Source organism: Candidatus Nitrosopumilus sp., from assembly GCF_028278985.1.
Taxonomy (GTDB): domain Archaea; phylum Thermoproteota; class Nitrososphaeria; order Nitrososphaerales; family Nitrosopumilaceae; genus Nitrosopumilus.
In genome coordinates, this window is the sequence record NZ_JANQTA010000018.1 from 108,796 (window position 1) to 152,815 (window position 44,020).

Annotated in this window: 68 protein-coding genes and 1 tRNA gene (1 of these 69 cut by a window edge); 22 read left to right on the plus strand and 47 right to left on the minus strand. The window is 34.0% G+C overall.

Features of this window, described 5'->3' with window-relative positions; all coding sequences use genetic code 11:
* On the minus strand, nt 1-544 hold the 5' portion of the coding sequence (locus Q0941_RS06545; protein ID WP_299292301.1) for a formate--phosphoribosylaminoimidazolecarboxamide ligase family protein. The gene continues 548 nt to the left of window position 1, outside the view; only the first 544 of its 1,092 coding nucleotides appear in the window; it begins with the start codon at nt 542-544; its stop codon lies off the left edge, out of view.
* Between the two features lie 297 nt (nt 545-841).
* Between Q0941_RS06545 and Q0941_RS06550 the strand changes: the two genes are divergently transcribed.
* Nucleotides 842-1,399, plus strand: coding sequence for a UbiX family flavin prenyltransferase (locus tag Q0941_RS06550; RefSeq protein WP_299292302.1), 558 nt, complete (start codon nt 842-844; stop codon nt 1,397-1,399).
* A gap of 7 nt (nt 1,400-1,406) precedes the next feature.
* Entirely contained in the window at nt 1,407-1,832 is a 426-nt protein-coding gene (locus Q0941_RS06555) for an SRPBCC family protein (RefSeq protein WP_299292303.1), read from the plus strand.
* Here Q0941_RS06555 and Q0941_RS06560 read toward each other — a convergent pair.
* Genes Q0941_RS06560 through Q0941_RS06570 form a run of 3 tightly spaced genes read right to left on the minus strand, consistent with a single transcriptional unit; the run spans nt 1,829 to nt 3,352 of the window.
* The gene (locus tag Q0941_RS06560) at nt 1,829-2,035 is read right to left on the minus strand and encodes a twin-arginine translocase TatA/TatE family subunit (RefSeq protein ID WP_299292304.1); all 207 of its coding nucleotides are present in this window, start codon (nt 2,033-2,035) and stop codon (nt 1,829-1,831) included. The genes Q0941_RS06555 and Q0941_RS06560 overlap by 4 nt on opposite strands.
* A 27-nt stretch (nt 2,036-2,062) precedes the next feature.
* Nucleotides 2,063-2,854 (minus strand): twin-arginine translocase subunit TatC, encoded by a 792-nt coding sequence (gene tatC / locus Q0941_RS06565; RefSeq protein WP_299292305.1) that lies wholly within the window; start codon nt 2,852-2,854, stop codon nt 2,063-2,065.
* A 30-nt stretch (nt 2,855-2,884) separates the two neighbouring features.
* The gene (locus Q0941_RS06570; RefSeq protein ID WP_299292306.1) at nt 2,885-3,352 is read right to left on the minus strand and encodes a hypothetical protein; all 468 of its coding nucleotides are present in this window, start codon (nt 3,350-3,352) and stop codon (nt 2,885-2,887) included.
* A gap of 100 nt (nt 3,353-3,452) precedes the next feature.
* On the opposite strand from Q0941_RS06570, the gene Q0941_RS06575 reads away from it, so the two are divergent.
* The 3 genes from Q0941_RS06575 (at nt 3,453) to purS (ending at nt 4,432) form a co-directional block, all read left to right on the plus strand.
* Nucleotides 3,453-3,608, plus strand: a complete 156-nt coding sequence (locus Q0941_RS06575) for a hypothetical protein (RefSeq protein ID WP_299292307.1) — start codon at nt 3,453-3,455, stop codon at nt 3,606-3,608.
* A gap of 17 nt (nt 3,609-3,625) precedes the next feature.
* Entirely contained in the window at nt 3,626-4,036 is a 411-nt protein-coding gene (locus tag Q0941_RS06580; protein WP_299292308.1) for a hypothetical protein, read from the plus strand.
* A gap of 135 nt (nt 4,037-4,171) precedes the next feature.
* Nucleotides 4,172-4,432 (plus strand): phosphoribosylformylglycinamidine synthase subunit PurS, encoded by a 261-nt coding sequence (gene purS, locus Q0941_RS06585; protein ID WP_299292309.1) that lies wholly within the window; start codon nt 4,172-4,174, stop codon nt 4,430-4,432.
* Here purS and Q0941_RS06590 read toward each other — a convergent pair.
* Nucleotides 4,429-4,851: a cyclic nucleotide-binding/CBS domain-containing protein gene (locus tag Q0941_RS06590; RefSeq protein ID WP_299292310.1), complete on the minus strand. Its 423-nt coding sequence runs from the start codon at nt 4,849-4,851 to the stop codon at nt 4,429-4,431. The two genes, purS and Q0941_RS06590, sit on opposite strands and share 4 nt — an antisense overlap.
* A gap of 78 nt (nt 4,852-4,929) precedes the next feature.
* Between Q0941_RS06590 and purQ the strand changes: the two genes are divergently transcribed.
* The 4 genes from purQ to Q0941_RS06610 are packed head-to-tail and all read left to right on the plus strand — an operon-like array spanning nt 4,930 to nt 9,537.
* Complete coding sequence (gene purQ / locus Q0941_RS06595) at nt 4,930-5,610, plus strand: phosphoribosylformylglycinamidine synthase subunit PurQ (protein WP_299292311.1); 681 nt, start codon at nt 4,930-4,932, stop codon at nt 5,608-5,610.
* Nucleotides 5,607-7,772, plus strand: coding sequence for a phosphoribosylformylglycinamidine synthase subunit PurL (gene purL / locus Q0941_RS06600; RefSeq protein WP_299292312.1), 2,166 nt, complete (start codon nt 5,607-5,609; stop codon nt 7,770-7,772). Before purQ ends, purL begins: the two co-directional genes overlap by 4 nt.
* Nucleotides 7,765-9,210 carry an amidophosphoribosyltransferase gene (locus Q0941_RS06605; RefSeq protein WP_299292313.1) on the plus strand — a complete coding sequence of 482 codons (1,446 nt, stop codon included), beginning with the start codon at nt 7,765-7,767 and terminating at the stop codon, nt 9,208-9,210. Before purL ends, Q0941_RS06605 begins: the two co-directional genes overlap by 8 nt.
* Before the next feature lie 48 nt (nt 9,211-9,258).
* Nucleotides 9,259-9,537, plus strand: a complete 279-nt coding sequence (locus Q0941_RS06610) for a DUF427 domain-containing protein (RefSeq protein ID WP_299292314.1) — start codon at nt 9,259-9,261, stop codon at nt 9,535-9,537.
* A 2-nt stretch (nt 9,538-9,539) separates the two neighbouring features.
* Here Q0941_RS06610 and Q0941_RS06615 read toward each other — a convergent pair whose 3' ends face one another.
* Nucleotides 9,540-10,082 (minus strand): hypothetical protein, encoded by a 543-nt coding sequence (locus Q0941_RS06615; RefSeq protein ID WP_299292315.1) that lies wholly within the window; start codon nt 10,080-10,082, stop codon nt 9,540-9,542.
* Between the two features lie 117 nt (nt 10,083-10,199).
* Between Q0941_RS06615 and Q0941_RS06620 the strand changes: the two genes are divergently transcribed.
* Nucleotides 10,200-10,421: a hypothetical protein gene (locus tag Q0941_RS06620; RefSeq protein ID WP_299292316.1), complete on the plus strand. Its 222-nt coding sequence runs from the start codon at nt 10,200-10,202 to the stop codon at nt 10,419-10,421.
* Between the two features lie 100 nt (nt 10,422-10,521).
* On the opposite strand, the gene Q0941_RS06625 is transcribed toward Q0941_RS06620, so the two are convergent.
* On the minus strand, nt 10,522-10,935 hold the full coding sequence (locus Q0941_RS06625; RefSeq protein WP_299292317.1) for a hypothetical protein: 414 nt from the start codon (nt 10,933-10,935) through the stop codon (nt 10,522-10,524).
* Nucleotides 10,936-11,106: 171 nt separating this feature from the next.
* Between Q0941_RS06625 and Q0941_RS06630 the strand changes: the two genes are divergently transcribed.
* The 6 genes from Q0941_RS06630 to Q0941_RS06655 all read left to right on the plus strand — a co-directional run bounded on the left by Q0941_RS06630 (nt 11,107) and on the right by Q0941_RS06655 (nt 15,349).
* Nucleotides 11,107-12,453: an HTTM domain-containing protein gene (locus tag Q0941_RS06630; RefSeq protein ID WP_299292318.1), complete on the plus strand. Its 1,347-nt coding sequence runs from the start codon at nt 11,107-11,109 to the stop codon at nt 12,451-12,453.
* Between the two features lie 24 nt (nt 12,454-12,477).
* Nucleotides 12,478-12,864: a hypothetical protein gene (locus tag Q0941_RS06635; RefSeq protein WP_299292319.1), complete on the plus strand. Its 387-nt coding sequence runs from the start codon at nt 12,478-12,480 to the stop codon at nt 12,862-12,864.
* A gap of 39 nt (nt 12,865-12,903) precedes the next feature.
* Nucleotides 12,904-13,728, plus strand: coding sequence for a phosphoribosylaminoimidazolesuccinocarboxamide synthase (gene purC / locus Q0941_RS06640; RefSeq protein ID WP_299292320.1), 825 nt, complete (start codon nt 12,904-12,906; stop codon nt 13,726-13,728).
* A gap of 361 nt (nt 13,729-14,089) precedes the next feature.
* Nucleotides 14,090-14,593: a winged helix-turn-helix domain-containing protein gene (locus Q0941_RS06645; RefSeq protein ID WP_299292321.1), complete on the plus strand. Its 504-nt coding sequence runs from the start codon at nt 14,090-14,092 to the stop codon at nt 14,591-14,593.
* A gap of 146 nt (nt 14,594-14,739) precedes the next feature.
* Nucleotides 14,740-14,952 carry a hypothetical protein gene (locus Q0941_RS06650; RefSeq protein WP_299292322.1) on the plus strand — a complete coding sequence of 71 codons (213 nt, stop codon included), beginning with the start codon at nt 14,740-14,742 and terminating at the stop codon, nt 14,950-14,952.
* Nucleotides 14,945-15,349 (plus strand): PPOX class F420-dependent oxidoreductase, encoded by a 405-nt coding sequence (locus Q0941_RS06655; RefSeq protein ID WP_299292323.1) that lies wholly within the window; start codon nt 14,945-14,947, stop codon nt 15,347-15,349. Before Q0941_RS06650 ends, Q0941_RS06655 begins: the two co-directional genes overlap by 8 nt.
* Before the next feature lie 81 nt (nt 15,350-15,430).
* Here Q0941_RS06655 and Q0941_RS06660 read toward each other — a convergent pair whose 3' ends face one another.
* On the minus strand, nt 15,431-15,814 hold the full coding sequence (locus tag Q0941_RS06660) for a hypothetical protein (RefSeq protein ID WP_299292324.1): 384 nt from the start codon (nt 15,812-15,814) through the stop codon (nt 15,431-15,433).
* 104 nt (nt 15,815-15,918) lie between these two features.
* Nucleotides 15,919-16,401 (minus strand): DUF4352 domain-containing protein, encoded by a 483-nt coding sequence (locus tag Q0941_RS06665; protein WP_299292325.1) that lies wholly within the window; start codon nt 16,399-16,401, stop codon nt 15,919-15,921.
* Nucleotides 16,402-16,789: 388 nt separating this feature from the next.
* Between Q0941_RS06665 and Q0941_RS06670 the strand changes: the two genes are divergently transcribed.
* The gene (locus Q0941_RS06670; protein WP_299292326.1) at nt 16,790-17,440 is read left to right on the plus strand and encodes a hypothetical protein; all 651 of its coding nucleotides are present in this window, start codon (nt 16,790-16,792) and stop codon (nt 17,438-17,440) included.
* A gap of 239 nt (nt 17,441-17,679) precedes the next feature.
* Here the strand turns inward: Q0941_RS06670 and Q0941_RS06675 are convergent, their stop codons facing one another.
* The 25 genes from Q0941_RS06675 to psmA all read right to left on the minus strand — a co-directional run bounded on the left by Q0941_RS06675 (nt 17,680) and on the right by psmA (nt 29,711).
* The gene (locus tag Q0941_RS06675; RefSeq protein ID WP_299292327.1) at nt 17,680-17,838 is read right to left on the minus strand and encodes a hypothetical protein; all 159 of its coding nucleotides are present in this window, start codon (nt 17,836-17,838) and stop codon (nt 17,680-17,682) included.
* Between the two features lie 377 nt (nt 17,839-18,215).
* Nucleotides 18,216-18,368 carry a hypothetical protein gene (locus Q0941_RS06680; RefSeq protein ID WP_299292328.1) on the minus strand — a complete coding sequence of 51 codons (153 nt, stop codon included), beginning with the start codon at nt 18,366-18,368 and terminating at the stop codon, nt 18,216-18,218.
* Between the two features lie 60 nt (nt 18,369-18,428).
* Nucleotides 18,429-18,875 carry a DUF2299 family protein gene (locus Q0941_RS06685; RefSeq protein ID WP_299292329.1) on the minus strand — a complete coding sequence of 149 codons (447 nt, stop codon included), beginning with the start codon at nt 18,873-18,875 and terminating at the stop codon, nt 18,429-18,431.
* Between the two features lie 119 nt (nt 18,876-18,994).
* Nucleotides 18,995-19,222: a hypothetical protein gene (locus Q0941_RS06690; protein WP_299292330.1), complete on the minus strand. Its 228-nt coding sequence runs from the start codon at nt 19,220-19,222 to the stop codon at nt 18,995-18,997.
* Nucleotides 19,223-19,230: 8 nt separating this feature from the next.
* Nucleotides 19,231-19,476 (minus strand): hypothetical protein, encoded by a 246-nt coding sequence (locus Q0941_RS06695; RefSeq protein ID WP_297592188.1) that lies wholly within the window; start codon nt 19,474-19,476, stop codon nt 19,231-19,233.
* A 194-nt stretch (nt 19,477-19,670) separates the two neighbouring features.
* Nucleotides 19,671-19,744 (minus strand) — tRNA-Asn (locus Q0941_RS06700).
* A gap of 72 nt (nt 19,745-19,816) precedes the next feature.
* Nucleotides 19,817-20,104 (minus strand): hypothetical protein, encoded by a 288-nt coding sequence (locus Q0941_RS06705; protein ID WP_299292331.1) that lies wholly within the window; start codon nt 20,102-20,104, stop codon nt 19,817-19,819.
* 12 nt (nt 20,105-20,116) lie between these two features.
* Complete coding sequence (locus tag Q0941_RS06710) at nt 20,117-20,674, minus strand: 50S ribosomal protein L6 (RefSeq protein ID WP_299292332.1); 558 nt, start codon at nt 20,672-20,674, stop codon at nt 20,117-20,119.
* Nucleotides 20,664-21,056 carry a 30S ribosomal protein S8 gene (locus Q0941_RS06715; RefSeq protein WP_299292333.1) on the minus strand — a complete coding sequence of 131 codons (393 nt, stop codon included), beginning with the start codon at nt 21,054-21,056 and terminating at the stop codon, nt 20,664-20,666. The genes Q0941_RS06710 and Q0941_RS06715 overlap by 11 nt, the downstream gene beginning before the upstream one ends.
* A gap of 4 nt (nt 21,057-21,060) precedes the next feature.
* Entirely contained in the window at nt 21,061-21,240 is a 180-nt protein-coding gene (locus Q0941_RS06720; RefSeq protein ID WP_299292334.1) for a 30S ribosomal protein S14, read from the minus strand.
* The gene (locus Q0941_RS06725; RefSeq protein ID WP_299292335.1) at nt 21,240-21,761 is read right to left on the minus strand and encodes a 50S ribosomal protein L5; all 522 of its coding nucleotides are present in this window, start codon (nt 21,759-21,761) and stop codon (nt 21,240-21,242) included. Before Q0941_RS06725 ends, Q0941_RS06720 begins: the two co-directional genes overlap by 1 nt.
* 4 nt (nt 21,762-21,765) lie before the next feature.
* Nucleotides 21,766-22,482 (minus strand): 30S ribosomal protein S4e, encoded by a 717-nt coding sequence (locus Q0941_RS06730; protein ID WP_299292336.1) that lies wholly within the window; start codon nt 22,480-22,482, stop codon nt 21,766-21,768.
* On the minus strand, nt 22,482-22,982 hold the full coding sequence (rplX, locus tag Q0941_RS06735) for a 50S ribosomal protein L24 (protein WP_299292337.1): 501 nt from the start codon (nt 22,980-22,982) through the stop codon (nt 22,482-22,484). Before rplX ends, Q0941_RS06730 begins: the two co-directional genes overlap by 1 nt.
* 4 nt (nt 22,983-22,986) lie before the next feature.
* Nucleotides 22,987-23,409: a 50S ribosomal protein L14 gene (locus Q0941_RS06740; protein ID WP_299292338.1), complete on the minus strand. Its 423-nt coding sequence runs from the start codon at nt 23,407-23,409 to the stop codon at nt 22,987-22,989.
* On the minus strand, nt 23,409-23,732 hold the full coding sequence (locus tag Q0941_RS06745) for a 30S ribosomal protein S17 (RefSeq protein WP_299292339.1): 324 nt from the start codon (nt 23,730-23,732) through the stop codon (nt 23,409-23,411). The genes Q0941_RS06740 and Q0941_RS06745 overlap by 1 nt, the downstream gene beginning before the upstream one ends.
* Complete coding sequence (locus Q0941_RS06750) at nt 23,729-23,995, minus strand: ribonuclease P protein subunit (protein WP_299292340.1); 267 nt, start codon at nt 23,993-23,995, stop codon at nt 23,729-23,731. The genes Q0941_RS06745 and Q0941_RS06750 overlap by 4 nt, the downstream gene beginning before the upstream one ends.
* Nucleotides 23,992-24,198 carry a 50S ribosomal protein L29 gene (gene rpmC, locus Q0941_RS06755; protein ID WP_299292341.1) on the minus strand — a complete coding sequence of 69 codons (207 nt, stop codon included), beginning with the start codon at nt 24,196-24,198 and terminating at the stop codon, nt 23,992-23,994. The genes Q0941_RS06750 and rpmC overlap by 4 nt, the downstream gene beginning before the upstream one ends.
* Complete coding sequence (locus Q0941_RS06760) at nt 24,195-24,950, minus strand: 30S ribosomal protein S3 (RefSeq protein WP_299292342.1); 756 nt, start codon at nt 24,948-24,950, stop codon at nt 24,195-24,197. Before Q0941_RS06760 ends, rpmC begins: the two co-directional genes overlap by 4 nt.
* A 3-nt stretch (nt 24,951-24,953) precedes the next feature.
* Nucleotides 24,954-25,412 (minus strand): 50S ribosomal protein L22, encoded by a 459-nt coding sequence (locus Q0941_RS06765; protein WP_299292343.1) that lies wholly within the window; start codon nt 25,410-25,412, stop codon nt 24,954-24,956.
* Nucleotides 25,413-25,417: 5 nt separating this feature from the next.
* Nucleotides 25,418-25,813, minus strand: coding sequence for a 30S ribosomal protein S19 (locus Q0941_RS06770; RefSeq protein WP_299292344.1), 396 nt, complete (start codon nt 25,811-25,813; stop codon nt 25,418-25,420).
* 44 nt (nt 25,814-25,857) lie between these two features.
* Nucleotides 25,858-26,124, minus strand: coding sequence for a 50S ribosomal protein L23 (locus Q0941_RS06775; RefSeq protein ID WP_299292345.1), 267 nt, complete (start codon nt 26,122-26,124; stop codon nt 25,858-25,860).
* Nucleotides 26,121-26,933, minus strand: a complete 813-nt coding sequence (gene rpl4p / locus Q0941_RS06780) for a 50S ribosomal protein L4 (RefSeq protein WP_299292346.1) — start codon at nt 26,931-26,933, stop codon at nt 26,121-26,123. The genes Q0941_RS06775 and rpl4p overlap by 4 nt, the downstream gene beginning before the upstream one ends.
* Entirely contained in the window at nt 26,933-27,925 is a 993-nt protein-coding gene (locus Q0941_RS06785; protein ID WP_299292385.1) for a 50S ribosomal protein L3, read from the minus strand. The genes rpl4p and Q0941_RS06785 overlap by 1 nt, the downstream gene beginning before the upstream one ends.
* 207 nt (nt 27,926-28,132) lie before the next feature.
* Complete coding sequence (locus Q0941_RS06790) at nt 28,133-28,942, minus strand: putative RNA uridine N3 methyltransferase (RefSeq protein ID WP_299292347.1); 810 nt, start codon at nt 28,940-28,942, stop codon at nt 28,133-28,135.
* Between the two features lie 31 nt (nt 28,943-28,973).
* A complete protein-coding gene (gene psmA, locus Q0941_RS06795; protein ID WP_299292348.1) occupies nt 28,974-29,711 on the minus strand; it encodes an archaeal proteasome endopeptidase complex subunit alpha in 738 nt (245 codons plus the stop codon).
* 140 nt (nt 29,712-29,851) lie between these two features.
* Between psmA and Q0941_RS06800 the strand changes: the two genes are divergently transcribed.
* Entirely contained in the window at nt 29,852-30,244 is a 393-nt protein-coding gene (locus tag Q0941_RS06800; RefSeq protein ID WP_299292349.1) for a hypothetical protein, read from the plus strand.
* A 74-nt stretch (nt 30,245-30,318) separates the two neighbouring features.
* The gene (locus Q0941_RS06805; RefSeq protein WP_299292350.1) at nt 30,319-30,738 is read left to right on the plus strand and encodes a DUF371 domain-containing protein; all 420 of its coding nucleotides are present in this window, start codon (nt 30,319-30,321) and stop codon (nt 30,736-30,738) included.
* Between the two features lie 171 nt (nt 30,739-30,909).
* On the opposite strand, the gene Q0941_RS06810 is transcribed toward Q0941_RS06805, so the two are convergent.
* On the minus strand, nt 30,910-31,293 hold the full coding sequence (locus tag Q0941_RS06810; RefSeq protein WP_299292351.1) for a VOC family protein: 384 nt from the start codon (nt 31,291-31,293) through the stop codon (nt 30,910-30,912).
* Between the two features lie 248 nt (nt 31,294-31,541).
* Between Q0941_RS06810 and Q0941_RS06815 the strand changes: the two genes are divergently transcribed.
* Nucleotides 31,542-31,883 (plus strand): hypothetical protein, encoded by a 342-nt coding sequence (locus Q0941_RS06815; RefSeq protein WP_299292352.1) that lies wholly within the window; start codon nt 31,542-31,544, stop codon nt 31,881-31,883.
* Here the strand turns inward: Q0941_RS06815 and Q0941_RS06820 are convergent.
* From Q0941_RS06820 to bioA, 8 genes are all read right to left on the minus strand, one after another.
* A complete protein-coding gene (locus Q0941_RS06820) occupies nt 31,876-32,232 on the minus strand; it encodes a hypothetical protein (protein WP_299292354.1) in 357 nt (118 codons plus the stop codon). The genes Q0941_RS06815 and Q0941_RS06820 overlap by 8 nt on opposite strands.
* Before the next feature lie 57 nt (nt 32,233-32,289).
* Nucleotides 32,290-32,658, minus strand: coding sequence for a hypothetical protein (locus Q0941_RS06825; protein WP_299292356.1), 369 nt, complete (start codon nt 32,656-32,658; stop codon nt 32,290-32,292).
* Nucleotides 32,659-32,725: 67 nt separating this feature from the next.
* A complete protein-coding gene (locus tag Q0941_RS06830; RefSeq protein ID WP_299292358.1) occupies nt 32,726-33,376 on the minus strand; it encodes a Snf7 family protein in 651 nt (216 codons plus the stop codon).
* 94 nt (nt 33,377-33,470) lie between these two features.
* The gene (locus Q0941_RS06835; protein ID WP_299292360.1) at nt 33,471-34,571 is read right to left on the minus strand and encodes a redoxin family protein; all 1,101 of its coding nucleotides are present in this window, start codon (nt 34,569-34,571) and stop codon (nt 33,471-33,473) included.
* A 4-nt stretch (nt 34,572-34,575) separates the two neighbouring features.
* Nucleotides 34,576-35,310 (minus strand): cytochrome c biogenesis CcdA family protein, encoded by a 735-nt coding sequence (locus tag Q0941_RS06840; RefSeq protein WP_299292361.1) that lies wholly within the window; start codon nt 35,308-35,310, stop codon nt 34,576-34,578.
* A gap of 201 nt (nt 35,311-35,511) precedes the next feature.
* Complete coding sequence (locus Q0941_RS06845) at nt 35,512-36,642, minus strand: pyridoxal phosphate-dependent aminotransferase family protein (protein ID WP_299292363.1); 1,131 nt, start codon at nt 36,640-36,642, stop codon at nt 35,512-35,514.
* A complete protein-coding gene (gene bioB / locus Q0941_RS06850; protein WP_299292365.1) occupies nt 36,626-37,600 on the minus strand; it encodes a biotin synthase BioB in 975 nt (324 codons plus the stop codon). The genes Q0941_RS06845 and bioB overlap by 17 nt, the downstream gene beginning before the upstream one ends.
* Nucleotides 37,601-37,673: 73 nt before the next feature.
* Nucleotides 37,674-38,996, minus strand: a complete 1,323-nt coding sequence (gene bioA, locus Q0941_RS06855) for an adenosylmethionine--8-amino-7-oxononanoate transaminase (protein WP_299292367.1) — start codon at nt 38,994-38,996, stop codon at nt 37,674-37,676.
* Between the two features lie 74 nt (nt 38,997-39,070).
* Here bioA and bioD point away from each other — a divergent pair, with 74 nt between their 5' ends.
* The gene (gene bioD, locus Q0941_RS06860) at nt 39,071-39,757 is read left to right on the plus strand and encodes a dethiobiotin synthase (protein WP_299292368.1); all 687 of its coding nucleotides are present in this window, start codon (nt 39,071-39,073) and stop codon (nt 39,755-39,757) included.
* 4 nt (nt 39,758-39,761) lie between these two features.
* The gene (locus tag Q0941_RS06865) at nt 39,762-41,039 is read left to right on the plus strand and encodes a dicarboxylate/amino acid:cation symporter (RefSeq protein ID WP_299292370.1); all 1,278 of its coding nucleotides are present in this window, start codon (nt 39,762-39,764) and stop codon (nt 41,037-41,039) included.
* 24 nt (nt 41,040-41,063) lie between these two features.
* Here the strand turns inward: Q0941_RS06865 and Q0941_RS06870 are convergent, their stop codons facing one another.
* The 4 genes from Q0941_RS06870 to Q0941_RS06885 all read right to left on the minus strand — a co-directional run.
* On the minus strand, nt 41,064-41,612 hold the full coding sequence (locus Q0941_RS06870) for a hypothetical protein (protein WP_299292371.1): 549 nt from the start codon (nt 41,610-41,612) through the stop codon (nt 41,064-41,066).
* On the minus strand, nt 41,612-43,006 hold the full coding sequence (locus Q0941_RS06875; protein ID WP_299292373.1) for a hydroxymethylglutaryl-CoA synthase: 1,395 nt from the start codon (nt 43,004-43,006) through the stop codon (nt 41,612-41,614). Before Q0941_RS06875 ends, Q0941_RS06870 begins: the two co-directional genes overlap by 1 nt.
* Nucleotides 43,007-43,109: 103 nt before the next feature.
* Nucleotides 43,110-43,823 carry a thioredoxin domain-containing protein gene (locus Q0941_RS06880; RefSeq protein ID WP_299292375.1) on the minus strand — a complete coding sequence of 238 codons (714 nt, stop codon included), beginning with the start codon at nt 43,821-43,823 and terminating at the stop codon, nt 43,110-43,112.
* Nucleotides 43,824-43,829: 6 nt separating this feature from the next.
* Nucleotides 43,830-44,020: hypothetical protein (locus tag Q0941_RS06885; protein ID WP_299292377.1), on the minus strand; the 191-nt coding region annotated here is incomplete at its 5' end.

The following is a 44,020-nucleotide window of genomic DNA, read 5'->3' on the forward strand; positions in this document are numbered from 1 at the left end:
ATTTTTCTTTATAGTCTTTGTAAGATGAAACGGTGAAAAATGCTCTCTCTAGTGGTCTGTTTTTTTCTTGAACCTTTACAATACATGGTTTGTTGATTCTCTTTGGGTCTTTGAATAATTTTGGATATTTGATCCTGGCTTTCTCTAGAAGATAATATTGTCCTTTTTTAGCTGTTCTCTCTTCGGCTTGGAATAATTTTCTATTTCCAAAAATTGGAACTTTGAAAGAATTTTCTAGAGTTTTGTATCCTAGATATACTGTAAGTGAGCGATGAGGAACAATTATTGTATTTGATTCTCTTAACTCCTTTTGATATTTAGCTGAAGCCATATCTTTGAATTTGTTTAATACTATGATATTGTCTGCAATTCTTCCAAATCTTTGGTATGGTCCTTCTCTACCTTTTTGGCAAAATACTGTGGTCTCAAAGTCTTCATCTTTTGCACCGTCCATAATTTCTAGTGCAGAATGGCTTCCAAGAACACCAATTTTTACATCTGAATAATCATTTACAATTTTTTTAATCTCAGAACTCTTTATCATGTAACTCATTGATGGGAGGAGCTAATATAGCTAATTTCTCATTTTTCAGATCGACTAAAACACAAGATATTTCTCAATCTTTTATTCAAGGAATATGTGCTGTATAATTTTGAACTTCAGATGGCTGGAGTAATTTTACTAACTGCTATGGCAATAGGGGGAATCTCCTTGTGGATAAAAAGAAGACGGCAAAGACAGCAACTTGAATCTGCATCAGATGATGAATTTGCAAATATCTAGTGCCTTATTGCATATTATCTCTAATACATAAAATACAGTAATTTTCAATAATAGTTGTTGAGACTAATTGTTGCAATTACTGGCAGTACTGGGGTAATCTATGGAATCAGAATGCTTGAGACATTGAAAAAACTCAATGTTGAAACCCACTTGGTAATTTCTGAATGGGGAGAAAAATGCATTTCAATGGAAACAGAACATTCTGTTGATTATGTAAAATCACTTGCAATAACTGTATCTGATGAAAAAAATATGGCAGCAAGCGTTTCAAGTGGAACTCATAGAATTGATGGAATGATTGTAGCTCCATGCAGTATGAAAACACTGTCTGCTATTGCAAATGGTTATGATGATACTCTAGTTGCAAGAGCAGCTGGTGTAACAATCAAGGAATCTAGAAAATTGGTATTGATGGTTCGTGAAACTCCTTTATCTGCAATTCATTTGGAAAACATGCTAAAACTTGCACGTCTTGGAATTGTAATTTTGCCACCTGTTACTGAATTTTATACAAAACCAAAATCAATAGGTGATATTGTAAATCATGGTGTTGGAAAGTGTCTTGATCAATTTGATTTAGAGCACAATTTATACCCTCGATGGGGTTCTTTCTAAGATACCATTGACAACATTTTCGTTAGAAAAAATAATTTCAGCTAATAGAGATTCTGTATTTGAGATTTTTTCAAATTATGAAAACTATCAAAAGATATTTCCTCAACATTATCCTTCAATTCGAATACGTTCTGTAAGGGATAATGTGGCAGTAGTTGAAGAACATGTCAATTTTGGATCTGAAGAATTTCTTATTATGGCAAAACATGTTTCAAACAAATCTGCATTGCATGAAGTATTTGTCATTGGCGGTGATATCAAAGGAAGTTATTTCAAGCAACAATTCGTTGATCTTCCTCAAGGAACAAAGGTAATTGTAGATGTTCAACTAAAATTTGGAAAACTAAAAATCAAAAAATTATTTGGTGCAAGCAAATATGCTCAATATTATGAAGATATTCTAAATGATTTTGTAAAAATGTGCGAAAACTAGTCTGTTTTTGCTTCTTTATCTTTAAAGTCTTTGAGTTCTTTTTCGCCTTCGATTTTCCCTTTCTCAAATTCACCTTTTGCCTTACCAAAAGTCTTGGCTAGTTCTGGAATCTTTTTTGCTCCAAAAATCAATACTACTGCAATGATTATGATGAAGATCCATTCTTGACCTGCGATAAAGTTGGCTAGATTCAGTCCTAACATTATGCTTCTTATTCACCAAATTTGGATTTAAGTGTTCAACTTTTGGCGCTCTTTACGCTCAATGATGATCATGCCTGCTGTGTACAGTGCTATCATTGGTCCTGCAATAAACCACATTGTAACACCACTTCCATCTGGTGTTATGACTGCTCCAAAAATTACTATTGCAACAATTGCATATCTGATATTTTTTCTCCAAAAATTAGAATCAACCATACCTGAAGCTGAAATTGCATACATTACTAGGGGTAATTGAAATGAAAATCCAAATGCTAACAAAAATTGCAAAACAAATGTTACAAAGTCAATTACATTCAGAAATGTAACTAGTCCTGCTGATTCACCATATCTATACAAAAATTCTAAGATGTATGGAACTACTAAATTATAAGAAAAAACACATCCTGCAGCAAACAAACCTATTGCTGGCAATGAAATACTTCTACTAACATTGATTTCATGTTCTTTTAATGCTGGTTTGATAAATCCTACAAATTCTTTAACTATCATTGGCATTCCAACTACTAATCCAACTAATGCAGCAATGTAGACTTGTGCAAAAAATGCTTGACCTGGTGCAGTTTGAATTAATTGCACATCTTGTGGTACAAGGTTATCTTTCATATGATTAGTAATCTGTGCTGCAATGTTATCCATTGGTTGTGGTGTTGGATAATACAATGTAATCTGACCAAGATGAATTGGTTCTGCATGAAATGTTAGGATGAATGCTGTAATCACTCCGATAACAATTACAACTCGAAGTAGACGCTTTCGCAATTCTTCTAAATGTTGATTAAAACCTTCCAACTCAGACATTGGGTATCTTTGTTTTCTAATCTATATCAATTATGTGGGAATTGGCAATAATTTTGCTTCTGGGAGACCAGCCTCTTTGAGTTGCTCCTGAGTAATTCCTTCAAATTCTAATGAAATAATGGCTTTGGTGTTAAATTTAGTCTCCATCTCTTTTGCCAAATTACCAATCTCTTTACTTGCATAGATTTGCTTTGAATCTTTTAAGAAAATTCGTTCACCTTTCTCCATCTCTTTTCCATCAAACTTTCCTTGCAAGAAACTGGTAATTGCTGGCAATTCTTTTCTGTCTATGTTATTGTGGAAATAACAGATTCCTTTAACTGATTCATAGTCAAATGCAGTTCCATTTCTATACATGAATACTCCAATAAAATGAGCCTCGTCTTCAGGTTCTCTGATGCATTTTATTTCCCAATTCAATAATTTAGATTCATCATAGGAAAATCCATCCATCTCATCTGCTGTAAGTTTCCAATATCGTGATCTTCCTTTAGCCATAATGTAATATTGTAAATTAATCTGATATAAATTCCAATATCTAGGGCTAACCGTCATTTTCAAAGTTATTTCTTTAATATCTGATCAACGTAGTAGTCTCATGGGTGACAGAATTACTGTCGTATTGGATTCTACAAATATCGAAAAATTACGTAGTATTCAAGCCAAAATGATCAAATCTTCACCAAAATCTGTGAGTTTCTCTCATGTGGTGAATATTGTTGTCAGTGAAGGCCTGAAAAAATTCAGAGCATAATAAAGAAACAAAAACTGTTGTCGTATAATCTTACTGCTAGTATGGACTCTCAAAAAAATCCTCTATATCCAGTTCCAATAGATGACTATCCAAAACTATTTGATTATGTTTTAACTGTTGATGGTTTGGTATATTTTCAAACATTAAAACGAAATTACATTTTAGGAAAAGACCTAACTTTAGACGAATATAACAAATTACGACTCTTGTATGTCTACTATGCAACTGCTAACAAGAATCCAAAAGAAGTTTTTGCTTGGCAAGACATTTGCATAAGTCTTGATGATAAAGGGATTTACGAAAAAGAAATGTTCCAATCAAAAGAAGATCTTAAAAATTCAAAATTAATTATTGAAAATCCTCAATACAATTCAGGACTGTATCGAAAATATACAGAATATGTAAAACAGAAAATGAATTCAAAGTAACCGATTCTGGGCTGGGAGATATCTGAACAACACAAGTCCTCAGAATCGGATTACCTGATATAGATTTCAAAATTAGTATAAAAGGACAAGATTTTTCGGAAGATAGATTAACCACGTTTGGAATTTTCATTTCAGATGGCAACTTTTGAAGTTCATGTGACTATAGAAAACAAACCTGGAATTAGTGATCCTGAAGGTGAAACAATTCTAAATGACCTGGTTCTAAAAGGAACTCACAAAACAGTCTCTAAAATCAAAACTGCAAAAATGCTAAAGTTTACTATTCAGGAAAAAGATCAAAAAACTGCCCAGTCAAAAATTCAAGAAATTTGTGATGAATTAAGGATTTACAATCCTATGGTAAGCAAAGTATCTTTTGATATCTTGAAGATTTAGTTTTTCTCTGTTTCTATATTTTCAATTGTACCATTTATGAGAATTTTACTTCGTAAAAATTCTGTTAGATTTGTTTGAGTTATTACTCCGGCTAGATTCCCATCATGTAAAATAATCATACGTCTAATGTTATTGTTCAGCATTTTTTGTACTACATCTTCAATGGCAGTATCTGGTTCAACCCATTTGAATTTCTTTGACATTATCTCTTCTAATTTTACTTGTGAAGCAAGCTTATCTTCTGCAGTAATCTTTCTTACAATATCTCTTTCTGATACAACTCCAGAGGGTTTCCCATCTTGCATGATTACTAGAAAACTGATCTCTTTTTCTTTTAGGATGTTTGATGCATCAAGAACAGTCTTGTCATGTTCAATGGTGATGACATTTTTTTCCATAATGTCTCTAACCTGAGTCATGGCGATCAGGACGTTTTTTCCCATAAAAATTTTTTCTGACTAGATTCAAATTAAATATCGCTCATTGTAATTGAAATTGTGAAGGTTGGGGTTGTAGTTTTTCCTGGTAGTAATTGCGATCGTGATATGTATCATGTTTTAAAAGATGTATTCAAGCTTGACACTGAATACTATTGGCATGAAAAATCCTTGCCAAAAAATATTGATGCGATAGTTTTGCCTGGTGGCTTTTCATATGGAGATAGACTTCGTGCTGGAGTGATTGCTGCTCACAGTCCTATCATCAAAGATGTTCAAAAAATGGCAAAGAAAGGAATTCCGATTCTTGGCGTCTGTAATGGATTTCAAATTTTAGTTGAATCGGGCTTATTGCCAGGTGTTTTGCTCAAAAATGAATCTCTGAATTTTATGTGTGAGTGGACTAATCTTGTGGTTGAAAATAACAATACTCCTTTTTCCAATCAATTTGAGATTGGTCAAAAAATCCCAATTCCAATAGCCAATGGTGAAGGACGGTATTACGTCGATGATGATACACTAAAAAAATTAAAGAAAAAAAATCAAATTGTTTTCCGATATGATGAAGTTGTAAATGGTTCCTCTCATAGAATTGCGGGTGTTTGCAATGAAGATGGTAATGTTGTTGGAATGATGCCTCATCCAGAGCGTGCTGTTGAATCTGAAATTAATCCAATTGATAACAAACCTTCAACTTTGATTTTTGAATCACTACTAGCAAAAATGGGTGTAAGCAATTGAGTTTAGAACCACAAGAACTAGATGAACTAAAATCCAAAATTGGAAGAGATCCTACATCTACTGAATTACAAATAGTTGCAGCAGAATGGTCTGAACACTGTTCCTACAAATCTTCTAAACGTCATCTGAAAATGCTCCCAATGAAGGGACCTCTAGTAATTACTGAAAAAGGATATGATTCAGGTGTCTTAGATGTTGGAGGTGGGTATGTGGTTACAGCTCATATTGAAAGCCATAATCACCCATCAGCTGTTGAACCCTATGGCGGTGCTGCAACTGGCGTTGGTGGGGTAATACGCGATATTTTATCCGCAGGTACAAGACCTATTGCAATTTTTGATGGATTACGATTTGGAGATATTGAAAAAGATCAACAAGCACGATGGCTTTTCAAAAATGCTGTGACTGGAATTGCAGATTATGGAAATTGTTTGGGGATTCCTACCATAGGAGGAGAGGTAGAATTTGATCAATGTTATGAAAATTATGCTCTAGTGGATGTTGCAGCTGTTGGGTTTGGTAAAAAAGAAAATCTAATAAAAAATCATGCAAAAAAAGGTGACGTCGTAGTTCTGATGGGCGGTTCTACAGGTAGAGATGGAATTGGTGGTTCTCAATTTGCCTCTGATTCTTTAGAATCTGAAGACCGTTCTGCCGTTCAAATTCCAGACCCCTTTATTGAAAAACTAATCATTGAAGCAGTTCTTGAAGCACGAAATCAAAAACTCATTCATGCCATGAAAGACTTAGGTGGTGGAGGTTTATCATGTGCCATTTCTGAAACTGCTGATGCATTAGAAGTTGGAATTGAAATGGATGTGTCCAAAGTACATACTAGAGAATCTGATATGCATCCTGACGAAATCATGGTTTCTGAATCACAAGAGAGAATGTTAATTGTTACAACTAAAACAAAATTAAAAAAATTGCAGGATATTTGTAAGAAATTTAGAATTGGATGTTCTGTAATTGGTGTAGTAAAATCCGATAATCAAATGCATGTCAAAAAAGGAAAAAAGACATTTGCAAACCTTCCAACTGATGTAGTTGCAAATGCTACCTTGTTGAATTTACCTTCAAAAAAACCTGCATATCTTGAGAATATTGAAAAAGAAAAGAAATTCAAACCAATTTCCAATTATTCAAAAACTTTGTTAAAATTACTAGGTGCCCCAAATATTGCAAGTAAGATTTGGGTATATGGTCAATATGATCATGAAGTTGGAATTAGAACTGTAGTTAAACCTGGACGAGATGCATCTGTTTTACGATTAGATAACGGAAAATTCCTTTCAGCAAAAATTGATGGAAATCCCAAACAATGTTACCTCAATCCAAGAGAAGGTGCAATTGGATGCTTTGAAGAAGCATGCAGAAATGTTGTATGCACTGGAGCCAAGCCAATTGGAATGTTAGACCATCTTCAATTTGGAAATCCCAAAGACCCTGAAATATTTTGGACATTTCTTGAATCTCTTAAAGGACTCACTGATTTTGCCAAAGACTTCAAAATTCCTTGTGTTGGTGGCAAAGTCAGCCTATACAATGAAACTCCTGTAGGCCCAATCAAACCTACTCCTCTAATTGGAGTTTTAGGATTGATTGACAAAACTCCTCTAATTCCTCAAAAAATCACTGATGGGGATTGTCTCATTTTAGTTGGTGATACAAAAGACGAAATGGGTGGTTCTGAATATTTTGAATACATTCACAAATTTGTTGGTGGTAAATGTCCTGCAGTTGATTTCAAATCATCAAAAAATAATATGAAATCTGTTCTTGACTCAATAAAGAAAAAACTGCTAAAATCTGCTCATGATTGCTCTAAAGGTGGACTTGCAGTTGCAGTATCCGAATTATGTATGACAAATCAAATTGGATGTAAAGTATCATTAGAAAAAATCCCTGGCAAAAAATTAGATGTAGATAGATTATTGTTTTCAGAAAGCCATTCCCGATATCTTTTGACTGTGCAGAAAAAGAATCTCAAAAAACTAGAAGATATTCTAAAGAAAAACAAAACCGCATTCAAACAAATTGGTCAATTTTCAGGCGACTCTATTGTATTTTCTAAAGGAAACAAACCGATCATAGATCTAAGAGTTGATAAGGCACAAAAGACTTGGGTAAATTCGTTAAGGGATTTGGTACTGCATGGATGATAGACCTAAGGAAAACTGTGGTGTAGTTGGAATTTACAGTTTATCTGGAAAAAATGTCATACCTATGGTATTTGATGCATTACGTGCTTTACAACATAGAGGACAAGAAGCTTGGGGTTTTGCTGTTCCAAACAAACCCCCATTTAAGAGAGTAGGACTGGTTTCTCACTCTTCATCAGATTTTAAAAAATTAGCAAAAGAATACGAATCCTCATGTGTAATTGGACATGTGAGATACTCTACTATGGGAACAAGTACTTTAGATAATGCACAGCCTCTTAAGGTCAAAGACCTATGTGTTGCACACAATGGAACAATTGCAAACGCTCAAGAATTATCTAATTTAGTTGGAGGTTGCTCATTTACTCCTCAAAACGCAAGTGATACTTTGGTTGCAGCTGAGCGTCTAGTTTCATTAATTTCTGAAAATGGAGAAATGGGAAAAGCCCTTTCAATTTTGAAAAATGAAATGGCAGGCTCTTATTGTTTTACTTTCATCTCTGATGATCATTCTGTTTATGCTGCTCGTGATCCTAAGGGATTTCGCCCAATGGTTTTAGGACATAAAGAATCTGATAATACTTACATTGTAACTTCTGAATCTTCTGCAGTTACTGCAGTCGGTGCAACATTACAACGAGATGTTGTTCCAGGAGAATTAATCAAACTTAGTCAATCTGGTTTAGAAACTGAAAAATTCTCTGATGATCCTTCACGTGCACATTGTTCTTTTGAATTCACCTACTTTGCACATCCTTCTAGTAATATGGAGGGACATAACATCTACATCTCAAGAAAACGAATTGGAGAATTTATGGCAAGAAAATTCCCTCTCAAAGATGCTGACTTGGTAATTCCTGTACCTGATTCTGCAAGACCTGCAGCATTAGGATATGCCCAGGAACTTGGAATTTCATTTGATGAGGGATTGCTAAAAGATAGATACAGTAAGAAAGGTCCTTTGCGTAGTTTCATTGAACCTCACCAAAGTGATCGAGTAGACATTAATCGTTGGATTATCCCAATTACTGAAATTATCAAAGACAAACATGTTGTGGTGATTGATGATAGTCTTGTTAGGGGAACGAGTTCAAAGGCAATCATCAAAGCCCTACGTAGAGCAGGCGCCAAAAAAATTAGCATGCTAATTACATATCCCCAAATCAATTATCCTTGCTATGCTGGAATTGATTTTCCTTCACAAGAAGAACTTGCAACATATGTCAATGGAAAAACAATGACTCATGATGAAATTACTGAAATGGTTAGACAAAGTATCGGTGTTGACTTTTTGGGATATAATGATGCTGAGAATTTAGCTAATGCAGTTGGCATGCCAAAAGATTCTATGTGTTTTACTTGCTCTTCTGGAAATTATGAATCTCTAGGCATAAAGCCTGATTTTACAAAGCGTGAGCAGGTAAAGGCAACTAACTAGAATCAATTTAGAGATTTGATTAAATATGGTTTGGAGTGATTTTTGTTAATGCAAGCAATTTGGAATGATGTAGTAATTGCTGAAAGTGATGATACTGTTGTAGTTGAGGGTAATCACTATTTTCCAATTGATTCAATCAAAAAAGAATATTTTCAAAAAACAGACTTGACTTCATTTTGTGGTTGGAAAGGAATGGCTAATTACTATTCTGTAACCGTTAATGGTAAAACAAACAAAGATTGTGCATGGTATTATGCAGAACCAAATGATGCTGCCATGAAAATTAAAGGAATGGTTGCATTTTGGAATGGTGTTAAAGTAGAATAATTTTAGTTGGGAATCTTTACTTTGAATTCAAAATGGTCTTCATCTGATACAAATTCACTAGTAGGATATTTTGCATCATTGAACATTTTGAAATAAATCTGTCCGTTTACATAGAGCCAATTATACCCCATGTCACTGTTTGCACACACTAACGTTCTAAATTCTTCCTTATCATCAAAGTAAAGATGATGTCCATTTTGTTTGAACCATCCTAACATGGTATCTGTCATTTCTTCAAATTTTAGCATTGGAGAAAATAACTGCATACAAGAAACTGTTGGTTGGTATTTTTCATTAACCCATTCGTCTAAATCTGATTTTGAAAATCTATTGTAGAGTTTCTTAATTTCTCCTCTCTGAATAATCATATCTTGTCGTTTGAAACACTTATTGAGAACATCGAGGTTATTTACAATAATATTTTCAGCTGCCTTTGATGGAGAGATGTTGTTTTCTTTTGCAATTGCTCTGATGGCATCTGCATGCTCTTTTGTAAAACGTAAACTGATTACTTCGTCTTTGGTCTTGCTTAGCGTTTTACTCATAGTGGTAACTTGTTGGTTTTTTTAATAAATTTACTTGTGTCTTATTTGAAAATCACATCTGTAACTAAAGCTTACAATTAGAACATCCTTTAAATTGCATTGCAGAGCACTCAGGGTATGGGGATAGGCACGGCAATTGAAAAAATTGAGACCAGTAATCGTGGCATTGACATGCTTTTAGAGACCATAAATGAACAACTAGATGAAATTTCTCAGGATCCTCGAATGGAAAATCTGACTGGTGATTTGAAGGATTTGTTTGAATCCTATTTGCTTACTTGGCGAAAAAATAACTCTGAAATTTTGACATTAATTAAATCCGGAGATTCTATTGCCTAACCCGAAAACTTGTAGATATTGCAAAAAGAATTACACTAATCGTGCTAGTGATTTTTGTTCAGTAGATTGTGCTCTTGATTTTATGGTATTGAAAAACTAGTTATTTCTGAGTTGAATTCTCTTGAATTTTAATTGGAATTGTCTTACTTTCTGTCAAAATACTCCATGACCTAAACATTACTCCTTGAACGGTACTGCAGTCTGAAGCACATTTGGACATATCAAATTCATTTTCCGGAAAATTCTTTTTGATATTGGATTTCTTTCTTGAAAACATGTATCCTAACAATTTTCTCAATCCTTTACTTCCTCCATATGCTGTGTTTGGTGTGACAAACCATGACATTTCTAGCCCTTCATATCCTTGAGGAAAAATCTTCTTTTTGAATTCCTTTCCTTCTTCTGAATAATGCCCAATGATTGTAATTTTACCCTTAACCAATTTGTTGACCCATTTAGCATAAGAAGTACAAGATGAACAAAGATCATCATAAATTAAGACTGGGAAGTTCATACCTAAATTACGCAATTCTGATGTATATAGTATTCAGTTTAATTATTAAAATTCGTGCATGTAATTACGGAACATACTCTATTGCCTCCAAACTAGAATAAATTTTTGTAATCCTGTCTGTATTTTTTTGAATGACGTTGAAGTAAAATAATTGATTATTTTAGTTGGTTCATGACTGCTATCAAATCAGTACTAGTTCAAAAATTAGTTGAGCCTAGAAACATCTCCATTCTAGTTTATTTTCGCATAATTTTTGGTGCGATAATGATTTGGGAGGTCTTTAGATATTTTGACCATGATTGGATTGCAGATTATTGGATAGACCCTGTTTTTCATTTTACATATTATGGGTTTGATTGGGTAAAACCCCTTCCTGGAGATTTAATGTATGTTCATTTTATCGTAATGGGTATTGCTGCAGCTTGCATGATGATTGGATTTCAATATAGGATTGCAAGTGTTGCATTTTTTGTTCTCTTTTCTTGGATGTTTCTTGCAGAACAGACTAGGTATCTTAATCACTTTTACTTGGTCTGTTTGGTTAGTTTTGTTTTGATGTTTGTTCCTGCAAATCGTGCATTGTCAGTTGATAGTATATTGAACAAAAAAATACGGACAAATTATGTACCTGGTTGGTCATTGTGGGCCCTTCGTTGCCAAGTTGGAGTTCCATATTTTTTTGGTGGTATAGCAAAAATTAATGAAGATTGGCTTAGAGCTGAGCCGCTAAGATCTTGGTTATCTGAACGTGCAGACACTTTTCCTCTTTTAGGTCAGTATTTTACTGAAGAATGGTTTGTCTATCTTTTTTCCTACGGTTCACTTTTTGTAGATTTGTTTGCTGTTGTCTTTTTGCTATGGAGAAAAACTAGAATTCCAATGTATGTGATTCTTGTATCTTTTCATCTCATTAATTTTCAGCTTTTCAACATTGGTATTTTCCCTTGGTTTATGATCTTTGCAACACTGATATTTTTTGAGCCTGATTGGCCTCAAAAACTAACTCGATTTAAGATTCCACAAAAACCTCCATTTTCAATTAGTTCATTAACAAAAAATCAAAAAATCATTGTAAGCCTATTTTGCATCTTTTTGATTTTCAATTTTGCAATGCCGTTAAGACACTTTGCATATCCTGGAGAAGTCAATTGGACTGAAGAAGGACATAATTTTTCATGGCACATGAAATTACGAGATAAAGATACGATGTATGTGGAGTTTATTGCAGTAGACCCTGTAACTGATGAAGAATGGTATATTGATCCTCATGATGAACTCAGTGATAGACAAGTATCAAAAATGTCTAAACGGCCTGATATGGTTTTACAATATGCACATTTTCTTGCAGACCAATTTAGAAATGATGGTTATCCTGAAATTGAAATTTATGCTGATGTTGAAATTTTACTAAATGATAGACCTCCACAATATTTGATTGATCCTAATGTCGATTTGGCAAAACAACCAATAACAATTGCGCCAAAGTCTTGGATTGTTCCATTGGAAAATCATTCTTAATAATCAGCGTCACTCATTATTCCTGTGAATCAATACACTATCCTAATTGGTATTGGTGTTGGGGCAATTGGAATCATGGCTGTGATCTTTGGCATGGATATTATGAAATTGTCTGTATCAACACAGGATTATGATATCTTTGTGGACCCAATTTTAGACAAACAAAGCCTCTTTGTTATGGGTCGGGTGACAATTCAAAATACTGGTTCCGAACCACTGACAAATGTTCGTGTTAACTTTGGTTCTGGTGATACCTTGGATTTGGGAACTCTCAAAGTAGGACAAAAGATCATTGTTTCTCCTCCCCCTGAAAACCCTATGGAGTTTGTAATGATTAGTGCTGACAATGATGTCTTTGTTAACAAGGCATATCGTGAAATGCCAAAAATGGTTGGTATGATGGGATCCTAGCCCTAGCAGTTAAATTTAATCACGCTCAACAAACTCTGATTGGAATTTCTAACTAGTGGAAAGGTAAAAGATCTCTATAATGCAGATGAGAATACATTACTTTTCAAATTCTCTGATCGTGTATCAGCTTATGATGTAAAATTCAAACAAGATATTCCTAGAAAAGGAGAGATTTTGTGCAAGTTTGCTGAATTTTGGTTCAATGAACTAGATGTTCCAAATCATTTTGTAAAAAGAGAATCAGATAATGAAATTCTAGTTAAAAAAATGAAAATGCTTCCTATAGAATGTGTGGTTCGAGGCTATTTCTATGGTAGTTACATTAGCAGATGGAAGAAAGGTGAGGTTACAATTCCTGAAGGAACTAACACTACTATGGCAGCTAAACTTCCTACTCCGATATTTGACCCTACTACAAAATCTGAACATGATATTCCTATTGACAAATCAAAAGCACTTGAAATGAAACTTGTTACTGAAGAACAATATGACTGGTTAGAAAAAACTTCTATTGAAATTTACAAGAAAATGTTTTCTATAGCTGATTCTGTTGGATTTATTCTGGCTGATTTGAAATTAGAATTTGGAATTTTAGATGGCCAAATCACATTAGGTGATTCAATAGGACCTGATGAGTATCGCTTGTGGCCAAAAGATACTTTTGAAGTTGGAAAAATTCAAGAAGCATACGACAAACAACTACTACGTGACTGGTTGACTGCAAATGGATATCAAAAACAATTTGATGATGCTAGGGATGCAGGACAAGAACCTGTTGCACCCACTATCCCTGATGAAATTGTTTCAAAGATGACGCAACGATATGTTACTGCTTTTGAGAAACTCACTGGTAACTCTCTGTGATTGATTCATTGTTGACTCGAAGCTAACTTTCAACTCGAATTCTATTTTTGAATATTTGTGAATATCTACCTGTTTAGGGTATTTTGGCAACCAAACATCCCAGAGCTCCCCTTTTTTGATATTTTACAAAAAATCTAATACCATTACAATATAATTTCTATCTATACTATATTCATTGTAGTGCTATCAATAATACTAGTTAAACTACAAAATATTTGATAGTGGTTACAATGAATTTAGTAGTGGTATCAATATTCATTAAAACGCTATGAAATTATTGGAAATAAAAAAAAATTGATGCGATTAGACAAAAAAATATGATACGAGGATCTTTTAGATCATACTGAAATGTATTCATTGTATGTCTACTCTGTTAGAAAAACAAATCAAAGTAAATCGTATTGTTACGACAAGCACTGAACATGCAAGAGCAATTGAAGACCCTGCTCGTGCAAAAGTTATGGAGATTCTATATCGACAAGCAATGTCTGCAGACCAAATCGCTACAGCATTAAAAAAGACAGGTTACAAAAAAGCACTAACTACTGTCCGACATCATTTAGAGATTCTCAAAGAATCTGGTCTGATTGAGGTTGTCAAAATTGAAGAATCCCGTGGAGCAATTACAAAATACTATGGTACGTCAACAAAGCTACTTGATTTCGAAACTCCTAAAGATTTTGAATCTCAGTATTCAAAAGTAATAGATAACACATCAGCAAAAATCGAAAAAATCCTCAAAGGATTAACTCCAAAAACATCAAAGACAAAAGGAAAGAAATCACCAGAGTATTCTCAGTATTTGGTTATGGAAATCATGAATCGTGCCATGACAAATGTATTTGAAAATTCGGGCAAAAAATAATCGCTAAACCTAAGTATTCCGTGTAGGGTAATTCCTTCATGGTACGAGTGTTTTACAGCCAGAAGACAGAGGATCTCATCGAAAAGATGACTCTCACACATTGGAGACACCAGGTTCAGAGTGAACTTGGTGAAGAACATCAGAGCATGTCTGATAATTGGAAAATGTGTGCCATTGGTGAACGGATACGTATAGAAGGAAAGGACCTAGAGTCAATCAAGGATCTATCTCCTGAGGCGATCCAATTAGGTTATGATTTCTCAATTGCCATGCAAGAAAAAGACAATCAAAAAGCATTGGAAATCATAACAAAGATTGAACAACTACCCTCTATTTGGCGTGATGAAAAATATGGATGATAAAGCTGTAAAATTATTTTCTGAAAAAAATCTTGTTTTTATTGCAACCGTAATGAAAGATGGTGCTCCACAGGTATCTCCGGTTTGGGCAAATTTTGAAGATGGATATGTTTTGGTAAATACTGCTGAAGGTAGAATTAAACACAAAAATGTTTTACGAGATCCTCGAGTTGCAGTTTCAGTTGTCTCAAAAGATAACCCCTTAGACATGACGACAATACGTGGTGTTGTGGAAGAATTAATTCCTGATTATGAATACAAACATGCTGATAAATTAACACAGCAATACATGGGACGTGAACATTATCCATTCAAACGTGATGATGAAAAAAGAGTTGTACTAAAAATAAAGCCTGACAAAGTTTTTGTTTTACCTGAATTGAAAATGTCAGAGTAGTAATTTAGAATATTTCTAAATTCGAATTTAAAAATATACTAGATATAGCATGTAAGATTAGAAAAAATATTCAAAGACAGTTTAACGTTTCCGTTTAGCTGTCTTTCTCTTTGGAGCGGCTTTGCGTTTAGCTGCAGTCTTTCTCTTTGGAGCTGCCTTTCTTTTTGCGGCTTTTCTCTTTGGAGCTGCTTTCTTTGCTGCAGTCTTTCTCTTTGGAGCGGCTTTGCGTTTAGCTGCCTTTCTCTTTGGAGCTGCTTTCTTTGCTGCACTTCGCTTACGGGTTGCTGCTGCTTTCTTTGCTGCTGCACTTCTCTTTCGAGTTGCTGCTGCACGTTTAGCTGCTGCTTTTCTTTTGCGAGATGCTGCTGCCTTTGCTTTTTCAGCTGCTGCTTTAGCTGCATTTCTCTTTCGAGTTCTTGCTGCTTTCTTTGCGGCTGCTACTCTTTTGGCTTTGGAAATTGCCATGACATTTTTGCAAAAGTAATCTGTGTTATATAGTAAAAGTCACACTAAATTGCTTAAACTATAGAAAAATTTGACACTTTTTTTGATTTTTTAAAAATTTTCGATCAGCAATTTACTAAACAAACAGAAGCTGTATCAACAGTTGATTGTTCTTTTTGTGGTCTTATCAAAATTTTGTATTGTTTTTCTTCATCAAACTCTACATCAAACTGCGTAGTTCTTTGAACTGGTTTGTTTGGTTCAATTTTTTCAAATAACAAGTCATTTGCATCAAATTCTCCGTAAGTTGCTTCTGTTTTCTTGTTTCCATCAATAAAGAAGAATTGTCCTCCTGACAGATTTGTTTCTTCATTGCTGATGTTTTTAGCTACAATTCCAATTTTTACGAAGGTATTTTCAGGTTTTACTTCCTTTGTTCCTTCAAATGTGCCTTCAAAAGTAATGATATACTCTACTGGTCCTACTCTAATTGACTCTCCTACCACTCCTGTTACAAAATTAGTTTGATATTGTGAATACATGTACATGGCGATCCCCATAGAACCTATTACTGCACCAATGACAATAATTACTCCTAGATTTACCATGAAAAATGCTATTTTTTTTAGTATATAGTTGAAACGCAAAAAATAGGACGTAAGTCCAGACCCTGTCCAATTAGTGAACAAATGAGAGTGGGAAGGCCTGAACTCTGCTATATTTACGTCAAAAAACCACATAAAACTGGCGGAAATTTACCAAAAAATCCCCTACCACTATGGCATATTGGAATATTGATCGATCAAACGATCAGTTTTGTAATTTTTTTTACACACACAGCAATATGTATGAAAATCCTCAAATGTTATTTGATCAGAGAGACCTTGAGGCAACTCATTGTTCTCAGTCTTGAGGTCTCTGATCTTATGTAAAGTCCATATTGTTATAGTATGACACTAGGAACTGCTTAAATTAAGCTCTTTGGCAGTTGTACCAATGACTCCAAAAACACTTTTGGGAATTTCTGTTGCAGCAATCTTTGCAATAGGAATAATTGCATCTCCAATAGGGGTAGATGCTGCAGGAAGTTTCCTCGATGTGAAAAAAGCAAAAGTAGTAATCGATGATGACGATGAGTTTGAAAAAGCAAAAATCAAGACTAATGCAAAAGTACTCGAAGTAGGTGCATATGGATATGGAATAATATCTGGTGCTGGCCTTGAGGCAATTGCAGTAACAACAACTCATGGCGGTGTTCTTGATTCTGAAGCACAAACAGATGCATCTGATGCCTCATTTCATAATCACTATGTAGCACTTCAAGACTCTCAGGATCCAAATCCCGAAATTGGAACTGGTTTGTGTCCAGGTCTAGAAGTACGTGATATTACATGGGAAGAACCCGGTGATGTGAAAATAAAAGGCAAAAAAGCAACTATGAAAGATGTTCCATTTTCCTTTAGTGGTACTCATAGCCTATCAGGAGATGATATCAGCTTTAATGCAGATGGAAATGTAGGCGCTGTTGTTTCCTTTACTATTGCACCTGTTTTCAATGGGGCTGGTGGAATTGATGCGGTATGTATCAATGATGTTACTCCTGCTGAAAAATTAAAAGTCATCACCGATGATGACGATGATGATTGATTAAATCAATCATTTTTTCTTTATTTTTTCATCAAAATTAGGGGGTTTAGCTTTTACGCACAACAATAAAACTTTGGACATGTTTTGGTGGGAGAGCTTGGTGGATTGACGGTTGCTTTTCACAGATAGGCACAAGTGTTCAACCCCCCCCAAAATCGCCTATTTTTGAAAATATGGCATTATGCCTAAACCCCTAAAATTTGTAGGGGGGTTTAACGCCTAGGCATAAATTTGAAAATTTACGAAATTTTGAGATTTTCTAACATTGGAGTAATCCAATTGATTATTTGAAAAAATAAGTCTGAGGAAAATTCTCTGAATCCTCCAAATACATTATTTGCTGAATTAAATGACTCATTTACTGTCTTTACATCCACCTGTGATGTGAATTTTTCCATGTGATATCTATGTCACATGGACATTTGTTGTTCTGGATGTGCATTTTGGACTACATTTATCTCAAAAAAGGGGGGTTTTTTGATATGTTTTTAGTATTATTGACCTAAATTGCCCTTCACTTGCTGCTCTGTTTTTTTAGCCATGTCTGAAATAACGTTATTTCCCCATTCTTACAATTCTGGATTTTCAGAGATACTGAATACTGAAGACAATAATGAATTCATGTAATCAATAATCATACTAGGATCTAAGTTGAACAATAGCCCTAATTCCATAGTTTTTTGAGGATTTTTTTTGTATTAACCATCTGTATGTATGCCTAGTTTACATATTGACTGAAGAGGGAAAATCCCTCTGAAATGACAAATGATGAAATTTACTCTCTCTCCAGCTTTATAGTGATTTTTCCTTTCTTGGCAGAATCAACTACTTTTAGTGCTCTGTTCATAACCCCAATACCAAACTTCGATAATTCAGCTGAAGATAGGGTTATTTCTTTTGGTTTAGATTTTGATGTTTTTCTTTTCATAATTTGAATAAGTGAATTTTTGATATAAGCCCCGCGTAGGACTGATAAATTATCTATTTTCTAGAATGTCTTCATTAAAAATCTGGCAGTTTTTTCATGCAATTCCGAAACCCTATCTATTGCATTAAAAAGTCCTTGCTGGTTTAACTGGTCCTCCTTATCTAATACCACATACACTCCAATCTTTCGTTTTCCATCTTCTGTAGTATTTTTGTTAATTGCTTGAATAGAATAACAATAGTCTGCTACTTTTTTCTCAAATTTTGTCTTTTCTTCTTCACTAAATCCTAGATATCGTGCAATCTGATTATTTTTCATTATGACTTTGGAACCTATTACAAGAATTCCTTGTTGTGCTTTTGGCTCAAAAACTTCTACTGGGACTCCTGCTGGACCTGCATGTTTTACTAAAATCTCAAATGTATTTTCAGGATTTTTTCTATCTTCAAATGACAATCCTTCATGAATTAACCATCGTTCTACATTATCTCGCATTCTAGATGTCATATACTGACTCATTCTTGCTTCTATATGATTCTAAATCTATGATTACTAGTCTAAATTTATAATATTTCTAAACTCGAATTTAGAAATATTCAAAATTTAGTATGTGTAGCAATAGTGTCTTACACATTAACACTAAAACCAGAATCTAGTCCTGGAATAATTGCTGCTAGAATTAGATTCATGATAATTCCTACAACCATTAATGCGATGCCCAAATAAAGACAGTTTTTGGCCTTTGAAGGATCATCTTGTCTCAAAACAAAGAATGCGATTAACCCACCAATAATTCCGAAAAAAATTGGTAACAAAAACCATGCATTACTTCTTCTTTTTTCTGGATATGACATTTTTTTACTTATTTTGAAGCTGCTTTTTTCTGTATCTGTGTAATTTCGATCTCTACTGTCTCTAACGGATCTTCAACTTGGTTTCTTCTAATTGAAAACATCTTTGGTTTTTCAAAATCATCAGTACAATCTGGACATGCATATACTAGTACTCTGTGTTCATTTGGTGCTTTAGGATTGGATAATCTTGGGTAATACACTAGTCTGGCACCACAATCAACACAATATCTGTTGGCCCTTCTAGTTCTGACCAATGTAAACCTCCTGCATTCTTACTAGTATGCGATCATCTATTAGATCTATGTTGTCTAATAGAGTAAACTAAATACTATCAACCGATCAATATTGCTAAATTCGAATTTAGAAATATTATTTTCCTTTAATCTATCTAAATCTAACATTAACAAAAAACAATGTTTCAAAACTCGAGTTTAGAAATAAAATAAAGCGCCGCCCATCAGACTTGAACTGACGACCGTCCGATTAACAGTCGGATGCTCTACCACGCTGAGCTAGGGCGGCAACATGTTTGTACCTTGGTAAAAGTGATTTAATCCTTGCGACTATGATATTTAGACCAAAGTGGGAATTTAGTCAGTTAAATTTTGCAAAAAATTCTTTGATTTCCTTTGAATGACTTTCAACAAGTTCAATAATTTCTAAATGCTCATCAGGTGTTGGTTCTCTTTGATGCACTACTTGAAATGCACTTAGTGCAGAACCTACCATTTCTCCTACAAAAAACCCACATAGAAAGTCACCAACATTTTCGCACCCCCATGCTTCTCCAACTCTTGGAGAAGCTCCTGCAGATTTGTATAATTCTAAAGTTTGCTGAATAAGTTCAGTAGTTTGTTTTGAAAATTCAGGATCTAGGGTCATCAGAAGAATCTATTATTTTTCGATTCCCTTTTTCTTTTCATAGACGTAGATACCATCTAGGAAAACTCTATGATCTTTATTTTTTACTTTTGTTTTTAGTTCAATGTTAGCTGCAGTTTGTGTAATGTCTGTCCAAACTTCTCCAGTAAGTAAAACATCTTCTCCTTTTGGAATTACTTTGGTGTTTCCTACAATTGATGTTGTTCTAGGAGCTCTTTCACCTTGGAAGTTTTCAATTAAAATTTTCTTTCCTTCAACTTTTACTGTAATTGGAAAGTGTGCAAAGACTACTTTCATTTTGATAGTGTAACCTTCAATGAGTCCTTCACAAATATTTCTGATTAATGATCTTGCTGCATGCAAAATTGCATAATCTCTTTTTTTGTGTTCAATGGTTTTTAGAATTACTTTTCCTTCAGTAATTTCTAATGTTACTGGAATACTTCTAAAACTTTGATGTGTTTTTCCTAGTGGACCTTCGAAAGTTAACATGTGTTTTTTCTGTGTGACAGTAACTCCTTCCGGAATCACAACTTCATCTTGGAATTTTTCAATTTGCTCAGTAGACATATCCTATCAAAAACCCTCCAATTCCTTTTTGTGTTGCATCATGATGAGACATTACTCCTTGATTTGTTGTTACCAATAACATGCCTCTATTGTATGCTGGTAGGTATTGTTGCTCCCAATTGTTGAACTCATCAGTTTTTACTTTGAATCTTGGTGAAATTGCACCACATTTTGTTATTTTTGCTAATAGTTTGATTTTGAATTTTCCTCCTCTTTTGTCATCAACATGCTCAAATTCTCCGATGTATCCATCTCTTTGTAGAGTTTTGAGAACCTCAATTCCTAATTTTGATGTTGGAAGGATAGTGCATTCACTCTTTCTTCTTGTTTCATTATTGAAAATTGTGACAAATAGATTTGCTAAAACATTACTTGCTGGCATGGTATCACCTATTTTTCCTAAATCCTAAAGAAACAGCTACTTCTCTGAAGCATCTTCTGCATATCATCAAGTCATATTTCTGAATAACTGCAGTATAATCTCCGCATCTTTTACACCATCTTGATCCTCTGCCAAAGTCGTGTTTTTTTCTTCCAGTAAATTCGTAAGATCTATCTTTTGCCATTATGCTACAGTCACTCCAAATTCTTTTGCTAGATAATCCTTTGCTTCTTGGCTTGTAATGATGTGAGATTTTCCAACACTTGCTTTGTGTTTACTTCTTGTTCTAACACCATAACCAGGTCTTGTTAATGTAACAGCAATTCCTAATCCTAAAATTCCAATTTGAGGATCATATTTTACACCTGGAATATCGATGTGTTCACTAATTCCAAATGAATAATTACCAAAGTTGTCAAATGATCTGCCGTTAACTGTATTTCCTTTTGCTTCTAACAATCTTTTTAGTAATGCTTTTGCATCTTCTCCTCTGATTGTTACTGCTGCCCCGATTGGTTCTCCTTTTCTTACTCCCCAATCTCTTTGAGTTTCTTTAGCTTCTCTAGCGCATGATCTTTTTCCTGAGATTTGATCAAGTGCTTTCTTTGCAATTTCAATTACATCGCCAGATTTTCCTACGCCCATGTTTAATACAACTTTTTCAAGTTTGATTTTTTTCATTGAGGATTCAGTTGTTTGAGACATAATATCACTTTAATTGAATAATTGGTTCCTCTTTTCCGATTGGCATTATGATGTCTGCTGGAATTTCGATTTTTCTTTCTCCTAGTGCAAGAACAACTCTTTTTGGAAGAATAAATGTACCTTCTTCGACACTTTCGATTTTACCGATTTGTCCTGCATTGATTCCACGAGTTACCAAACCTTGGCAACCTGTTTCTAATTTGATTACTTCAATAATTTTTTGACTTGGAATTTCAATCAAACATGTATCTCCAACACTAACTTTAGTATCCGAAATTGTAGAACGCCCATCATGGAAACCAATTTGCATTTTTCCTTTGTTGATTGTTGTCTTTTTTGTGACGATGACTAATTTTTTAGATTTTTCTGATTCGTTAATTTTAATTGGTTTTAGTAATTTTCCTTCGGTTGGAACTAGACGATAAATGTCTGAAACATTTTCTAGCTCAACTACATCCATTAATCCGATTGCATGATGAAGTGATTTTCTAACAACACCGTCAATCTTTACTTTGCCTGAATAGATTGATGTTTTTGCTTCTCTCAAACTTGTTACAATCTTTAACATGTCTCTGAGAAATACTGCTGTTGGAACTGAATAGTGTTTTTTGTGTGCACCTGGTCTTGTAGTAATTACAAATCTTTTGTCTTTTCTTGTAATGCCCCAAAATTGAGGTGCCATTTGTCGTTTGAGTTTTTTACTTCCAGAAATGCTTACCATTAATTCTCATCTTCCTTTTTTTCAGATTTTTCTTCTGCTTTTGTTTCTTTAGGTGCTTCTTTGACTGTTTCTTTTGGTTTTTCAGCCTTTGTTTCCTTGGGCTCTTCCTTTACTGTTTCTTCTTTAGGCGTAGTTTTAGGCATGCTACTTGGGTTTTTGCCTTCTAATTTTGCTATTCTCCATTTATCATCTGTGTTTAATGATTTTACAACTAAGTTTGATGTGTGAATGTATACGTCGTATTTTTCTCCTCTAGTTTGCTCTTTCTTAATTCCTTCAATAGCAACACTACTTTTTTGAGTTGATACTTGTGAAACTTTACCGTCTACTCCTGCAAATTCTCCTCTAACAATTGTGACGTTATCGCCTTCGACAACTCTTACACTTCGTTTTCCATATTTCTTTTGTAGATCCTTTGATAGTGCACTGCCAAGTTGTTTACTTTTTGTTTGGTATGATGCACGATAAATCATATTGTTACGCATTTTAGTTGGTTTCATCTTTTTACACCACCATTGATGCCAAGTTAGCTACTCTTGGCCATTTTTCTGAAGCTTCTGCTGCTACTGGTCCTTTGATGTCTGTACCTTTTGTTTCTCCTTCTGGAGTGATTAATACTGCTGCATTATCCTCAAAACAAACTCTTACTCCGTTTAATCTTCTAACTGCATATTTTTGTCTAACAATAACTGCACCATACACTTGCTTTCTTAATTCTGCTGGACCTTTCTTTACAACAACATTACAAAAGTCACCAACGGCTGCTGCTGGCAATCTTGAAACTCTTGTTTTGTGTCTTGGAACATTAATTACTTCTAAAATTTTAGCACCAGAATTATCTGCACATACAATTTCAGCTCCGACTGGAATTGATCTAGTGACATATGGACGGAATTCTTCTACTCCTTTACCTGCTTGTTTTGCCATTATGATCTAACCTCCACAACAACATATGATACTGATTTTGATATTGGTCTGCATTCTGCAGTCAATACTGTATCGCCTAGTTCAACATCAATACATGATGGAACATGTGCATGAATGCTACTTTTTCCTCTTGCATATCGTTTGAATTTGTTATAGTAAACTGGTGCATCTTTTTGTAAGGTGATTGTTTGTTTTGCTTTGTTTCCTGTAACTTTTCCTTCAAAGAGTTTTCCTCTAATGGCTAGATTTCCACAGAAAGGACAATTTTTGTCATCACATTCTCTCTTTGGATCTTTTACTTTAAGGCCGATATTTCTAGTCATGATTTTCCTCCTATTCTATCAAATGGTCTTTTTTGGATATTTGAACCATTAACAATTGCTAAAGAACTTCCGATTGAGAATTCCCAACTATTGTTTGCTTTTGCAATTGATTTAATTCCGTTTTCTGTATTTAATGTGAACATCGATTTTGTTTCATTTATGATTTTTCCATTTAACCCTACAATTTGAGGATTAGATGATTCTACAATTTTGGTGTTTAATCCAATAAATTCATGTGATGTAATGTTTGTAGTTGTAATCATTTTTCTTTCTTCATCTCGTTTAATCTGGTCAGCATTCTTGCGATGTCATGTCGAAGTGGTTTTAGTTTTCCACTTTCTTTTCTTAATGTACCTTTAGCTCCATCAACACGTAATTTTGCTAACTCACTACGTGATTCTTGGATTTTACTTTTAAGATCTTTTTCGTTCAAGTTGTTAATTGTTTTCATACTGATTCTGGTCATTTCAATTTGGCCTCCTCTTCCTCTAGTGTTTCAAGTTCTTTCATCTTTTCTTCTTCCATTGCAATTTGTTCTGATTCTGTTCTTGCTTTCTTTTCAGCTTCTGTTTCATCTCTCATCTTTCCAGTTTCTGCATCTTTGACTTGTTTTGCTTTCTTTGGTTTTTCTGCCTTTAACTCAAATTCTGGAATGAATTTTTCTTTTCTTGCAATTCTAATTCTGATTCCAATTAATCCCATTGGGGTTCCTACATGTGCAATGTCTTCATCAACAATAACTTCTGCATGATGACCTGCTCTTGGCAAAACTCCTGCAGTATGTTTCTCAAATGCTGAACGGTCACCTCTTAATTTTCCTGAAATTGTAATTTGAACACCCATGGCACCATTTTCCATGATTTGTTTTAGAGTCCACATGGTTGCTCTTCTAAATGCAGTTCCTCTTTCAAGGTGTGATGCCATTCTGTTACACATTACGCTTGGTGATAATTCTGGCTTGTCAATTTCAACTACTGATATTTGAGGGCTCTTTAATCCAAAGTCTGTTGACAATTTTTCAGTTAGTTCTCTGATTCCTGAACCTTTTCTTCCAATGACAATTCCTGGTCTGGTAACATGTAATGCAACCCTTGTACCTGTTGGTGTTTTTGAAATTTCTGCGTGAGAAAATCCTGCTTCTTTAATTGCATCTCTGAGATAATCTTTGAGTAGCATCATGTTGTAGTTATCTTTGATTACGTTTTTGACAGATGACATTTTCTAAATCTCCTGGGCCACCAATTCTACATGAGTTAATACATTATTCTTTGGGGTTGCTCTTCCCATTGCTCTTGGGATGAATCTTTTTACAATCACTCCTTTGTGAACAGTTGCATTTACAATTCTTAATCTGTCTAAATCCATTCCTTTGTATTCTGCATTTGATTCTAAATTATCTAAAACTTTGATAAATTCGTGAGCTGTTTTTTGTGGATAACGTCCTGACATCATTCCAGGGTCTGATTTGTGTCCTACTTGATTTTTGAATCTTCTAAATGCAATTGCTCTGTCTTTGTGAACTACTGCTTGCAAGTAATCTCTTGCTTTTTCAATCGATAATCCTTTGATTGCAACTGCAACTTCTCTTGCATGTTTATGAGAAATGTCTTTTTCTCTTAATGAAGAACGTACATGACGAGTTGAGTCATAATTTTGGAAAGCGTAACCGAATCTACCCATACTAATCACTTCAATGGTACGTAGAGACTGGATCTTGATGCTCCTACACCTGGTGCACCGTGTGAAACTCTCTTGTTTGTTATGACATATTCTCCCAAGTAATGTCCAATCATTTCTGTTCTGATTGTAACTGGAAGGAATTCCTTTCCTGAGAAAACATTTACTGTAACATCTACCATGTAAGGTAAGATAATCAAGTCTCTAACATGTGTCTTGATTGGATTCTTTAATTTGCCTGCTTTTGCAGCTTTGATTTCTTCAATTAGTTTTCTCTTACCATCTGTAATTCCTCTGGTAAGAGATCTTCTTTGTCTAGCGTTGAACAATTGGAATAATTTTTCTAATGACATGTTCTCTAGTTCTTCCTTAGGAATTCCTCTGTATGAAAATTCTTTAACCATGATTCATCTCCTCTGCTTGTGTTCTTCGAGTTTTAGTGTCCATATTATAGCATTCCTATCTTTGTTGCGAGGTCTCTTGCTTTTGCGGTATCTGTGAACTGAACAAATGCTTTTTTGCCGTAAATTGTTCTGGCAGTGTTAACATTTGTTACTTTTTCGTTGTATAGTGTGTTTACAGCTTCAGCGATTTCTGGCTTACTTGCAGATCTCTCTACAATAAAACAAATCTTACTTTCATTTTCAACCATTGCAAATGTTTTTTCTGTAATGTATGGTTTAATGATAATTTTACTTGCTTGATCTACATTCATTGTGTTTTCACCATTATCTCCAAGTGTGTTGATTTGATCTTTCCAATTTCTTCAATAGCTGATTTTGTATATACTGTTAATCTAATAGGATCTGAGCCTGGTGCTAAATCTAAAACGCTAAGATCTTTAACATTTGTTGCTTCGACTCCTGGTAATGCACCGATTGCTTTTGAAATATTTGTTGCATCTTTGGTTACAAACAAAACACTTTTTCCTACTTTTTTACTTCTTCCTCTAAGTCTTGATTGACCAGAGCGAGCTTTTCTTGCATCAAGTCTTTTGATATCTTGAGATAGTTTCAATGAATCTAAGACTTTGGTAATCTCACTTGTTTTAGAAATTGATTCAATGTCATCTGAAACAATAATTGGGAATGATTCAATTCCTTCTACTTTATGTCCTCTCGATTCGATTAATTCCTTTGATGCAGTAGCTGCAATTGCTGAACATAATGCTAATTTCTTTTCTTTTTTGTTTAATTTTTTGTAAATGACTTTTTCAACAATTGGTGGATGAGCTTGTCTTCCTCCTCTTGTGGATGCAACTTCGGCACCTTGACCTTGTCTTCCACCACCACCACCTTGGGCTCTTGCTACACGAGAAACACCTTGTCCTGTTGGAGGATCATTAGAGTCTGCAACTACATCCATTCCTGCTGTTGGTTTTCTTCCTTGTGGTTGGAATTTGTGTGAGTTTAGATTAGTGTAGGCTTTGTGAATCAATTCCTTTCTATAAGGTGTTGAAAAGACTAATGGAAGTTCAATTTCTCCATCTTTTGTTCCAGAAGAATTAGTTACTGTAGTTTTCATTATACAACTACCTCCAAGATATTTGGTTTGTTGACTTTGGCTGGAACGTTCCTGATTTGACTTCTTAGTTTGATTAATCTTCTATATGTACCTGGAACTGAACCTTTCAAAATTATGAAATCCCCTTTAACTAATCCAAAGTGTTTGTAACCGCCTTTAGGATTGATTTCAATTTGATTGTCGTCAGTATTTCCCATAATCATTATTCTTTTATCATATTCGACTCTTTGATGGAATCCCATTTGTCCTGCTCTTGGAACTGTATACATAACGTATTGTGGTGAGATTGGACCTAAAGAACCAAGTTCTCTAACTGTCTTTCTTGATTTGTGTTGTTTTTTCTTTGCACCATATCTTTGAATGACTCCTTGCCATCCTTTTCCTTTTGTAATTGCTGCAACATCAACACTTGCACCAGTTTCAAAAATTTGATCAATCTTGATTTCTTTGCCAAGTAATTCTTTAACATGATTGAATTGTTTTGCAATGTCGCCGCCACTCACTGATGCTTCAAAGATGTATGGCTTCTTTTGTTCTAAACCTGCAGCACTTGGAGATACTGCCACAATTGCAAAAATTTCTTTAATTTTTCCTAATCTTTTTTCTGCATTTTCTAATGCGCCTTCTTTATTTTTTAATGTAATTTCTTTTGCAATGTCTTTTGGAATATCTTCTGCATACACATCAAACTCTGCGTGTAAACCGTCATGATTTTTTGAATATCCTCTAACTCCTAAAATCAAAACTGGTGGAGTTACTAAAACAGTTCCTAAACTAACTAACTGCTTTCCTGCATTTGGTGTTTTATCTCTGTCATCAATGCTAACAATCTGAACACATCCTGCTTTGAATCCACAATGAGCTAAAATTTTTGGTTCTTCTGAATCTAATTTTGGCCAAGCACGAATTCTGGCTTCCATGCTTTTAGCACGTCCTCTAGGTAAGTATGCAAGACTTCCTCTACGTGGTTGACTGTGTTTTCGAGCACCCATTGTTAACACGCGTCATCGAAAACCCTCTATTAAACCAAGTGTTACTTGGTTAACCTACTATTTTTTAATGGTTAACCAACTGTGCCTAAAATTTATGGTTGAAGCAATTCTGTTGTAATGTTGTAAATTGTGTACGCTCCAATAATAATTCCAACTACACCCATTCCGATAGCTAACAATAAAAAATTCTTTTTTTCAGCCATTAGATCACATTCTTTGAGAATTAATAATTGCCAATGTTCCTAAAAGTGCTTCTTCTAATCTGACAGTTTCTGTTGCTTGATCTGGGAAAAAATTCAATGATTTTGCATTTTGAACATTTTTCATCTTGCCACCTAATATCTCATGAACTCCTTTTTCAGGAGAACCAAACACCAAGAGAGTTTCTTCATTAGATTTTACATATTTTGTAAGTTGTTCTCTTGTTGCAATTTTTCCTTTTCGTGATGTAATGATGATGTTGCCTTTCCATTCATTCATTAATGAAAAAAGATTTGCTCTCTCTTTTACAGAATATCCCCAATATTTTAAAATCTCTGACTTGTTAATTTCTTTCACTGATAATTTTGGATGGCCTTCTTTGAATTGAACTGTAACTCTTTTTCCAATAGGTGTTTTTCCAAAGAATGGAACCAGTTGATTTATTCCAACATCAACAAATCGTTTACCTTTTACGCTAATTACAATTCCTTCTCTGATATCTCCTTGTTTGATTTTTTTTGAATTTGCAGGGGTTACGTGGCTTGCAATTCTTAATGGTTGCAAAACTCCTGCAAATTTCAAATCATTCATTTTTGGAAACAGTCTTTTTCTCAAGAATTGTGGTGTTTCTAAATATTTTAGAATCATAACCATTAGATTTCCGTCTTGTTTATTTTGACCCTCTTGGTAAACATAGATTGTATCAATTTTAAAAATCGCACATGCACGTGCCAATACTGAAATTTTTCTAGTTTTGTCTATTTTTAGGGATTCATCAGAAAGTGATGATTCAGGAATTGCTACTGATAGTTTCAATGTTATCTAGTCTCACAAGTAGTTAATAGATTTAGTTTTGATTGTGTGGGTATTTTTCTTTAGCAGTTTTTGCATAGTTTGCAATCTGCTCGTCTGAAACTATTTCATACAATCCTGTTTCAGTTTTAATCTGAGCCATTCTAATTTGACTTGAATTTTCTTTGTCTTCACTTGCAAGATAAATTCCTGCAGAGGCCAATACAGCTGCATCATCTAATGAAAGATCTTTACTGTAAGTTTTCTCTAAGAAATCTGTTACCTGATCTGAACCAGAACCAATTGCAATAGCATCATATGAAATGTAAGTTCCACTAGGATCAGTCAAAAACAATTGCGGCGTTTTGTTAACTACTCCACCTAAAATCAAAGCAACACCAAAAGGTCTTACTCCTGCATATTGTGTATATTGTTGAGATTGATCTGCTAGATGTTTTGCAATTGTTTCAACTTCAACTGCTTCATCGTAAATCATTTTGTTACTTTGTGAGAAAAATCGTGCATTGTCGACTTGACTTCTTGCATCTGGGATGTATCCAGCAGCTGCAACCCCTACATGATCATCAATTTGGAAAATCTTTTGAGCAACATCTGAAATTTGTAATTTTCTAGTTTTTTCTTCTACTGCAATGACTATTCCATCTTTACATTTTACTCCAACAGCAATAGTCCCTCTTCTGACTGTTTCAATAGCATATTCTACTTGGTATAGTCTACCGTCTGGTGAGAATACGGTAATTGCTCTATCGTAACCTTGTTGTGCAGGAAGCATTTAATTCAAATGCTTTTGAAGTTTAATTTAAAGTCTGCTCATAATCTGAAATCAATATTTTCAAGATCGGAGCCTGAAAAGAACTGTTTTCCCACTATTTTCTTCGATCTCTTAAGTAATATTTTGACGTAATCAATGGAATGAATTTTGAAAACCTCTTAACGAGAATAATGAATTCAGATGTTAACATCAGACATAGCATCGTTACAGATGCTGACGGAAACATACTTGCAACAAATCATCGCGAAGGTGTGACAAATTATCTGTCACCAGAAGAAACTGCAGCTTCATTACAAAGAGCTGCAAGTTCTTGGAAAGGAAGAAAGGAATTAAGACCAAAAATTGGAGATGGACTATATGCAGTGGCTGCTTTTGAAAAAATTACAAGAATGACTTTTCCTTTAGGGAATGATCATTTAATTTTTGTAAGCATGGGCTCTGATACAGTTCGAGCGGATATGCATGAAGGTGGTCAGAAACAAATTGTTGAACATGTGTTAAACATTTTGAGTCGTGACCCCACCAAAGAATAACCTGAATAGTAATTATTCCCATTTTTTTTGTTTTCAAATGAAAGGTTAATTTTGTCTAGTGATTGTTTTATGGTATGGAATTCCAAATAGAGTTTTCTGGACATGAAAATATTCGTTCAAATCACCAAAAAACAATTGAAATTACTAAAGAATCTCATCTAACTCCTCAAGGTGATTGTATTGTTGGTGTTAATGCTACATCCAGTTGTGCTGATTTACCAGAAGAATTAAAACAAAAATTAAAAAATCCTAATTCAAAAATCATTTTCTCTATAGGTGTAGATGATGAAGAGTTTGTTGTAATTGGCAGAGGACATCCTGACTTGATATTGACTCATCAAGATGACATTGTAATTAGAAAAAGTGATTTTATTTGTCCTAGAACGCTTGCAATAAAATGTGATAAAGCATCTGATTTAGTTCCTAGAAAAATGATCTCTTTATTACAAAACCCTTTGGCAAAAGGAATTTTCACTATCAAAGTTGAAGAATAATGAGACAATTTTATACTCTATTTCTTTAGTTCAACTATGGGAAAAAAGACCAATTTTTTCATTTTAGTTCCTTTAGCAACTTTTGCTGCAATAATCATCGGATTTGGAATGTATAATACAATTTGTAAAAATTCAAACATTCCAATTAGTTGTTAAAAAAAGAAAGTTTGATTAGCAGTTTGCTAATGTTTGCCAAACTCCGATAACATTACCTTCAGTATCAGAAACTCTGGCGTACAAACCAAATTCTCCTACTTTGATTGATGGCATGACAATTTTTCCTCCTGCCGATTCAATCTTTTTTAGATGTTCTTCTACTGAGGGAACATCAATTACGATTACTGGATGCGGTCCTGTAGGATCTTTTGGAAGCATTCCTCCGTTGATGGCCCCTGGTTCAGTAGGTTTCATCTTCTCATCGGTAGGAGTGGTTGTTACCAAATGATAATCCATTTCTGGGAATTTGTTAATCTGCCACCCAAAAACATCTTCATAGAACTTTTGTGCTCTACTTTGATCATCATATGGTATTTCAAAGTGTACTACTTTGTTCATAAATCATATAAATTACTGATAACTGATAACTTTTTTTCCAGATTTTAATTCAAAGTAGTTTTCTTTTGTTTACACCAGCATTTGGGAGAGCATTGAAATTTTTGAGTTTTTTGATACATGATTAATGTTTGAATGCATTTTTAGCATAACTAGATGTGTATATTCATAAAAAACATACAGTAAAAACAATGCTTTGGTAAAATCTGGTTTAGCACGATTCTCTTAAATCATTACATTCTTTTCATTTTATGGTAAAACCTACCATTGAATTACCTATTTCAAAAAAACCAACTGATGCAGAATTAAAAAAATTGAAAGATTATTTTAAAGAAATGCCTGTTAGTGAAATTCTTACTGGGCTTAAATTTGCAAAAAATAGGTGGTCTGCAAAAGATGCTGGCACTTTAAAAGTTGGAAGAAAAAGCATTATTCAAAAAGAAGTTCATTCTGTAACTACAGAGCAAGCTCAATGGAGATTAAAAAATTGGAAAATGATGATTGCTAACTATAGAAGACGTGGTTATAGCTACCCAACAATTTCTCGAATTAAAAAAATCCTAATTCAAAAAAGTAAAAAGAAATCTAAGTGAATTGAAGATTCCATTTTTTGGACCATCTTCTAATTAGATATACTGCTATAGCATATGCAATTCCATTATGAATGATGATAGTTAGAATTGTTAGTTCTGGATTATTTCCTAAAATCGCATAACCCCAATCAAACCCTGTTTCCTCTGAGAATACTCTTTCATTATACACTGAAGTTTCATCAAGAGGATTTACAACTGCTTGAACTCCTGTTGAAATTGCACCAAAAACAATGAAAATCAAAAGATACCATCGTAATCTTTTCACTCTGTAGGATGCAACAATATCCATTATTGGAATAAAACAAAATATGGTTTGCCATGTAAGACTTACAGGACCTTTTGCAGGCATGGTGGTATGAATTTATGATTCCTATTTAGGATTACTAACAAATTCTTTGAACGAAAATTATTGTATCCATCCACGCTGTGTTAATTTTTCAACACTTGAAGATTTCACACATGCAGGTTCTCCTGAAATTTTGAAAACTAGTTCCATTGATTCTTTACATTGGATTTCTGTTGGTGCTACTCCTTGTTTGATCTGTTTGTGAGGTGCCAAATTCATTATATCTTCTTGCTCTGGTTCCGTGTCTTCTGATTTCATTGATAATTCTTCAGTTAACTCAACAGTTTTTTCTTCAGCAGGTGCTTTGTTTTTTTCACCAGTAGTCATTGAAAATGTCTCTTCTAATTCTACTGTTTTATCTTCTGAAAAAGCAAGAGGCATACTAAACAGAATCATAATTGAAAATAATGAAATTCCAAGTTTTCTCATTATTCTAAAAAAATCTCTCTAGTTTAAAAAGATGTTTTGATCTATAATTTAGATTATTTTGTAAATTCTAAATGAAAATGTCTGTTTTCTTCTCTACAATTTGTTGTTTCAAACTGTCTGGAACATCTGGAATTGTGGATTTTGTTTGTCCTGCAATAACACTGTGTGCTTCTTCTAAGATTGCAAGAGTATCTGCATTGGTTTCTGTTCCTACATTGAATGAGTCTTCTAATCCTACTGAAGATCCTGACATAACGTCTCCAAGAATTTGTGAAAGATCTTGCATTGATGCGTTAGCCTCAGGCATAATTCCACTTAATGATGGACTTAGTCCTTTGATAATTGACATACATGGACTAAGTGTTACCACTACATCTCCTAATTCTGATACTGTATCTAATCTGAGTTTGATTTGCTCCATGGATAATTTTGCTCCACTGACCATGTTTTTCATTTTTCTTACTTGGGCTAATTCCCCTGCATAGGCTTGAGCATAACCATTTTTGTTATTTTTTTGAGCATTTACTATTTTTTCAAAAATTGTATCATGTTTTTTCTGTAATTTTTCATTAATTCCTTCTAGTTTTGATATCTGAAATTGTAATTTTTTCTGTGCAAAATCTATCTTGTTTTTTAGAGGCTCATCCGGCTTTACTTTGCCCATTACTTTTTGAGAAATGCTTTCCCCACCTGCATTTGTCCAAGAATTGCTTAACATCCCTAAATTTCCTCATTCTGGCTCCAAATTTTTCTTTTAAAGAAATTTGTAACCACAACTAGTGTCACTGGAGTGACAGATAACCGTGGTTACATTATCCAAAGGTATATGTGAATATCTGAAAGCCTTTTCCTACGACATTGATTTCCAACTCATGAGTTGAACTTTCATCACTGCTAATGATATTGTATAGGTTTGGTTCAGACACTGAAAGCATACTTGATGATGATAAGTCAGAACCCAAATATTTTGGAGGTATGGGTTTTCCGTCAAGTAAAATTTCCAATTCAGCATCTCCCTCAGTAACGATGTTTACCTCTTTTGCATTATACAATAGTTTGATTGAACCTGTCTCTGAAACTAGTTCCATACTGTCATCATAATTCTTCCATTGTCCTACTGGGTAGAAATTATGCAAATTAATTTTATCAGGTTCTGAATATGTCACAATTTGCCCTGGTTGAAATCCTTCTTCACTTCCTAATTGATTTCTATTTTGTGCAAACTTGTAACCAAAATACAATTCTGGAGTTCTAAACAATGAATGCTCAAACTCTTCAATATCTACTAATGATGCAGCAGATGCAAATTGAATTCCCATTGCTTCAGATCTTTCTTTTAGCAACTGCTGAATAATTTTTTCAGTTTCTTGATATGCTCCTTCTCCAATATGATCATATCTGATATATCCTTCATGATCTGCAATGTATTTTCTTGGCCAGTATCTGTTTTCAAATGCCTTCCAAGTTTCCATATCATTATCCATTACAACAGGATAATTGATTCCATGTTTGTCAATTGACATTTGTACATTGTCTGGATTTTTTTCAAATTCAAATTCAGGTGAATGAATTCCAACAATTAACAATCCCTGATCTGAATATTTATCATCCCATGCAGTAATGTATGGTAAAGTTCTGATGCAGTTAATGCAACTGTATGTCCATATATCATATAGTACAACTTTACCTTCAACCTCTTTTTCTAATTGTTCAGGTGTAGTATTGAGATAATGTGCAATTCCCACCAAATCTGGTGCCATTTTGAACCTAGATTTGTCAATTTTACTGATAGTTTCACCAATGGTACTGGTCTGAACCTCTTCATCAAAGGTTGAAAAAACAATACTCATGATTCCAACCGCAGTTGTAATTGCAATTCCTAAAATCAACGCAGTCTTAAATTCACTTTTCATTTTATCACCCTAACAACAATAATTCATTGAGAAGTGGAAAGTTTGCAATATATGCCAACTGATTTGTAAATACCAAACCTCCTAAGACAATTATGAATCCTCCTAAAATTATGTTATAGTATTTTAGATGTTTACTCATTGAACGAATTAGTCTATTTGCTCTTGAATAAAATATTCCCATTAGAATAAATGGAATTCCTAATCCTAAAGAATAAACCAATAACAAATTAAATGCAACAGATGGTGTAGTGGCTGCTAAAGTTAGAATAGTTCCAAGTATTGGGCCTACACATGGTGTCCACCCTGCTGCAAAAGCTAATCCAAAAACAAATGACATTGGATAACTGGCTTTAGATCTTTTTGGAAAGAATTTTTTCTCCATATTTAATTTACTAATCTTTGTTGAAAGAAGCAAAAATGTTCCAAATCCAATTATGATGATTCCTCCTACTTGATTGAATCCTTCAATAAATTCTCCAGAAGAAGTTGATAGAACACTGTTAATGATCACTCCAAATGTTGAGAATACTATTGAAAATCCTAACACAAAAAATATTGAGTTTAGAATTATGTTAGAACGATTAATTGCTACTGTTTTTGAACCATCATTTTGATTTAGTTCTGAAAGAGTGGTCCCTGAAATATATGCCAAAAACGCTGGAATCATAGGAAGTATGCATGGAGCAGCAAATGATCCAAGCCCTGCAAGTGCAGCAATACCTAATGTGATTTCAGCCATGTATCAAAATCGTAATTTTTGCTTTAAAGCCTTCTTCCATATCTTTCCCCAATCATTATACAATCGATTTTTAATGGGGTTCTGGGTACTCTAATTGTGAACAAGCGTTTTCTAATTGTAGGCATAGTTTTGGGAATTGTAGTCACAATTGCTGTAGTTATAGGCTCTCCTGCTATAGGTGGCTTTGATGCTATGCGATAATCACATGAATTTTGTGTAAGCTTTATCAAAAATATCTAGTGTATCATTGATGTGTTTTTCAGTTAGCCATGCAGTGACAGAGACTCTTAGTCTTGCTTGATTTTTTGCTACAGTTGGATATCTAATTGGTTGAGCAAATAACCCCTTTTCAAACAAATATTTTCCAAAATCCATCGCTGTTTTTTCTTTTCCAATAATTATTGGAATTATGTGTGATGGTGATTTGATTTCAAATCCTATACTCCTAAGTCCTTTTGATAATTTGTTTGTATTTATTTCTAGTTTTTTTCTTTGTTTTTCTCTATTTGATGTAATGCGCTTCAGAGAATGTTCTACAAGAAATGATGGAAGTGCTGATGTATAGATAAATGATTTTGATTTATTGATACATAAATCAATAATGTTATTTTTTGCTGCAATGTATCCTCCGAATGATCCTAATCCTTTACTTAAACTGCTAATATACAAATCAACTTTCTTTGAAACATTAAAGTGACTTGGAGTACCTTTACCGTCTTTTCCTACAACAAAATCACCGTGAGCATCATCAACAATTGTAATCGCATTGTGTTTTTCTGAAAGATTTGTAATTTGTTTAAGTGATGAAAAGTCTCCATCCATACTAAAAATTCCTTCAGTTACAATAAACTTGGTTTTTGCTTTTTGTTTTAGTTTCTTTTCTAAATCTAAAATGTCGTTATGTTTGTAAATTACAATCTTTGCATCCGATAGTTTACATGCTTCAATTATACTTGCATGGTTTAATTCATCACTGAAAACAATGTCTCCTTTTTTTGCAATAGTTGAGATTGCTCCAAGATTTGCCATATAGCCTGTTGGATAAATCAGACTGTTTTGTTGAGACTTGTGTTTTGCAAGAATTTTTTCTAATTTTTTGTAGGATTCATCATTTCCTGATACTAGTCTTGAACTTGATTGTAGTTGTTTGTTTGAAATTTTTGTTGATGGAATTCCTAGATAGTCATTTGAAGACAAATTTAGTAGTTTTTTACCTTTGATAGTAATCTGTGCCCCTAGAGCCTTACCATACCTCAGGGTTCGATATAGATTATTTTTTCTAATTTGCTCTAATTCTGAATCAATAAAATCCAGTTTATGCTTTGAGGCCAATTTTTTCTATCATTTGACGGTCTTTTCCAGCCTCATTTCCGCCCATGGTGAGATATCCTTCAGTAATGATTCCGTTTGCGCCGCTTTGTAGAAGTTCTTCTCCTGCATCATTTAGTTTTGATTCTCTGCCTCCTGAAATTTTGATTACTGATTCTGGAAGTAAGAATCGTACCACAGAAAATATTCTAACAATTTCGGAATTTGGCAGATCGGTCTGAAGCTCTAATGGAGTTCCTGGCATTGCAACCAATATGTTAATTGTAACTTCTTCAGGATATAATCTTCCAAGCTCTAATGCTAACTCTAATCTTTGCTCTCTTGTTTCTCCTAATCCTATAATTCCACCAGTACATAATTCTAATCCTGCATCTCTTGCTATTCCTAACGTTTCTAATCTGTCTTCGTATGTGTGGGTTGTACAAATTTCAGAGAATTTTGATTTTGCAGTTTCTAAATTATGATTGTATCTTTTTACTTTGAGTTCTTTGAGTTTTTTTGCTTGTTCTGGAGTTAGAAATCCTAAACTACATTCAACACTAATTCCTACTTTATTGTTAATCTCTGAAATAATCTTACAAACTTTCTCAAAATCTTTTGGTGATGGTTCTCTCCAAGCTGCTACCAAACAATATGATTCAGCACCCTCTTCTTTGGCTTTTCTTGCTTTTTCTACAACTTCTTCAGGTTGAGGTAATTGGTATGTTTCAATACCTGTGTCAAAAAATGCTGATTGCCCACAAAATGTACAGTCTTCACTACATGCATTTTTCTTAATGTTGTTTAGTTGTTCTACATCGACTTTTTTCCCGTTAAAATCTTGTGTAATTTCATTAGCACAAATTGCCAAATCCTTGAGATTCTCTTCAGGAATGTTTAGAAGTTTTTCTGCTTCTATGGCATTAATGCCAATTCCAGAAAATACCTTTTCTTGACATTCTTTGATAAACTCTAAACTCATTGATTTAGTTCAAAATATTCCATTAATAAAATAATTGGAAAGGTTAACCTGCTAGGTATAGGGGGGTTAACAGTTAGATTACTTGATTTTTTGCAGATTTGATGGTTTGAATTGCCCTTTGAATTAATGAGTCTAGTTCTTTTTCTGCTATGGCTAATGGGGGCACAAGCATGACTATATTGCCTAGAGTTCTCAAATAGATGCCATTTTTCTTACCTTCTTCAAAGAAAATCTTGTTAATTGATTTTTCTGGTGAAATTGGAGTCTTTTGTTTTTGATCCTGTACTAATTCTATTCCCATAAGCATTCCTTTGTGACGAATGTCTCCCACATAATCAATTTTTGAAATCTCGTCATAGTATTTTTCAAACACTTTGGATGTTTTTTGGATCTTTTTTATCAGATTATTCTTCTTGTACATTTTCAAATTTTCATTTGCAACTGCAGCAGCAAGTGGATTTCCTGTAAACGTATGTCCATGGAAAAGATGTCTCCACTCATTAAACTCTCCCAAAAATGAATCATAGATTTTTTTATTTGCTAGAGTTGTTGCCATGGTCAGATATCCTCCTGTTAACATCTTACCATATGCAACAATATCTGGAGTAGATTTTTGCTCATCATATTGTAACATAGAACCTAATCTTCCAAAACCTGTTGCAATTTCATCTAAAACAAATAGCACGCCATATTTTTTACATAACTGAGAAATTTTCCTTTGAAATCCTTTAGGATAAATTATTACACCTCCAGCTACTTGTGCACCACTCTCCATAACAAACGCTGCAATATCTTCTTTCTTTCTAAATCGTTTTTCAATTTTATCTAAACAGTAATTTTGATAATCTGCAATTGTCATTTTTTTTGGGAATCTGTAATTATTTGGAACTGGAAATTGTATTGTTGAAAATAATTGTTTTTTAAATTTACCAAAAAACTCTGGTACATATCCAACTGACATTGCACCAAATGTATCTCCATGATATCCATTTTCAATTGTTGCAATCTTTATTTTTTTCTTTTCACCAATGTTTTTCCAATATTGTAATGATAGTTTGATTGCAATTTCCATTGCAGAAGAACCATTGTCTGAAAAAAATACTTTGTACATTCCAGGTGAAATTTTGATAAGTGATTTTGCTAGTTGCTCAACAGGCTCATTTGTAAGATTAAACATGGATGTGTGTTGTGATATTTTGCTTTGATTTGTGATTGCTCTGACTAACTGAGGGTTTGAATGCCCCCATACATTACACCACATTGATGCAACTGCATCAATCATTTTGTTACCTTTTGAATCTGTTAACCAGACACCTTTTGCCTTTGAAATGTTGGTAAAATCAGACCATTCTTTCATCTGGGTGTTTGGATGCCATACGGAACTAGAATTTTTCAAGTATCTTGAATATTGACAATCTTCATAAAAATTCAACGATAAAGTTAATCAAGCATGATTCAAGAAAGATCTTGTTGAAATCCCTTTTTGTGGCAGGAACTGATACTGATGTAGGTAAAACGTATGTCACAGCAGGTCTTGCAGTTACTTTACGTAAATTAGGAATAGATGTTGGAGTGATGAAGCCATTTGCTGCAGGAATTGCACAGAAAAAAGGTTACAAATCTGAAGATGTTGAGATTATTGCAAAAGCTTCTCAAACAGATGATCCTGAAAACCTTGTAAATCCACAATTTTTCCCAATTCCTGCTTCACCATACACTGCTTGGAAAAATCTAAAGATAAAACCAAAGATTAGCACCGTTATCTCTGCATACAAGAAACTCTCAAAATCACATTCTATGCTTTTAGTTGAAGGAATGGGAGGCATCATGACTCCAATTCTCAAAGATTACTATGTGACTGATTTAATCAAAGACATGAAAATTCCTTCTGTTATAGTTACAAGAACTAAAGTTGGAACTGTTAACCATACTATGATGACTGTAGAGATGTGCAAAAAATACAAAATTCCAGTCAAAGGAATCATCATAAATGATTTTGATTCAGATGGTTACAAAGTAAAGGAACTTACACGTGACCTCAAAAATCTAACAAACGTACCTATTTTAGGTTCAATTCCATTTATCAAAGACATGAGTGATTCTTCTTTGTATAGAATCTTCAAGAAAAATCTTAACATGAACTTAATTTTAAAGTGATAATATGACATTCAAAGAATATCTTTTCAAAAACTTGTGGATTCAAGTTGTTATTTCATTAATTGTTGGTCTTGGTGTTGGATTAATTCTTGGTGATGATGTTGGTGTTGGTCTGGATGATGAAACACTAGATACGATGTCTGATTATCTCAAAATACCTGCCAACATATTTTTGAGTGTTATTTTGATGATAATTGTTCCATTAATTTTTGCATCAATTGTAGTTGCCATTACTAATTTGGGAGTACAAAAAAAGATGAAGACTCTGGGATTGGGAATTGGTGTATATTTTGTAATTACTACCACTATTGCAATTTTGATTGCAATTACTCTTGCTTCAATTATTGCCCCTGGAAGTATTTTGGATCTTACAGCACTTCAAGAAACACACGACTTGTCTGATGCAGATTTGAAAGTGACTGAAGGATTTTCCCTAGATGATATTCCAGATACAATATCAAATGTTATTCCAAGAAATCCAATTGTTTCATATCTTGAAGGACAGATGTTTAGCATTTTGATTATGGCAGTTATTGTTGGTCTATCTATGGCTGCACTTCCAAGAGATTCTGTAAAACCTTTGTTGGATTTACTAGAATCTATCCAGAAAGTTACGTTATACATCCTGCTTATGGCCATGAAGATTGTCCCCTTTGCAGTTTTTGGTTTGATTGTCGGCATGGTTGCCAAAGTAGGAGTAGAAACTATGGCTGGTCTAGGAGTTTACATGGCAACAGTAATTCTTGGCCTTGGAGCTATGTTGCTAGTTTACACAATGATAATCAAGATTGTCGCCAAAAGGCCAATTTCCGCTACATTTTCAAAATTCCGTAATCCACAAACTTTGGCATTCTCTACTGCAAGCTCAATGGCAACAATGCCAATGACACTGAAAACTGCAGAAGAAGATCTTAAACTTGACAAACGTGTTTCAAAATTTGTAATTCCTCTTGGAACTACGGTTAACATGGATGGAACTGCTCTGTATCAAGTTATTGCTGTTTTCTTTTTAGCACAACTCTTTGCAATCGAACTAAGTGTTTTGTCCATACTTGTAATCATTGTTACTTCTCTTTTAGCTTCCATTGGAACTCCTGCAGTACCCGGGGCTGGCACAATTGTATTGTCTACTATTCTCATTACCGTTGGAATTCCACCAGTTGGAATTTTGTTATTGCTTTCAGTAGATAGAATATTGGATATGATTAGGACTATGGTAAATGTTACAGGTGATCTTACTGCGAGCTGTGCGTTTGATAAAATAACACGAGATAAGGAATAGTGTTACCAAAAAATAAACTATTGACTATATTCGTAAAATTTTGAATTTGTTTGCTCCTCCAACGTTACTGAATTGAGCAATCTCAAAAATTATTTTTGAAAAAGTATTGTTTTGTTTTTCAAGCACAAATGATCTTCTATTAGTCTCGATATTTTCTGATAATACTAGCCAAATGTTTTCTTTCTCTGGTTGAATTTTCTCTAAATCTTCTAGTTTTTTGTTAATTATTCTTTGATCAGATGATTTTGGTATACAAATGATCAGAGATTTTTTTTCATCTTTTTCTAATGTTTTGATTCCTGGAATTACTATGTCGATTTCTTGTCCTTGATATTCTACTTTTCTTTGACTGGAAATCAATGAATTTGTTAGTAAATAATGTAATAATCCTGTAGCAAGAACCCCTACTACTTCATCTTTTTCCCCCATTGTGATAATTTTATCATAACAGTTGTCAATAACCTCATTAATTATAACATCAAATTTTTTCTCAGAGATTAACTGTGGAATGGTTTTTGAATTGTTTATGTACTCAAATAGATAATCCTTGATTGGATTTACCTCTTCATCCATTATTCGTTAAAGACGTAGCGTCTTTCGCCTCTAGATTCTCTGTCTGTTTTGACATGTACTAGAGCAAATTCTTTTGTTGTTTGTAACATTGATTCATTTGGTGATAGTTTATTTTCATGTAATTTTTCATATTCCTCCCAAGTGAGTTTTCTTCTTTCTCCAATCTCTGCCTCTAGATTCATGTTCTTTACAATTTCTTTGTATTCTGGTTGGATAACTCCGCTGAATACCATTGCACTACTACCACTACCATATGATCCAAATCCTACTCTTTTTCCTTCCAAATCAATTCCTTTTTGGAATTCATATTCTAAACTACTTCTGAATCCCAAGTAAAGTGATGCAGTGTAGAGATTCCCAATCATACTTGATGCAATAAGTGAACTTGCTAATTTTGCTTCGTATACTTCTTGATATTCTGGAGTCTTAGTAAACAATTTTGTAAATTCATGATCTTTTGCCATAAACTCTTCATCTCCTAGAACTGACTCTATTGTTCCACGAGGATCTTTTGGTACTGGTTCTTCAGTTCCTATTTCTTGCAATACTCTCTTCCATCTTGGAAGTTGTCTCCACTCATGTCTAACTAAATATGCTAATGCTTTCTTTCCCATGTTACTGTATGGTAAGTGCATGTTGATGTAATCCATATGATCAAGAATTGTTTCACCTGATTCTATCTTGATTAATCCAGTCGAAATCACTTTTTTCTTGTATGCCTCTAATGCTTTTCTAACTTGAATCATGTAAAGCAAATTAGAATACTGACCATGTACAATTGGTGTTTCTTTTCCAAATGGTCTGTAAAAATCATATTCGTCTTTAATTGATGTGGATGTTACTTTAGGATCAAATGCTAATAATCTAGGGTCGTCATTTAGAAGCATTACAACTGCCCCTGCACCTTGAGTCATTTCACCACTTGAACCCATATCATATTTTGCAATATCTGATACTACCACAAGAGCATACTTTCCTTCTGCTTCTCCTGCCCTAATCCAATTTGTGTTATCATATAATGCATAAGAACCACTAACACAGGCAAATTTTGTTTCAACTCCACCACAGTGCTCAAATGCACCTTGTCCGTAAACTTGCTCTAACATTCCAATCACATATGAGTTCATAGCCTTTGATTCGTCAAATGATGATTCTGTTGATACGTATAATCTTCCAATATCTTCTGGTGATAGTTTGTTTTTTTGCATAATTTTCAAACATGCATTTGCTGCAAGAATTGCTGGGTCTTGATTTGCATCAACAATTGCCATTTGAGAAACTCCAAGACCTTTTTGTAATTTTACTGGGTCTAATCCTCTAGCTGCTGCAAAATCTGCGGCATCAATGTATAGTCTTGGGATGTATATTGCAATATCATCAATTCCAGCTGCCATAAGCTTGCCTCCGAGATTTTACTAATAAGGCTTGTGTGTCAATTTCTATCAAATATAGGGGGAATTTTTATGATTTTTTTGTACTATTTTCGGTAATTGATCGCTAATTTTTTGATTTTTCTAGCTCAATTTCAAAAGTTTCTACAAATACCTCATATGGCTGTGCTCCAAATAATCTAGTAATATTACCATCAGGCCCAATAACAAAAAATGCAGGCGTACCTCCTAATTCTAAACTTCTAGCATCTTCATTACTGGCAAGAATAGTTTGAGAATGAGTTCCTTTTGTCATGCATTCAGACCATTGTTCAATGTCTAATCCTATTTCTTGAGCAAATCTAAGTTGGTTGTCTGATGATGCCCATCCATTATTTTCTCCTGTCCAATTGTTATACAAAATGTCATGATATTCCCAAAATAGTCCTTGATCACTGGCACAGTGGGCTCCGTGAGATGATGTTACTGAATCAGGACCGATAATATTGTAATCTTTGAAGATCATTCTAACTTTACCTGTATCCACATAATTTCTAATGATGGATTCTTCTGTGGAATGAAAGAAAACATTACAAAAATGACATTGATAATCTCCAAATTCTACTAGAGTAACAGGAGCATCAGTTTTACCGAGAATTGGTGAGCCGTTATCCAAAAACGTCATCATGGTAATTTTTGGTGGTCCAGATTCTTGAATTGTGGGAGCACCTTCAATTTTTAATTCTGGTTCATTTGAAAAATTATCAAATCCTAAAAATACGGCAACCAATACAACTGCTGAAATCCCAGCACCGATAACTATTGATGGACCATGAATCAATGATTTTCAGGTTGTTTTCAGACATTTAGTCTTTTGTAGTATAATTTGAGAAATTTTATATTTTAACTCTGCTCTTTTTCTTTCTTCTTCTGCTCTTTCTTCTCTTGTTGTTCTTTCTTCTTCTGCTCTTTTTCTTTCTTCTTCTGCTCTTTCTTCTCTTGTTGTTCTTTCTTCTTCTGCTCTTTTTCTTTCTTCTT

Bases quoted from the DNA above. Each gene is read 5' to 3' on its own strand.
- Q0941_RS06725 (WP_299292335.1), bottom strand. From the start codon at position 21,761: ATGTCTCAAACAACTGAATCCTCAATGAAAAAAATCAAACTTGAAAAA.
- Q0941_RS06815 (WP_299292352.1), top strand. From the start codon at position 31,542: ATGGTAAAACCTACCATTGAATTACCTATTTCAAAAAAACCAACTGAT.
- psmA (WP_299292348.1), bottom strand. From the start codon at position 29,711: ATGCTTCCTGCACAACAAGGTTACGATAGAGCAATTACCGTATTCTCA.
- Q0941_RS06655 (WP_299292323.1), top strand. From the start codon at position 14,945: ATGGATGATAAAGCTGTAAAATTATTTTCTGAAAAAAATCTTGTTTTT.
- Q0941_RS06605 (WP_299292313.1), top strand. From the start codon at position 7,765: ATGGATGATAGACCTAAGGAAAACTGTGGTGTAGTTGGAATTTACAGT.
- Q0941_RS06685 (WP_299292329.1), bottom strand. From the start codon at position 18,875: ATGACATCTAGAATGCGAGATAATGTAGAACGATGGTTAATTCATGAA.
- Q0941_RS06625 (WP_299292317.1), bottom strand. From the start codon at position 10,935: ATGAACTTCCCAGTCTTAATTTATGATGATCTTTGTTCATCTTGTACT.
- Q0941_RS06705 (WP_299292331.1), bottom strand. From the start codon at position 20,104: ATGACCCTAGATCCTGAATTTTCAAAACAAACTACTGAACTTATTCAG.
- Q0941_RS06650 (WP_299292322.1), top strand. From the start codon at position 14,740: ATGTCTGATAATTGGAAAATGTGTGCCATTGGTGAACGGATACGTATA.
- Q0941_RS06665 (WP_299292325.1), bottom strand. From the start codon at position 16,401: ATGGTAAATCTAGGAGTAATTATTGTCATTGGTGCAGTAATAGGTTCT.
- Q0941_RS06645 (WP_299292321.1), top strand. From the start codon at position 14,090: ATGTCTACTCTGTTAGAAAAACAAATCAAAGTAAATCGTATTGTTACG.
- Q0941_RS06875 (WP_299292373.1), bottom strand. From the start codon at position 43,006: ATGGCAGCTGGAATTGATGATATTGCAATATACATCCCAAGACTATAC.
- rpl4p (WP_299292346.1), bottom strand. From the start codon at position 26,933: ATGAAAACTACAGTAACTAATTCTTCTGGAACAAAAGATGGAGAAATT.
- Q0941_RS06560 (WP_299292304.1), bottom strand. From the start codon at position 2,035: ATGTTAGGACTGAATCTAGCCAACTTTATCGCAGGTCAAGAATGGATC.
- Q0941_RS06765 (WP_299292343.1), bottom strand. From the start codon at position 25,412: ATGGGTAGATTCGGTTACGCTTTCCAAAATTATGACTCAACTCGTCAT.
- Q0941_RS06590 (WP_299292310.1), bottom strand. From the start codon at position 4,851: ATGACTCAGGTTAGAGACATTATGGAAAAAAATGTCATCACCATTGAA.
- Q0941_RS06800 (WP_299292349.1), top strand. From the start codon at position 29,852: ATGAATTTTGAAAACCTCTTAACGAGAATAATGAATTCAGATGTTAAC.
- Q0941_RS06670 (WP_299292326.1), top strand. From the start codon at position 16,790: ATGACTCCAAAAACACTTTTGGGAATTTCTGTTGCAGCAATCTTTGCA.
- Q0941_RS06770 (WP_299292344.1), bottom strand. From the start codon at position 25,813: ATGGTTAAAGAATTTTCATACAGAGGAATTCCTAAGGAAGAACTAGAG.
- Q0941_RS06745 (WP_299292339.1), bottom strand. From the start codon at position 23,732: ATGACTAGAAATATCGGCCTTAAAGTAAAAGATCCAAAGAGAGAATGT.
- Q0941_RS06710 (WP_299292332.1), bottom strand. From the start codon at position 20,674: ATGTCTACTGAGCAAATTGAAAAATTCCAAGATGAAGTTGTGATTCCG.
- Q0941_RS06810 (WP_299292351.1), bottom strand. From the start codon at position 31,293: ATGAACAAAGTAGTACACTTTGAAATACCATATGATGATCAAAGTAGA.
- Q0941_RS06680 (WP_299292328.1), bottom strand. From the start codon at position 18,368: ATGAAAAGAAAAACATCAAAATCTAAACCAAAAGAAATAACCCTATCT.
- Q0941_RS06805 (WP_299292350.1), top strand. From the start codon at position 30,319: ATGGAATTCCAAATAGAGTTTTCTGGACATGAAAATATTCGTTCAAAT.
- Q0941_RS06620 (WP_299292316.1), top strand. From the start codon at position 10,200: ATGGGGATAGGCACGGCAATTGAAAAAATTGAGACCAGTAATCGTGGC.
- Q0941_RS06675 (WP_299292327.1), bottom strand. From the start codon at position 17,838: ATGGAAAAATTCACATCACAGGTGGATGTAAAGACAGTAAATGAGTCA.
- rpmC (WP_299292341.1), bottom strand. From the start codon at position 24,198: ATGACCAGAATCAGTATGAAAACAATTAACAACTTGAACGAAAAAGAT.
- Q0941_RS06715 (WP_299292333.1), bottom strand. From the start codon at position 21,056: ATGCCAGCAAGTAATGTTTTAGCAAATCTATTTGTCACAATTTTCAAT.
- Q0941_RS06825 (WP_299292356.1), bottom strand. From the start codon at position 32,658: ATGAGAAAACTTGGAATTTCATTATTTTCAATTATGATTCTGTTTAGT.
- bioB (WP_299292365.1), bottom strand. From the start codon at position 37,600: ATGAGTTTAGAGTTTATCAAAGAATGTCAAGAAAAGGTATTTTCTGGA.
- Q0941_RS06730 (WP_299292336.1), bottom strand. From the start codon at position 22,482: ATGGTAAGCATTTCTGGAAGTAAAAAACTCAAACGACAAATGGCACCT.
- Q0941_RS06785 (WP_299292385.1), bottom strand. From the start codon at position 27,925: ATGGGTGCTCGAAAACACAGTCAACCACGTAGAGGAAGTCTTGCATAC.
- Q0941_RS06660 (WP_299292324.1), bottom strand. From the start codon at position 15,814: ATGGCAATTTCCAAAGCCAAAAGAGTAGCAGCCGCAAAGAAAGCAGCA.
- Q0941_RS06830 (WP_299292358.1), bottom strand. From the start codon at position 33,376: ATGTTAAGCAATTCTTGGACAAATGCAGGTGGGGAAAGCATTTCTCAA.
- Q0941_RS06615 (WP_299292315.1), bottom strand. From the start codon at position 10,082: ATGAGTAAAACGCTAAGCAAGACCAAAGACGAAGTAATCAGTTTACGT.
- Q0941_RS06760 (WP_299292342.1), bottom strand. From the start codon at position 24,950: ATGTCATCTGTCAAAAACGTAATCAAAGATAACTACAACATGATGCTA.
- Q0941_RS06820 (WP_299292354.1), bottom strand. From the start codon at position 32,232: ATGCCTGCAAAAGGTCCTGTAAGTCTTACATGGCAAACCATATTTTGT.
- Q0941_RS06630 (WP_299292318.1), top strand. From the start codon at position 11,107: ATGACTGCTATCAAATCAGTACTAGTTCAAAAATTAGTTGAGCCTAGA.
- Q0941_RS06720 (WP_299292334.1), bottom strand. From the start codon at position 21,240: ATGGCAAAAGATAGATCTTACGAATTTACTGGAAGAAAAAAACACGAC.
- Q0941_RS06610 (WP_299292314.1), top strand. From the start codon at position 9,259: ATGCAAGCAATTTGGAATGATGTAGTAATTGCTGAAAGTGATGATACT.
- Q0941_RS06570 (WP_299292306.1), bottom strand. From the start codon at position 3,352: ATGGCTAAAGGAAGATCACGATATTGGAAACTTACAGCAGATGAGATG.
- Q0941_RS06775 (WP_299292345.1), bottom strand. From the start codon at position 26,124: ATGAATGTAGATCAAGCAAGTAAAATTATCATTAAACCATACATTACA.
- Q0941_RS06690 (WP_299292330.1), bottom strand. From the start codon at position 19,222: ATGTCATATCCAGAAAAAAGAAGAAGTAATGCATGGTTTTTGTTACCA.
- rplX (WP_299292337.1), bottom strand. From the start codon at position 22,982: ATGAAACCAACTAAAATGCGTAACAATATGATTTATCGTGCATCATAC.
- Q0941_RS06840 (WP_299292361.1), bottom strand. From the start codon at position 35,310: ATGGCTGAAATCACATTAGGTATTGCTGCACTTGCAGGGCTTGGATCA.
- Q0941_RS06575 (WP_299292307.1), top strand. From the start codon at position 3,453: ATGGGTGACAGAATTACTGTCGTATTGGATTCTACAAATATCGAAAAA.
- Q0941_RS06870 (WP_299292371.1), bottom strand. From the start codon at position 41,612: ATGGATGAAGAGGTAAATCCAATCAAGGATTATCTATTTGAGTACATA.
- Q0941_RS06865 (WP_299292370.1), top strand. From the start codon at position 39,762: ATGACATTCAAAGAATATCTTTTCAAAAACTTGTGGATTCAAGTTGTT.
- Q0941_RS06835 (WP_299292360.1), bottom strand. From the start codon at position 34,571: ATGAAAAGTGAATTTAAGACTGCGTTGATTTTAGGAATTGCAATTACA.
- Q0941_RS06750 (WP_299292340.1), bottom strand. From the start codon at position 23,995: ATGATTACAACTACAAACATTACATCACATGAATTTATTGGATTAAAC.
- tatC (WP_299292305.1), bottom strand. From the start codon at position 2,854: ATGTCTGAGTTGGAAGGTTTTAATCAACATTTAGAAGAATTGCGAAAG.
- purS (WP_299292309.1), top strand. From the start codon at position 4,172: ATGGCAACTTTTGAAGTTCATGTGACTATAGAAAACAAACCTGGAATT.
- Q0941_RS06740 (WP_299292338.1), bottom strand. From the start codon at position 23,409: ATGGCAAAACAAGCAGGTAAAGGAGTAGAAGAATTCCGTCCATATGTC.